This window comes from Stutzerimonas kirkiae, from assembly GCF_004327335.1.
GTDB classification, from domain to species: Bacteria; Pseudomonadota; Gammaproteobacteria; order Pseudomonadales; family Pseudomonadaceae; genus Stutzerimonas; species Stutzerimonas kirkiae.
The window spans coordinates 1-55,060 of record NZ_QJUO01000029.1; the positions used below are offsets into that span (position 1 = coordinate 1).

Annotated in this window: 53 protein-coding genes and 1 pseudogene (1 of these 54 cut by a window edge); 32 read left to right on the plus strand and 22 right to left on the minus strand. The window is 63.8% G+C overall.

Annotated features, from left to right (window positions below; all coding sequences use genetic code 11):
- The 7 genes and pseudogenes from DNJ95_RS19820 to DNJ95_RS14760 form a co-directional block, all read left to right on the plus strand.
- A pseudogene (locus tag DNJ95_RS19820) lies at positions 1-107 on the plus strand (IS110 family transposase); the annotation flags it as partial.
- A 148-nt stretch (positions 108-255) separates the two neighbouring features.
- On the plus strand, positions 256-1,422 hold the full coding sequence (sucC, locus tag DNJ95_RS14735; protein WP_131185490.1) for an ADP-forming succinate--CoA ligase subunit beta: 1,167 nt from the start codon (positions 256-258) through the stop codon (positions 1,420-1,422).
- A complete protein-coding gene (sucD, locus tag DNJ95_RS14740) occupies positions 1,423-2,310 on the plus strand; it encodes a succinate--CoA ligase subunit alpha (protein WP_131185491.1) in 888 nt (295 codons plus the stop codon). It begins immediately after the preceding gene.
- 3 nt (positions 2,311-2,313) lie between these two features.
- A complete protein-coding gene (locus DNJ95_RS14745; protein WP_131185492.1) occupies positions 2,314-2,754 on the plus strand; it encodes a branched-chain amino acid transport system II carrier protein in 441 nt (146 codons plus the stop codon).
- Positions 2,754-3,479 (plus strand): DUF599 domain-containing protein, encoded by a 726-nt coding sequence (locus DNJ95_RS14750; RefSeq protein ID WP_131185493.1) that lies wholly within the window; start codon positions 2,754-2,756, stop codon positions 3,477-3,479. Before DNJ95_RS14745 ends, DNJ95_RS14750 begins: the two co-directional genes overlap by 1 nt.
- A 281-nt stretch (positions 3,480-3,760) precedes the next feature.
- Positions 3,761-5,665 (plus strand): molecular chaperone HtpG, encoded by a 1,905-nt coding sequence (gene htpG / locus DNJ95_RS14755; RefSeq protein ID WP_131185494.1) that lies wholly within the window; start codon positions 3,761-3,763, stop codon positions 5,663-5,665.
- A 311-nt stretch (positions 5,666-5,976) separates the two neighbouring features.
- Positions 5,977-6,972 (plus strand): amidohydrolase family protein, encoded by a 996-nt coding sequence (locus DNJ95_RS14760; protein WP_338069389.1) that lies wholly within the window; start codon positions 5,977-5,979, stop codon positions 6,970-6,972.
- Positions 6,973-7,032: 60 nt separating this feature from the next.
- Here DNJ95_RS14760 and fabB read toward each other — a convergent pair whose 3' ends face one another.
- Both fabB and fabA read right to left on the minus strand, forming a co-directional pair.
- Positions 7,033-8,250, minus strand: coding sequence for a beta-ketoacyl-ACP synthase I (gene fabB, locus DNJ95_RS14765; RefSeq protein WP_131185495.1), 1,218 nt, complete (start codon positions 8,248-8,250; stop codon positions 7,033-7,035).
- A gap of 11 nt (positions 8,251-8,261) precedes the next feature.
- Positions 8,262-8,777 carry a 3-hydroxyacyl-[acyl-carrier-protein] dehydratase FabA gene (fabA, locus tag DNJ95_RS14770; RefSeq protein ID WP_131185496.1) on the minus strand — a complete coding sequence of 172 codons (516 nt, stop codon included), beginning with the start codon at positions 8,775-8,777 and terminating at the stop codon, positions 8,262-8,264.
- 422 nt (positions 8,778-9,199) lie between these two features.
- Between fabA and DNJ95_RS14775 the strand changes: the two genes are divergently transcribed.
- From DNJ95_RS14775 to DNJ95_RS14800, 6 genes are all read left to right on the plus strand, one after another.
- Complete coding sequence (locus DNJ95_RS14775) at positions 9,200-10,243, plus strand: NAD(P)H-dependent glycerol-3-phosphate dehydrogenase (RefSeq protein ID WP_131185497.1); 1,044 nt, start codon at positions 9,200-9,202, stop codon at positions 10,241-10,243.
- On the plus strand, positions 10,240-10,566 hold the full coding sequence (locus tag DNJ95_RS14780) for a DUF4389 domain-containing protein (protein ID WP_131185498.1): 327 nt from the start codon (positions 10,240-10,242) through the stop codon (positions 10,564-10,566). The genes DNJ95_RS14775 and DNJ95_RS14780 overlap by 4 nt, the downstream gene beginning before the upstream one ends.
- Entirely contained in the window at positions 10,563-11,015 is a 453-nt protein-coding gene (sixA, locus tag DNJ95_RS14785) for a phosphohistidine phosphatase SixA (protein ID WP_131185499.1), read from the plus strand. The genes DNJ95_RS14780 and sixA overlap by 4 nt, the downstream gene beginning before the upstream one ends.
- A gap of 115 nt (positions 11,016-11,130) precedes the next feature.
- Complete coding sequence (locus tag DNJ95_RS14790; RefSeq protein ID WP_131185500.1) at positions 11,131-11,568, plus strand: hotdog fold thioesterase; 438 nt, start codon at positions 11,131-11,133, stop codon at positions 11,566-11,568.
- A gap of 248 nt (positions 11,569-11,816) precedes the next feature.
- On the plus strand, positions 11,817-12,611 hold the full coding sequence (locus DNJ95_RS14795; RefSeq protein ID WP_131185501.1) for a DUF4892 domain-containing protein: 795 nt from the start codon (positions 11,817-11,819) through the stop codon (positions 12,609-12,611).
- Between the two features lie 75 nt (positions 12,612-12,686).
- A complete protein-coding gene (locus tag DNJ95_RS14800; protein WP_131185502.1) occupies positions 12,687-13,772 on the plus strand; it encodes an AI-2E family transporter in 1,086 nt (361 codons plus the stop codon).
- A gap of 86 nt (positions 13,773-13,858) precedes the next feature.
- On the opposite strand, the gene DNJ95_RS14805 is transcribed toward DNJ95_RS14800, so the two are convergent.
- A complete protein-coding gene (locus DNJ95_RS14805; RefSeq protein ID WP_131185503.1) occupies positions 13,859-14,872 on the minus strand; it encodes a zinc-binding alcohol dehydrogenase family protein in 1,014 nt (337 codons plus the stop codon).
- Between the two features lie 106 nt (positions 14,873-14,978).
- On the opposite strand from DNJ95_RS14805, the gene DNJ95_RS14810 reads away from it, so the two are divergent.
- Positions 14,979-15,347, plus strand: coding sequence for a winged helix-turn-helix transcriptional regulator (locus tag DNJ95_RS14810; RefSeq protein ID WP_131185504.1), 369 nt, complete (start codon positions 14,979-14,981; stop codon positions 15,345-15,347).
- Between the two features lie 115 nt (positions 15,348-15,462).
- Here DNJ95_RS14810 and greB read toward each other — a convergent pair whose 3' ends face one another.
- The 3 genes from greB to DNJ95_RS14825 are packed head-to-tail and all read right to left on the minus strand — an operon-like array spanning position 15,463 to position 19,169.
- A complete protein-coding gene (gene greB / locus DNJ95_RS14815; RefSeq protein WP_131185505.1) occupies positions 15,463-15,957 on the minus strand; it encodes a transcription elongation factor GreB in 495 nt (164 codons plus the stop codon).
- Positions 15,958-15,981: 24 nt separating this feature from the next.
- Complete coding sequence (locus DNJ95_RS14820) at positions 15,982-18,486, minus strand: ABC transporter permease (RefSeq protein WP_131185506.1); 2,505 nt, start codon at positions 18,484-18,486, stop codon at positions 15,982-15,984.
- The gene (locus DNJ95_RS14825) at positions 18,483-19,169 is read right to left on the minus strand and encodes an ABC transporter ATP-binding protein (protein ID WP_131185507.1); all 687 of its coding nucleotides are present in this window, start codon (positions 19,167-19,169) and stop codon (positions 18,483-18,485) included. Before DNJ95_RS14825 ends, DNJ95_RS14820 begins: the two co-directional genes overlap by 4 nt.
- Before the next feature lie 10 nt (positions 19,170-19,179).
- On the opposite strand from DNJ95_RS14825, the gene DNJ95_RS14830 reads away from it, so the two are divergent.
- From DNJ95_RS14830 to DNJ95_RS14840, 3 genes are all read left to right on the plus strand, one after another.
- Complete coding sequence (locus DNJ95_RS14830) at positions 19,180-19,785, plus strand: arylesterase (RefSeq protein ID WP_131185508.1); 606 nt, start codon at positions 19,180-19,182, stop codon at positions 19,783-19,785.
- A gap of 43 nt (positions 19,786-19,828) precedes the next feature.
- Positions 19,829-20,110 (plus strand): hypothetical protein, encoded by a 282-nt coding sequence (locus DNJ95_RS14835; protein WP_131185509.1) that lies wholly within the window; start codon positions 19,829-19,831, stop codon positions 20,108-20,110.
- Between the two features lie 455 nt (positions 20,111-20,565).
- Positions 20,566-21,513, plus strand: a complete 948-nt coding sequence (locus DNJ95_RS14840; protein ID WP_131185510.1) for a L,D-transpeptidase family protein — start codon at positions 20,566-20,568, stop codon at positions 21,511-21,513.
- A 229-nt stretch (positions 21,514-21,742) separates the two neighbouring features.
- Here DNJ95_RS14840 and DNJ95_RS14845 read toward each other — a convergent pair whose 3' ends face one another.
- Positions 21,743-21,997: an Lpp/OprI family alanine-zipper lipoprotein gene (locus DNJ95_RS14845; protein WP_131185511.1), complete on the minus strand. Its 255-nt coding sequence runs from the start codon at positions 21,995-21,997 to the stop codon at positions 21,743-21,745.
- 222 nt (positions 21,998-22,219) lie between these two features.
- Here DNJ95_RS14845 and DNJ95_RS14850 point away from each other — a divergent pair, with 222 nt between their 5' ends.
- Positions 22,220-22,513 (plus strand): GNAT family N-acetyltransferase, encoded by a 294-nt coding sequence (locus tag DNJ95_RS14850; RefSeq protein WP_131185512.1) that lies wholly within the window; start codon positions 22,220-22,222, stop codon positions 22,511-22,513.
- Between the two features lie 100 nt (positions 22,514-22,613).
- Here the strand turns inward: DNJ95_RS14850 and DNJ95_RS14855 are convergent, their stop codons facing one another.
- A complete protein-coding gene (locus DNJ95_RS14855) occupies positions 22,614-23,690 on the minus strand; it encodes a 3-deoxy-7-phosphoheptulonate synthase (protein ID WP_131185513.1) in 1,077 nt (358 codons plus the stop codon).
- 196 nt (positions 23,691-23,886) lie between these two features.
- On the opposite strand from DNJ95_RS14855, the gene DNJ95_RS14860 reads away from it, so the two are divergent.
- Positions 23,887-24,837 (plus strand): putative 2-dehydropantoate 2-reductase, encoded by a 951-nt coding sequence (locus DNJ95_RS14860; protein ID WP_131185514.1) that lies wholly within the window; start codon positions 23,887-23,889, stop codon positions 24,835-24,837.
- A gap of 104 nt (positions 24,838-24,941) precedes the next feature.
- The gene (gene cysB / locus DNJ95_RS14865; RefSeq protein ID WP_131185515.1) at positions 24,942-25,916 is read left to right on the plus strand and encodes an HTH-type transcriptional regulator CysB; all 975 of its coding nucleotides are present in this window, start codon (positions 24,942-24,944) and stop codon (positions 25,914-25,916) included.
- A gap of 30 nt (positions 25,917-25,946) precedes the next feature.
- Here cysB and DNJ95_RS14870 read toward each other — a convergent pair whose 3' ends face one another.
- From DNJ95_RS14870 to DNJ95_RS14880, 3 genes are all read right to left on the minus strand, one after another.
- A complete protein-coding gene (locus DNJ95_RS14870; RefSeq protein ID WP_131185516.1) occupies positions 25,947-26,963 on the minus strand; it encodes a M48 family metallopeptidase in 1,017 nt (338 codons plus the stop codon).
- Positions 26,963-27,988 carry a YjgN family protein gene (locus DNJ95_RS14875; RefSeq protein ID WP_131185517.1) on the minus strand — a complete coding sequence of 342 codons (1,026 nt, stop codon included), beginning with the start codon at positions 27,986-27,988 and terminating at the stop codon, positions 26,963-26,965. The genes DNJ95_RS14870 and DNJ95_RS14875 overlap by 1 nt, the downstream gene beginning before the upstream one ends.
- 462 nt (positions 27,989-28,450) lie before the next feature.
- Positions 28,451-29,071 carry a phosphoadenosine phosphosulfate reductase domain-containing protein gene (locus DNJ95_RS14880; protein ID WP_131185518.1) on the minus strand — a complete coding sequence of 207 codons (621 nt, stop codon included), beginning with the start codon at positions 29,069-29,071 and terminating at the stop codon, positions 28,451-28,453.
- Between the two features lie 139 nt (positions 29,072-29,210).
- On the opposite strand from DNJ95_RS14880, the gene thrH reads away from it, so the two are divergent.
- Entirely contained in the window at positions 29,211-29,828 is a 618-nt protein-coding gene (thrH, locus tag DNJ95_RS14885) for a bifunctional phosphoserine phosphatase/homoserine phosphotransferase ThrH (RefSeq protein WP_131185519.1), read from the plus strand.
- A 180-nt stretch (positions 29,829-30,008) separates the two neighbouring features.
- Here thrH and pabB read toward each other — a convergent pair whose 3' ends face one another.
- The 4 genes from pabB to rloA all read right to left on the minus strand — a co-directional run bounded on the left by pabB (position 30,009) and on the right by rloA (position 34,564).
- A complete protein-coding gene (pabB, locus tag DNJ95_RS14895; protein ID WP_131185543.1) occupies positions 30,009-31,355 on the minus strand; it encodes an aminodeoxychorismate synthase component I in 1,347 nt (448 codons plus the stop codon).
- A 152-nt stretch (positions 31,356-31,507) separates the two neighbouring features.
- The gene (locus DNJ95_RS14900) at positions 31,508-32,491 is read right to left on the minus strand and encodes an alpha-L-glutamate ligase-like protein (protein ID WP_131185520.1); all 984 of its coding nucleotides are present in this window, start codon (positions 32,489-32,491) and stop codon (positions 31,508-31,510) included.
- Between the two features lie 4 nt (positions 32,492-32,495).
- Entirely contained in the window at positions 32,496-34,022 is a 1,527-nt protein-coding gene (gene rloB / locus DNJ95_RS14905) for an osmotic stress tolerance membrane protein RloB (protein WP_131185521.1), read from the minus strand.
- A gap of 5 nt (positions 34,023-34,027) precedes the next feature.
- Entirely contained in the window at positions 34,028-34,564 is a 537-nt protein-coding gene (rloA, locus tag DNJ95_RS14910) for a retropepsin-like aspartic peptidase RloA (RefSeq protein WP_131185522.1), read from the minus strand.
- A gap of 325 nt (positions 34,565-34,889) precedes the next feature.
- Here rloA and DNJ95_RS14915 point away from each other — a divergent pair, with 325 nt between their 5' ends.
- The 5 genes from DNJ95_RS14915 to DNJ95_RS14935 all read left to right on the plus strand — a co-directional run bounded on the left by DNJ95_RS14915 (position 34,890) and on the right by DNJ95_RS14935 (position 42,311).
- Complete coding sequence (locus DNJ95_RS14915; RefSeq protein ID WP_131185523.1) at positions 34,890-35,165, plus strand: YeaC family protein; 276 nt, start codon at positions 34,890-34,892, stop codon at positions 35,163-35,165.
- A complete protein-coding gene (locus tag DNJ95_RS14920) occupies positions 35,165-36,010 on the plus strand; it encodes a DUF2797 domain-containing protein (RefSeq protein ID WP_131185524.1) in 846 nt (281 codons plus the stop codon). Before DNJ95_RS14915 ends, DNJ95_RS14920 begins: the two co-directional genes overlap by 1 nt.
- A gap of 45 nt (positions 36,011-36,055) precedes the next feature.
- Positions 36,056-38,719, plus strand: a complete 2,664-nt coding sequence (gene pepN, locus DNJ95_RS14925; protein ID WP_131185525.1) for an aminopeptidase N — start codon at positions 36,056-36,058, stop codon at positions 38,717-38,719.
- 171 nt (positions 38,720-38,890) lie between these two features.
- A complete protein-coding gene (locus DNJ95_RS14930) occupies positions 38,891-39,913 on the plus strand; it encodes a WD40/YVTN/BNR-like repeat-containing protein (RefSeq protein ID WP_131185526.1) in 1,023 nt (340 codons plus the stop codon).
- Positions 39,914-39,932: 19 nt separating this feature from the next.
- On the plus strand, positions 39,933-42,311 hold the full coding sequence (locus DNJ95_RS14935; RefSeq protein ID WP_131185527.1) for an efflux RND transporter permease subunit: 2,379 nt from the start codon (positions 39,933-39,935) through the stop codon (positions 42,309-42,311).
- A gap of 110 nt (positions 42,312-42,421) precedes the next feature.
- Here DNJ95_RS14935 and DNJ95_RS14940 read toward each other — a convergent pair whose 3' ends face one another.
- On the minus strand, positions 42,422-42,778 hold the full coding sequence (locus tag DNJ95_RS14940; RefSeq protein WP_131185528.1) for a helix-turn-helix domain-containing protein: 357 nt from the start codon (positions 42,776-42,778) through the stop codon (positions 42,422-42,424).
- 318 nt (positions 42,779-43,096) lie between these two features.
- Between DNJ95_RS14940 and DNJ95_RS14945 the strand changes: the two genes are divergently transcribed.
- Entirely contained in the window at positions 43,097-44,800 is a 1,704-nt protein-coding gene (locus DNJ95_RS14945; protein ID WP_131185529.1) for a putative bifunctional diguanylate cyclase/phosphodiesterase, read from the plus strand.
- Here DNJ95_RS14945 and DNJ95_RS14950 read toward each other — a convergent pair.
- From DNJ95_RS14950 to DNJ95_RS14975, 6 genes are read right to left on the minus strand one after another with little or no spacing between them, the layout of a single operon-like run.
- Positions 44,754-46,385: a BatD family protein gene (locus DNJ95_RS14950; RefSeq protein ID WP_131185530.1), complete on the minus strand. Its 1,632-nt coding sequence runs from the start codon at positions 46,383-46,385 to the stop codon at positions 44,754-44,756. The genes DNJ95_RS14945 and DNJ95_RS14950 overlap by 47 nt on opposite strands.
- Entirely contained in the window at positions 46,382-48,058 is a 1,677-nt protein-coding gene (locus tag DNJ95_RS14955) for a vWA domain-containing protein (protein ID WP_131185531.1), read from the minus strand. The genes DNJ95_RS14950 and DNJ95_RS14955 overlap by 4 nt, the downstream gene beginning before the upstream one ends.
- Positions 48,048-49,061 (minus strand): vWA domain-containing protein, encoded by a 1,014-nt coding sequence (locus tag DNJ95_RS14960; protein WP_131185532.1) that lies wholly within the window; start codon positions 49,059-49,061, stop codon positions 48,048-48,050. Before DNJ95_RS14960 ends, DNJ95_RS14955 begins: the two co-directional genes overlap by 11 nt.
- Complete coding sequence (locus DNJ95_RS14965; protein ID WP_131185533.1) at positions 49,054-49,548, minus strand: DUF4381 domain-containing protein; 495 nt, start codon at positions 49,546-49,548, stop codon at positions 49,054-49,056. The genes DNJ95_RS14960 and DNJ95_RS14965 overlap by 8 nt, the downstream gene beginning before the upstream one ends.
- Positions 49,545-50,474, minus strand: a complete 930-nt coding sequence (locus DNJ95_RS14970; RefSeq protein WP_131185534.1) for a DUF58 domain-containing protein — start codon at positions 50,472-50,474, stop codon at positions 49,545-49,547. Before DNJ95_RS14970 ends, DNJ95_RS14965 begins: the two co-directional genes overlap by 4 nt.
- A complete protein-coding gene (locus DNJ95_RS14975; protein WP_131185535.1) occupies positions 50,474-51,433 on the minus strand; it encodes an AAA family ATPase in 960 nt (319 codons plus the stop codon). The genes DNJ95_RS14970 and DNJ95_RS14975 overlap by 1 nt, the downstream gene beginning before the upstream one ends.
- 714 nt (positions 51,434-52,147) lie before the next feature.
- Between DNJ95_RS14975 and pqqA the strand changes: the two genes are divergently transcribed.
- The 5 genes in view from pqqA to pqqE are tightly spaced (at most 51 nt apart) and all read left to right on the plus strand, a layout consistent with a single transcriptional unit that may run on beyond the window.
- Positions 52,148-52,219 (plus strand): pyrroloquinoline quinone precursor peptide PqqA, encoded by a 72-nt coding sequence (pqqA, locus tag DNJ95_RS14980; protein WP_003253598.1) that lies wholly within the window; start codon positions 52,148-52,150, stop codon positions 52,217-52,219.
- Positions 52,220-52,270: 51 nt separating this feature from the next.
- Complete coding sequence (gene pqqB, locus DNJ95_RS14985) at positions 52,271-53,182, plus strand: pyrroloquinoline quinone biosynthesis protein PqqB (RefSeq protein ID WP_131185536.1); 912 nt, start codon at positions 52,271-52,273, stop codon at positions 53,180-53,182.
- Positions 53,183-53,220: 38 nt separating this feature from the next.
- Entirely contained in the window at positions 53,221-53,973 is a 753-nt protein-coding gene (pqqC, locus tag DNJ95_RS14990) for a pyrroloquinoline-quinone synthase PqqC (protein ID WP_131185537.1), read from the plus strand.
- Positions 53,970-54,260 carry a pyrroloquinoline quinone biosynthesis peptide chaperone PqqD gene (gene pqqD, locus DNJ95_RS14995; protein ID WP_131185538.1) on the plus strand — a complete coding sequence of 97 codons (291 nt, stop codon included), beginning with the start codon at positions 53,970-53,972 and terminating at the stop codon, positions 54,258-54,260. Before pqqC ends, pqqD begins: the two co-directional genes overlap by 4 nt.
- Positions 54,220-55,060, plus strand: the 5' portion of a protein-coding gene (gene pqqE, locus DNJ95_RS15000; protein WP_131185539.1) for a pyrroloquinoline quinone biosynthesis protein PqqE. 314 nt of this gene lie beyond the right edge of the window; 841 of the gene's 1,155 nt are visible here — the first part of the coding sequence; it begins with the start codon at positions 54,220-54,222; its stop codon lies beyond the right edge, outside the window. Before pqqD ends, pqqE begins: the two co-directional genes overlap by 41 nt.

A 55,060-nucleotide genomic window follows, 5' to 3' on the forward strand; every position in this document is an offset into this window, starting at 1 on the left:
CCGGTAAACAGATCATCTGCGCGGCGATGCGCAAGCTCCTGTGCATCGTTTATGGCGTGCTGAAATCCGGTGTGCCCTTTAACCCCGAATTGGCACTTGCTCGGTGAGGGCCAAGACGGTATCTACCTGAACCTGATAGTCGCTATCGTCACGGAAACCGAGTCAATTCACGTAAAATTCCGGGAAAGGATCATGGACAGGATCCTGGACGGAAATGCGCAATACCACTACAAGTCCAATCAATGGTAGGCAAGCATGAATCTTCACGAGTATCAGGGTAAGCAACTGTTCGCCGAGTACGGTCTGCCCGTTTCCCAGGGTTATGCCGTGGACAGCCCGAAGGAGGCCGCCGAAGCCTGCGACAAGATTGGCGGTACGGAATGGATCGTCAAGGCGCAGGTACACGCTGGTGGCCGCGGCAAGGCGGGCGGCGTGCAGCGGGTGCGGAGCAAGGATGAGGCGCGGGCGTTCGCCCAGCGCTGGCTCGGCGAGCGCCTGGCGACCTACCAGACGGATGCCAACGGGCAACCGGTGAACATGATTCTTGTCGAGGCCTGCGTTGAGATCGCCAGGGAGCTTTACCTGGGCGCCGTGGTGGATCGTTCCAGTCGCCGTATCGTCTTCATGGCCTCGACCGAGGGCGGTGTCGATATCGAGCGGGTCGCCCATGAGTCCCCCGGGAATATCCTCAAGGCCAGCATCGACCCGCTGGTCGGGGCCCAGCCCTTCCAGGCGCGCAGCCTGGCCTTCCAACTGGGGCTGGAAGGCGAGCAGGTCAAGCAGTTCACCCATATCTTCATGGGGCTGGCGAAGCTCTTTGTCGATTACGACCTGGCGTTGCTGGAAGTGAACCCGCTGGTGATCAGGAAGGACGGCAACCTGCACTGCCTGGATGCCAAGCTGAATGTCGATGGCAACGCGATCTACCGCCAACCCCGCCTGCGTGGTATGCAGGACCCTTCCCAGGACGACCCGCGCGAAGCCCATGCGGCGCGCTGGGAACTCAACTATGTGGCGCTGGATGGCAATATCGGCTGCATGGTCAACGGCGCCGGGCTGGCCATGGGCACCATGGATATCGTCAACCTCTACGGCGGGCGGCCGGCCAACTTCCTCGATGTCGGCGGCGGCGCGACCGGCGAGCGGGTCAGCGAGGCGTTCAAGATCATCCTTTCCGACAGCAACGTCGCGGCGGTGCTGGTGAATATCTTCGGCGGCATCGTGCGTTGCGACATGATCGCCGAGGGCATCATCGATGCCGTGCGCGAGGTGGGCGTCAAGGTGCCCGTGGTGGTGCGCCTGGAAGGCAACAATGCCGAGCTGGGGGCGAGGATGCTGGATGAGAGCGGTTTCAATATCATCGGCGCCACCAGCCTGACCGATGCGGCCATCCAGGTCGTCAAAGCCGCGGAGGGCAACTGAATGAGCATCCTCGTCGACAAGGACACCCGGGTCATCTGCCAGGGCTTCACCGGCTCCCAGGGCACCTTTCACTCCGAGCAGGCGATCGCCTATGGTACGCGCATGGTCGGTGGCGTCACGCCGGGCAAGGGCGGCACCCGGCACCTCGGCCTGCCGGTGTTCGATACCGTGCAGGAGGCGGTGGACAGCACCGGCGCGGACGCCTCGGTGATCTACGTGCCGGCACCTTTCTGCAAGGACTCGATCCTGGAGGCGGCATTCGCCGGTATCAGGCTGATCGTCTGCATCACCGAGGGCATTCCCACGCTGGACATGCTGCAGGTCAAGGTCAAGTGCGATGAACTGGGCGTGCGCCTGATCGGCCCCAATTGTCCGGGTGTGATCACCCCGGGCGGCTGCAAGATCGGCATACAACCGGGGCACATCCATCTGCCGGGCAGGGTCGGCATCGTCTCGCGTTCCGGCACCCTGACCTATGAAGCGGTGAAGCAGACCACCGATGCGGGGTTCGGCCAGTCCACCTGCGTCGGCATCGGTGGCGATCCGATTCCCGGTACCAGCTTCATCGATGTCCTCGAACTGTTCGAGGCCGATGCGCAGACCGAAGCCATCGTGATGATCGGCGAGATTGGCGGTTCCGCCGAGGAAGAGGCGGCGGCCTATATCAAGGCCCATGTCAGCAAGCCGGTGGTTTCCTACATCGCCGGTGTGACGGCGCCGCCGGGCAAGCGCATGGGGCATGCCGGGGCGATCATTGCCGGGGGCAAGGGCACTGCCCAGGAGAAGTTCGCGGCCCTGGAGGATGCCGGGGTGAGGACCGTGCGCTCGCTGGACGAGATCGGCAAGGCGCTGGCCGAGGTGACAGGCTGGAGCGTCATACCTCATTGATTCATGACCACCGGCGTCGGGCTGCTGGTCGCTTGCGGAGAGTTTTTCAGCGACCTGCTGAGGGTTCCCGATGCCATGGTGGCCTGGGTCTTCAGCCTGTTCAGTTTCGCCGTATCCAATATCGGCCTGAACCAATTGATCGGCCTGTCGGTGCCTGTACTGGCCAGTCTCTACCCACTGGCCATCGTGCTGGTCGGGTTGAGCCTGCTCGACCGTTTCTGGCTTTCTTCCAGCCGCGTGATGATCCCGGTCATGGCGGTAACGTTGCTGTTTGGCATTATTGACGGCTTGCGCTCGAGCGGGTTCGCCAGCGACTTGCCCTGGGGCCTGGAACGCCTGCCCCTGGCCGATCTGGGCATGGGCTGGGTGGCTCCGGTAGCGCTGGCGCTGGCTATCATCGTGGATCGCGCCCATGGCCGTCCGCAGCTACAAGAGAGGTCCTGATGACTTTCGTCCATGAATTCTGGCAACACCTGCTGGCCGTCTGCTGGTTCCTGGTGTGCTGGGTGGGTTACACCTTCTATGCCGAATGGCGGGGGCGGGACACCGCCTGCCTGGCCAGTGTGCTGCATCTTTACCGGGTGGACTGGATGCGCCGCCTGCTGCAGCGCGACAACCGCATCGCCGACGCCAACGTGATCGGCAACCTGGAGCGCAATGCCGCGTTCTTCGCTTCCAGCACCCTGATCATCCTGGCGGGTATCGTCACCGCGTTGGGGGCCTCCGAGCGTGCGGTATCGTTGCTGGGCGACCTGCCGTTCGCGCAGCCGGCCAGCCGTGGGCTGTCCGAGGTGAAGCTGCTGGGGCTGGCGGTGGTGTTCGTCTATGCCTTCTTCACCTTCAGTTGGTGCATGCGGCAGTACAATTTCGCGGCGATCCTGGTGGCCTCGGCGCCCATGGTCGGCGAACACAATGTCAGCGACCTGGAGCGCCGGGCTTTCGCCAAGCGCGCCGCGCGGGTCATCTCGATGGCGGCCAACCAGTTCAACTTCGGCCTGCGCGCCTATTACTTCGGTATGTCGATCCTCTCCTGGTTCATCAGCCCATGGTTCTTCATGCTGGTGACGGCGGGGGTGGTGGCGATCCTCTATCGCCGCGAATTCCATTCCGATGTGCTCAAGGTGATGGTGTACACCCCGACCTCGGCTGTCGAGACAGCGCTGGAGTAGCGGGCCTGGCCTTTCGCGGCCAATCATTTGCCCTGGATATCCTCACCGGCAGGGTGCTTCGACAAAAGCGCTGGAGGCTGTAGAGCTGGACGAAAAACACCGGTTGCCACGCTCTTTCGTCCAGCCTCGAGCCTTCCAGCGTTGTTTTCGGCTGTTGGCCGTGCATGGCGCAATCGCCCTGCACGGATGCCCCCGGGCCCTTGAAATCATCCCGCATGCCCCCATCTCTCCTGGCATCGCCGCTGTCGCGGTCCCTGCCATTGATTATTGGAGGATGTAGGATGAGTGCGGAGACTCAGAAAGAGACCCTTGGCTTCCAGACCGAAGTGAAGCAACTGCTTCACCTGATGATTCACTCGCTGTATTCCAACAAGGAAATCTTCCTGCGCGAGTTGATCTCCAACGCATCCGATGCGGTCGACAAGCTGCGTTTCGAAGCGCTGGCCAAGCCCGAACTGCTGGAAGGCGGCGACGAACTGAGGATTCGCCTCAGCTTCGATGCCGAAGCCAACACCATCACCCTCGATGACAATGGCATCGGCATGAGCCGCGAAGAGACCATCGCGCACCTGGGCACCATCGCCAAGTCCGGTACCGCCGATTTCCTGAAGAATCTTTCCGGCGACCAGAAGAAGGATTCGCACCTGATCGGCCAGTTCGGCGTGGGCTTCTATTCGGCCTTCATCGTCGCCGAGCGGGTCGAGGTCTTCACCCGCCGTGCTGGCCTGCCGGCCAGCGAAGGTGTGCACTGGGCATCGAAGGGCGAGGGTGAGTTCGAAATCGCCACCCTCGACAAGCCCGAGCGCGGCACCCGTATCGTGCTGCACCTGAAGAAGGACGAAAGCGAGTTCGCCAATGGATGGCGCCTGCGCAACGTGGTCAAGAAATACTCGGACCATATCGCCCTGCCGATCGAGTTGCCCAAGGAGCACCTGGGCAAGGAGGAAGACAAGCCGGCCGAGCCCGAGTGGGAAACCATCAACCGCGCCAGCGCCCTCTGGACCCGCCCGCGCACCGAGGTGACCGACGAGCAGTACAAGGAGTTCTACAAGCATGTCTCCCATGATTTCGACGACCCGCTGACCTGGAGCCATAACAAGGTCGAGGGCAAGCTGGAATACACCTCGCTGCTCTATGTGCCGAACCGCGCGCCGTTCGACCTGTACCACCGCGAAGCGCCCAAGGGCCTCAAACTCTATGTGCAGCGTGTATTCATCATGGATCAGGCCGATGAGTTCCTGCCGCTGTACCTGCGCTTCATCAAGGGTGTGGTGGACTCCAACGACCTGTCGCTGAACGTTTCCCGCGAAATCCTGCAGAAGGACCCGGTGATCGACTCGATGAAGTCGGCGCTGACCAAGCGTGTGCTGGACATGCTGGAGAAGCTGGCGAAGAACGATCCGGAGCAGTACAAGAACTTCTGGAAAGCCTTCGGCCAGGTGCTCAAGGAAGGCCCGGCGGAAGACTTCGCCAACAAGGAGAAGATCGCCGGCCTGCTGCGTTTCGCCTCCACCGCGGGCGAGGGCGGCGAGCAGAGCGTGGCGCTGGCCGACTATGTGTCGCGCTTCAAGGAAGGCCAGGACAAGATCTACTACCTCACCGGCGAGTCCTACGACCAGGTGAAGAACAGCCCGCACCTGGAGGTGTTCCGCAAGAAAGGCATCGAGGTGCTGCTGCTCACCGACCGTATCGACGAGTGGCTGATGAGCCACCTGAGCGAATTCGACGGCAAGCAGTTCGTCGATGTCGCCCGTGGCGACCTGGACCTCGGCAACCTGGACTCGGAAGAGGACAAGAAGGCCCAGGAAGAAGTCGCCAAGGAGAAGGAAGGGTTGGTCGAGCGCCTGAAGAGCGCGCTGGGTGACGAAGTCGCCGAGGTGCGGGTGTCCCACCGCCTGACCGATTCGCCGGCGATTCTCGCCATCGGCCAGCAGGACCTGGGGCTGCAGATGCGCCAGATCCTCGAGGCCAGCGGGCAGAAGGTGCCGGACTCCAAGCCGATCTTCGAGTTCAATCCGAGCCACCCGCTGATCGAGAAGCTGGATGCCGAGCCGGACGAGGATCGCTTCGCCGACCTCTCGCACATCCTCTTCGACCAGGCCGCACTGGCTGCCGGCGACAGCCTCAAGGACCCTGCCGCCTACGTGCAGCGCCTGAACAAGCTGCTGGTGGAACTGTCCGCCTGACGCTTACCGTGTGACGGACCAACGCCCCGGCTTGCCGGGGCGTTGGTCTTTATCGCGCTGGCCGCTGTAGCTGCGCCACTGCGCTGCCTCGGAACACCGCCAGCGGCCTGCGATGAGATGAGCGTGGGGCTGGCTCGTGAATGGGGTACCGCCACACACAGAAGCTCGTTGCTGCGGCTGGGCAGTGATTTTTCACAGGAATATGGCCTGCCTCCTGCGAGGGTGAACGGAAAACTTCCTTCGAGGGTCTATGAAATTCACCTTTGCCGCATGAGGGGCTGCATTTGTCCTTGCTTCGTTGTGTTCTCTGTTTGTCCGCACTGCTGTTGGTTTCCACCGCCCAGGCCCGCGACTACCGCTATAGTGATGCCCACCTGCATTACGTCGACTTCTTCCAGGAAAGCGACGGGATGGCGAAGCTGTTGCGGCAGATGGATGAGTTCGCCATCGACCACATCATGCTTTCCGGCATCCCGGTGGCGAAGAAGTGGGACGAGAACGAGCCCAAGCGGCCACGCTACTACGCTGGCGACGACGCCAACGCCTACTGGTACAGCGCTACCGATGTGCTGATCGCCGATGCCTACAGGCAACTGACGCCGGAGCAGCAGGAGCGTTTTCACCCCTTCCTTTCGGGCTTCAATCCCAACGACAAGAACGCCGATGCGCATGTCCGCCGTATGCTCGAGCTCGACCCCGGCCTGTGGCAGGGTATCGGCGAGATCTTCACCCGCCATGACGACCTCACCGCGTTGATCCACGGCGATGCGCCTCGGGCCAACAATGAAGCGCTGGCGCGGGTCTATCGCCTGGCCGCCGAATATGACCTGCCGGTGATGCTGCATTCCAATATCACTTCCAAGCGTGAGCGCAACCCGCTCTATCTGGAGGAACTGGAGGAGTCGCTGGAGAAGCATCCGAAGACCCGTTTCATCTGGGCGCATGCCGGCACCAGCATGGAATTGCACCGTCACCAGGAGAAACTGGAGTTCCTGCTGCCGACGCTGACCCGCCTGCTGGAAACCTATCCCAACCTCTATATAGATCTGTCCTGGACGGTGCTGGAGCCTTATCTGCTCGACGCTGGGGGGAAGCCCGATGCGGGCTGGGTGAAACTGGTCAAGCGATACCCGGCACGCTTCATGCTGGGCTCGGACGTGGTCGGCTCGTTCGACAAGGTCGGGCAGACGCTGCGGGCTTTCGTACCCTTCCTCGATGCCTTGCCCGAGGATGTGGCGATGCAGGTGGCGCGGGACAATTTCCTGTCGATCCTGCCGAAGAAGCGGCAGCGGGAAATCGCCGATTGATCGAGGGCAGGAAACGAAAAACGGCGCCCGTGGGCGCCGTTTTCATGGTCGGGCAGGGGATCAGCCTTTCCAGCGTTGCAGTACCAGCGTGGCGTTGGTGCCGCCGAAGCCGAAGCTGTTGCTCATCACGGTGTTGACTTCGACGTTCTCGCGAGTCTCGCGCAGGATCGGCAGGTCGGCGACTTCCGGATCCAGCCCTTCGATGTTGGCGGAGGCGGCGAGGAAACGGCCTTCCATCATCAGGATGCTGTAGATCGCCTCATGCACGCCGGCGGCGCCCAGGGAGTGGCCGGACAGGCTCTTGGTCGAACTGATGGCCGGGGCCTTGTCGCCGAACACCGCACGCACGCCCTTGATCTCGGCGACGTCGCCGACCGGGGTGGAAGTGCCGTGGGTGTTCAGGTAGTCGATTGGCTCCTTGACGGTGGACAGCGCCTGCTGCATGCAGCGGATCGCGCCTTCGCCACTCGGGGCGACCATGTCGTAGCCGTCCGAGGTGGCGCCATAACCGACGATTTCGGCGTAGATGCGCGCGCCGCGGGCGAGGGCGTGTTCCAGCTCCTCGACCACCACCATGCCGCCGCCACCGGCGATGACGAAGCCGTCACGCTTGGCGTCGTAGGCGCGGGAGGCTTTCTGCGGCGTGTCGTTGTACTGGCTGGACAGCGCGCCCATGGCGTCGAACAGGAAGCTCTGGCTCCAGTGCTCTTCCTCGCCGCCGCCGGCGAATACCACGTCCTGTTTGCCGAGCTGGATCTGTTCCATGGCCAGGCCGATGCAGTGGGCGCTGGTGGCACAGGCCGAGGCGACCGAGTAGTTCAGGCCCTTGATCTTGAACGGGGTGGCCAGGCAGGCGGAGACGGTGCTGCTCATGGTGCGGGTCACACGGTACGGGCCGACACGCTTGACGCCTTTCTCGCGCAGGATGTCCAGCGCTTCCATCTGGTTGAAAGTGGAGGCGCCGCCTGAGCCGGCGATCAGGCCGGTGCGCGGGTTGGAGACCTGGTCTTCGCTCAGGCCCGAGTCCTTGACCGCCTGTTCCATCGCCAGGAAGGCATAGCCGGCGGCATCGCCGACGAAACGCCGGACCTTGCGGTCGATCGCTTCGTCCAGGTTGATGTCGACGGAGCCGGAAACCTGGCTGCGCAGGCCCATTTCGGCGTATTCCGGGTTGAAGCGGATACCGGAACGGCCAGCGCGCAGGTTGGCTGAAACGGTTTCTTTGTCATTGCCGAGGCAGGAAACGATGCCCAGACCGGTGATCACGACACGGCGCATGCGGATAACCCTTAAAAGCTGTCAGTGGAGGAAAACAGGCCGACACGCAGACCTTCGGCACTGTAGATTTCACGACCATCGACACTGACCGTGCCGTCGGCGATACCGAGGATCAGCGAGCGGTTGATGGTGCGCTTGATATGAATGTTGTAGGTGACCTTCTTGGCGGTCGGCAGGACCTGGCCGAAGAATTTCACTTCACCCGAACCCAGGGCGCGACCGCGACCCGGGTTGCCTTGCCAGCCCAGGTAGAAACCTACCAGTTGCCACATGGCATCCAGGCCCAGGCATCCGGGCATGACGGGGTCGCCCTCGAAATGGCAGGCGAAGAACCAGAGGTCGGGATCGATATCCAGCTCTGCAACCAGTTCGCCCTTGCCATATTTGCCGCCGACTTCACTGATGTGAACGATGCGATCGACCATCAGCATGTTCGGCGCGGGCAGTTGCGCATTACCGGGGCCGAACAGTTCGCCGCGGCTGCAACGAAGCAGGTCTTCCCGAGTGAATGCCTGTTGTTTGGTCATGCGTATTCCTCAATGGCCCCTTTCCGGGGGGGCTTGCTGCGTTCATCGGCCCCAGGAGTCCGAGAGCTTGGTCATAAGACTAGTCATAGACTGCCGCGTTGTGCATAAAGTCACACGCGCGGGGCATCCTTCATTTCACTCAATCATTTCGCCCAGTTTTCCAGAGCCGGCAGGCGGCAAAGGCAAAAACGGACGCTACTTTAACACTACCGAGGCCGTGAAGAAGGTAGAAGGTAACGATGTTTCGTCGCGGATCGAACAGATATGGATAGAAAACGCAGGATTGAGCCACTATCGACGATGCCCGCAGGGGGCTGCGCCGGTGGCCGGTTGCGCCGGCTATGGGGTGTTTCGCCTTTGGCCGGTGGTGGCGCGTATAATGCCCGGCTTGCCACTGTGACGTGGCGAATGATGGAAATCTCATGACACAACAGCAATCCATTGCGGTTCTCGGGGGGGGCAGTTTCGGGACGGCGATAGCCAATCTCCTGGCCGAGAACGGGCATCCGGTGGCGCTCTGGATGCGTGATGCGGAGCAGGCCGAGAGTATCCGCACCCTGCGCCAGAATCCTCGCTATCTGAAGGGGGTGCATGTCCATGAGCGGGTGGCGGCGGGGAGCGATCTGAGGGCTGCCCTGTCCGCCAGCGGGCTGATCTTCGTCGCGCTGCCTTCCAGTGCCCTGCGCCAGGCGTTGCAGCCCCATGCGGACCTGCTGGCCGGGAAATCGCTGGTCAGTACGACCAAGGGCATCGAGGCCCAGGGGTTCAGGCTGATGAGCCAGATCCTCGAGGATATCGCGCCGCAGGCGCGCATCGGTGTGCTGTCCGGCCCGAACCTGGCGCGCGAGGTGGCCGAGCATGCCTTGACCGCCACGGTCGTTGCCAGCAGCGATGACGCCCTGTGCCGTGAAGTCCAGGCCGTATTGCATGGGCCGACCTTCAGGGTCTATGCCAGTTCCGATCGCTTCGGCGTCGAGCTGGGCGGCGCCTTGAAGAATGTCTATGCCATCATGGCCGGTATGGCGGCGGCCATGGGCATGGGCGAAAACACCCGCAGCATGCTGATTACCCGGGCGCTGGCGGAGATGACGCGGTTCGCGGTGAAGCTCGGCGCCAACCCGATCACCTTCCTCGGGCTGGCGGGGGTCGGCGATCTGATCGTCACCTGCACCTCGTCGAAGAGCCGCAATTTCCAGGTCGGCCATGCGCTGGGCGAGGGGCTCAGCCTGGATGAGGCGGTGTCGCGTCTCGGCGAGGTGGCCGAAGGGGTCAACACGATAAAGGTGCTGAAATCCCGTGCCGAGGAGTTGCAGGTCTACATGCCCCTGGTGGCCGGCCTGCACGCGGTGCTCTTCGAAGGCCGTACGCTGGACCAGGTGATCGCCATGCTGATGCGTGGCGAACCCAAGACCGATGTGGATTTCATATCCATTGATGGAATGATGAATGGCGAGGCCACGAAATGAACCGTATCCAACGCACTGCCGAACGTGAGTCCCTGTTGCTGAGAGGCTTCTGGTTGCTGATTTTCTTCTTTGTCTGGCAATTGGCCGAGCTGGTGCTGCTGGCCGTGGTGCTGGCGCAACTGGTGCTGCGCCTGGCGCAGGGCTCGATCAATCAGGGATTGCAGGCGTTCGGTGACAGCCTGAGCCAGTACCTGGCGCAGATCGGTCGCTATGCCACCTTCAATAGCGAACGCAAACCCTGGCCGCTGTCCGACTGGCCGGTGCCACGGCCCGCCGATATCGAAGTGGTCCAGGTCGTCACGCCCGAGGAGCCGAAGGCATGAAGCTCTGGCTGTTGCGCCATGGCGAGGCGGAGCGGCGGACATTGCATGATCCGGATCGGCACCTGACCGACGAAGGCCGGCTGGAGGTGGCGCACAATGCCCGGCGTCTGCAGGGCGAGCCTCTCCAGGTGATGCTGGTCAGCCCCTACCGGCGGGCACAGCAGACCGCCGATGTGGTCCGTCAGGCGCTGGGGTATGAGGGGGCGTACGAAACACATGACTGGCTGATCCCCGATGCCGAGCCGGAGGAAGCCATGCGGCAACTGGACCGGCGCAGCGAGACGCATATCCTGCTGGTGACCCATCAGCCGTTCGTCGGCGCATTGGCGGGCTGGCTGGTCAATGGCCACCGTGGCGACCCCCTGTCGATGAGCACCGGTAGCCTGGTCGGACTCGAAGGCGAAGCCGTCGCGGCGGGGTTGATGAACCTCGTCGGTAAAAGCCGCTAAAGCCGCCAGAGGCGGCTTGGGGCCGAGCGAGGCGGGATGCCTTGCTTATCGCCCGGTCTTCTGTGCTTTGGCGGCTTTTCGAACGCACCCTTGGACATTCCAGAGGAAGCCCATCATGAGCATCTGGCAACATGAACCCAGCCTCGCCGCGTTGAACGAGAGTATGAAGGGCAGCATCGGCGAGGTGCTGGATATCCGTTTCGAGTCTTTCGACGGCGACTCCATCAGTGCCAGCATGGCGGTGGATGCGCGTACCCACCAGCCTTACGGGCTGCTGCACGGCGGTGCCTCGGTAGTGTTGGCCGAGACGCTGGGGTCCATGGCCAGTTACCTGTGCATCGATCCCACGGCTTTCCAGTGCGTAGGGCTGGAGGTCAACGCCAACCATCTGCGCGGCCTGCGCAGCGGGCGGGTGAGCGGGGTATGCCGGCCGGTGCACCTGGGGCGTTCCACCCATGTCTGGGATATCCGCCTGAGTGGCGAGGACGGCAAGCCGAGCTGCATCGCCCGCCTGACCGTGGCGGTGATTCCGCTGCAGGGCGGAAGGTTGTAGGCTGCAGGCAAAAGCGAAAAAGCGTTTGACAGGGTTTTGGAAGGGCCTTTCACACTGATTACGCTTGCAGCTTGCAGCCCGTCCTTATGCAAGACAATGTCGCAAAGCCTTGCTTGACTTGCTCCGGGCAACTGGCGAGGCTGGTGCATCGTCTTTTTCGAGCCATTGCCCATGACCGACTTTCCCTGTGCCGCCTGTTCCTGCGCATTTCCCGTTGTCCATACGCACTCGATGCGTTGAGGTGTCCAATGCGTAGTCCATGGATTGCAGGACTTGCCCTGCTGGCTTCCAGCGTATGGGCCGTGGAGCCCCCGGGGAGCGCTGATCTGCAGATGCTGCCGCGCTATCCCCAGGCGCAGATCATCGACTTTCGGCAGGAGTCGGTCGCCGAGCGTATCTTCCCGCAGGACGCGATTCGCCGTATCAGCGGGCAACTGCGCATGAGTGCGCAGGTCGCCGCTTCCGGCGAACTGACGCGGATCACCTACCAGTTGCCCGCGGCGCATTCGGGGCTTGAGGCTTTCACCGAGGCACGCCAGACACTGCTCGATGCCGGCGGGCAACTGCTGTTCTGGTGCGAAGGGCGCGAGTGTGGTTCAAGCAGCCTGTGGGCCAACGAGGTGTTCGGGCGCTCCAGCCTGTACGGGCCTGATGCCCAACAGGCCTATCTGTTGGCGCGCGACGAGCAGAGCCTGTTCGCACTCTATGGCATCACCCGCGGCAACGGGCGGGCCTATCTCCAGGTGGAGCGCTTGCTCACCGAGCGCTCCCTGGCGGAGATACTGCCCACCGCGGCGACCCTGTCGCGCCAACTGCGCAGTGTCGGCTCGTTGCGCCTGGCGCATCTGAGCGGAGAGCCCGCGGGCGAGTGGGTAGCGTTGCTGGCCAGTATGCTGCGTCTGGACAGCACTCAGCGGGTGGTGCTGTCCGGCACTTCGGCTGCGGCCTGGCGCGAAGCGCTGATCGGTGAGCGGATCAGGGCGACACGCCTGGAGCTCGATGAGGGGGATGAGGCCGGGTTGTCGATCGGATTGCTGCGTTAGGGCCTGCTGCCGTTCCGGCGCGACCGTGACGAAACGGCAACAGGCCCCAACCCCACTGGAGAAAGGTTTCCCTCGATGCTCAACAATGACCGTCTGTTGGTGCAGATACTGCTTCTGGCCTTGCTGGGTGCCTGTCTGTGGGTGATGGCGCCCTTCGTTTCCGCGCTGTTCTGGTCCGCCGTGCTGGCTTTCGCCAGTTGGCCGCTGATGCGCGTGCTGACGCGCTGGCTGAAGGGTAACGCGACCCTGGCGGCGACTCTGCTGACTTTGGTCTGGATGGTACTGGTAGCGGTGCCCCTGGTATGGCTGGGGTTCAATATCGCCGATTACATTCGCGAGGCGAACGCACTGGTGCACAACATCCAGGTCGATGGCATGCCGCCGCCACCCGACTGGCTGGGCCAGGTGCCGATGATCGGTGGCTGGCTGCTGGATTTCTGGCAGCGTGTCGGTGAGCAGGGTTCGGCGCTGTTCGCCACGGCCCGTCCCTATTTCGGCCAGGTCGGCAACTGGCTGCTGGTGCGCAGTGCCCGTATCGGTAGCGGTATGCTGGAGCTGGCGTTGAGCCTGGTACTGGTGTTCTTCTTCTATCGCGATGGCCCGCACCTGGCGGCTTTCGTGCGCAATGTGCTGTACCGCCTGATCGGCGAGCGTGTCGACCACTATCTGGAATTGGTGGCGGGCACTGTGCAGCGTGTGGTCAACGGTGTGATCGGCACTGCTGCGGCCCAGGCGCTGCTGGCCTATATCGGTTTCACCATCGCCGGTGTGCCGGGGGCGCTGGTGCTCGGGATGCTGACCTTCGCCTGCAGCTTCCTGATGGTGCCACCATTGATCTGGGGGCCGGCGGTGGCCTGGCTGTTCTGGCAGGGCGACTATGGGATGGCGATTTTCCTCGGCATCTGGGGCATGTTCGTCATCAGTGGCGTGGACAACGTGCTCAAGCCGTACCTGATCAGCCGTGGCGGCAACCTGCCGCTGGTGGTGGTGCTGCTCGGGATCTTCGGCGGCGTGCTGGCGTTCGGCTTCATGGGCCTGTTCCTCGGCCCGACGCTGTTGGCGGTCGCCTATAGCCTGCTGGGGGACTGGGTGATCAAGGAAGTGCCGGGGGCCACGGTGAAGGGCGCCGCAGCGGTGTCGAGCGAGAAGCACAATCCATGAACGCGAGCCATGAACGCGAGCCCGCGCCGACGATGAAACCGCGCAGGCTCCGGCGCGAACGCACCGGAGCGGCAACGGCGCCCGCGTCACCAGCCTGAAAGCACGGTCTTGCCAATGGCCTTGCCGCTTTCGAGCAAGGCGTGGGCTTTGCGCAGGTTCTCCGCGTTGATCGGCCCCAGCGTCTCGGTGCGTGTGGTGACGATTCTTCCTTGCTCGGCCAGCCCGGCCAGGCTGCTGAGTATCTCGTGCTGGCGGACCAGGTCGGCCGTTCCCAGCAAGGAACGCGTGAACATGAACTCCCAGTGGATGGACAGGCTCTTGCGCTTGAGCGAAACGATGTCCAGCGACTCGGGGTCGTCGATCAGGGCAATGCGCCCCTGCGGTGCGATGAGCTCCACGATATCCGCCAGGTAGTGCTCGGTGTGCGTGGTGGAAAAGACGAACGCTGGCGCACCCAGGCCGAGGGCCGCAACCTGCGCCGCCAGCGGTTGGCGGTGGTCGATCACATGCTGGGCGCCCAGCCGCTTTACCCATGCCACGCTTTCCGGGCGCGAAGCGCTGGCGATCACCGTCAGGTCCGTCAGCGCGCGTGCCAGTTGGATAGCCATGGAACCCACGCCGCCGGCGGCGCCGATCACCACAATGGCATTGGCCGCGCCGGCCACGGCCTGTTCCACCCGCAGGCGTTCGAACAGGGTTTCCCAGGCCGTGAGCGTGGTCAGTGGCAATGCCGCCGCATCCTCGTCGCTGAGGTTGGCGGGCGCATGCGCCGCGATCCGCGCATCCACGGCCTGCAACCGGGCGTTGCTGCCCGGCCGGTCGATGGCGCCGGCATAGAACACCCGGTCGCCCACCTCGAAGCCATTGACCCGGCTGCCTACTGCACTCACACGGCCCACGGCGTCCCAGCCGAGGATGCGCCATGTATCCGTCGTGGGTTGGGCGGCTGAGCGTACCTTGGTATCCACCGGATTGACCGCGATGGCCTGCACTTCGACCAGCAGGTCGTGCTCACCGGGGGCGGGGTCCGGCAGGTCGAGGTCGACCAGTGAACGGGGATCGGAAATCGGCAAAGGTTGCTTGAAGCCAATGGCTTGCATGACGTAACTCCTGTCGTTGTGAAACACTACTTGCCATTCTTGCGTCTATTCGTGGGTTGGCATAGAACGCACATGATTTGCACATAGTGTCCGGAAAGGTACTGTCATGGCCCGTATCCCCCATGAAACATTCGACTGTGCCGTCGGTTGCTCGGTCGAGGCCACCCTCAACCTGATCGGTGGCAAATGGAAAGGTGTCATCCTCTACCGCCTGTTGGCCGAGCAGGTGCTGCGTTTCAACGAATTGCGCCGCTTTCTGCCCAACATCACGCAACGCATGCTGACCAATCAGTTGCGTGAGCTGGAGCGCGATGGCCTGGTGGCCCGCAAGGTCTATGCCGAAGTGCCGCCCAAAGTGGAATATCGCCTGACGGCCCACGGCCAGACGCTGGCGCCGGTGATCGCGGCCTTGAAGCAATGGGGCGATGCGCATATCGAAGATGGCACGATCAAGGTACCGACGGAGGCGGGTTGACGCGTCCGGCGATACCTTTCTGCCGGACGTGGCACTTACCTTGATCCTGGTGAATGGCGAATCCCGCCCGGCCCTTTGCCGTCTCGGTCGACAAGCCCTGTGCCGGCAACAGCACCTAGTAAGTTATCGCGACGATATACCAGGTTCGCTGCCCCGTCGGCGTCTCGACCCGGACTTCCGCGTCCAGCGGCTTGCCGACCAGGGCGCGGGCCAGGGGCGAGTCGATGCTGATCAGCCCCTGTTTCAGATCGAGTTCGTCGGGGCCGACGATGCGGTAGCGGGCTTCGTTGCCGTCTTCGTCTTCCAGTGTGACCCAGGCGCTGAAGTAGACCTTGCCTGGGTCTGAAGGGCGTTCGCTGACCACCTTGAGCTTTTCCAGGCGCTTGCTCAGAAAGCGTACGCGGCTGTCGATCTCGCGCAGCATCTTCTTGCCATAGGTGTATTCGGCATTTTCCGAGCGATCGCCCTGGGCCGCGGCTTCGCTGACGGACTGGGTGACCTGGGGGCGTTTCACATGCCATAGCTCGTGCAGCTCGGCACGCAGGCGCGCTTCCCCTTCGGGCGTGATAAGGGGCGTGCCGGCGCTACGGGGAGGGCGATAGCGGCTCATGCTGTCTCTCGGAATTGCAGGTTCTCAGTTTTCACGCAGGATACTCAATGGGCTGGCATTCAGTGTACGGCGGGTGCCCAGCAGCCCGGCGCCACCGATCAGCAGGGCGCCCAGCAGGGGCAGCAGCAACAGCCAGGGGTGCGGTCGCCAGGGCAGTTCGAACGCGTAATGGTAGAGCAGGGCGCTGACGATTTCGCAACCTAGGGCGGCGAGCAGGCCGCTGCAGGCGCCCAGCAGGCCGAACTCGCCGGCCCTGGCCCTGAGCAGCAGTCCACGCCGCGCCCCCAGCGCCCTGAGCAGCGCGCCCTGGCGCATGCGCTCGTCGAGGGTGGCCTGGAGGCCGGCGAACAGCACCGCCAGGCCGGCAGCGAGCACGAACAGCAGCACATACTCGATCGCCAGGGATACCTGCTGGAGGATGCTGCGCAGTTGCGCCAGCAGGGCGTCGACCTGCAGCAGGGTGACGGCCGGGAAGGCCCTGGCCAGTTCGCTCAGTTCTCGCTCGTGGCCTGCGGGCAGGTGGAAGCTGGTCAGATAGGTGGCCGGCAGGTCCTGCAGGGTGCCGGGCGCGAAGATCATGTAGAAGTTGGGCTGGAAGCTGTCCCAGTCGACTTCGCGAAAGCTGCCGACCTGTGCTTCACGCTCGATTCCGCCGACGTTGAACAGCAGGCGGTCGCCGAGTCTCAGGCCCAGGCTGGCGGCCAGCTCGCTTTCCACCGATACCTCGGGCGGGGCCCCGGCCGCAGGTCGTTGCCACCAGCTACCTTCGCTCAGGTGGTTGCCGTCGGGCAGTCGCTCCGACCAGGTCAGGCTGAGGTCGCGGCGGATGGCGCGCTCGCCCTCGGAGTCCTTGCTGACCAATTCGCGCACGGCTTCGCCGTTGATGGCGGTCAGCCGGCCCGGTATCACCGGGTAGAGCGGCGCGGCGCGGGCGCCCAGGGCGGCGAGGCGCTGCTGGAAGGCCTGGCGTTCGTCGGGCAGGATATTCAGGGCGAAATGGTTGGGTGCGTTTTCCGGTAGCTGCTGTTGCCAGGTATCCAGCAGTTCGCCGCGTAGCAGGGCAACCAGCGCCATGGCCAGCAGTATCATGCCGAAGGCCAGGGACTGGCCGGCCGCGGCCAGCGGGTGGCGCAGCAATTGCCCCAGACCCAGGCGCCAGGGCAGGGCGGCATGCGCGAGCAGGCGGCGCAGGCTGGACAGCCCGAACAGCAGCAGGGCGCCGAGCGACAGGCTGGCGAGCAGGCCGCCGCCGAGCAGGGCCAGGGTCATGCCGAGGTCGAGGCTCAGCCGCCACATGATCAGGCCGAAGGCCAGGATGGCCGCGCCATACACCAGCCAGGTGGCCGTCGCGGTGGGCAGCAAGTCACGGCGCAGTACCCGCAGTGGCGGCACCCGGCCCAGTGCGGCCAGGGGCGGCAGGGCGAAGCCGGCCAGGGCGACCAGCCCGGTGGCGATACCGCCCAGTGCCGGCCACAGGTTGCCCCGTGGGATAGCGCTTGCCAGCAGGTCGCGCAGCAGGAAGAACAGCACATTCTGCCCCAGCCAGCCCAGCAGCGCGCCGATCAGGCAGGCGAGGACGCCGAGCATGGCCAACTGGCTGGTGTAAAGCAGCAGCGCCTGCCGTGCGGAAAGCCCCAGGCAGCGCAGCAGTGCGCTGGCGTCCAGGCGCCTGGCGGCGAAACGCGAGGCCGACAGGGCGACGGCGACACCGGCCAGCAGGATTGCCGCCAGGCTGGCGAGGTTCAGGTAGCGTTCGGCGCGCTGCAGAGCGCCGCCGATCTGCCGGTTGCCATCCTTCACGGTCCTGATGCGCTGGTGTGGCTGCAGGGTCGGTTCCAGCGCCTGGCGGTAGCGCGCCAACTCGGCGCCGTCGCCCTTCAGCAACTCGCGGTAGCGCACCCGGCTGCCGGGCTGCACCACGCCGGTCGCGGCCAGGTCGTCCAGGTGCATCAGCACCCTGGGCGTCAGGCTGTAGAAATCGCCGGCGCGGTCGGGTTCGTAGGTCAGCACGCGGGTCAGGCGCAGGGTCTTGTGGCCGACTTCTATACTGTCCCCGACTTGCAGGTCGAGGGCCGCGAACAGCCGCGCCTCGGCCCAGGCCTCGCCGGCGGCCGGCGCGCCACCGGCTTGTTCAGGCTGGTAGGGGGCGGCGGCGCTGCGCAACTGGCCACGCAACGGATAGCCCGCGGCGACGGCCTTGACGCTGGCCAGTTGCATGCCTTCGTCCGTGGCCACCACGCTGGAGAACTCCACCAACTGGCTGTGCTCCAGTAGCGCCTGGCGGCTCAGCCCGGCTTGTTCGGCGGTCGTGGGTGCGCTGCCGTCGAGCACCAGATCGGCTGCGAGGAATTCTCCGGCGCGCAGTGCCATGGCGTCGTTCAGGCGGGCGCCGAAGTAGCCGATGGCGCTGCTGGTGGCAACGGCGATGACCAGGGCGAAGAACAGTACACGCAACTCGCTGTTATGGTATTCGCGCAGGAGCTGGCGGGCGGCCAGGGACAACAGCCTGGAAGCGGGCAACCGGGTCATGACGCTTGCCCGTCGTCGAGTTGGCGTCCGCCCTCCAGGTGCAGTTGCCGCCGGCAGCGACGGGCCAGGCGTTCGTCGTGGGTGACCAGCACCAGGGTGGTGCCGTGCTCCCGGTTGAGTTCGAACAGCAGTTCGGTGATATGCGCACCGGTCTGGCTGTCCAGGTTGCCGGTCGGCTCGTCGGCGAACAGGATGTCGGGGTTGGCGGCAAAGGCGCGGGCCACTGCCACGCGCTGCTGCTCGCCGCCGGACAGTTGGCGTGGGTAGTGGCTCAGGCGCGTTCCCAGGCCTACCCGTTGCAGCAGGCGTTGCGCCTGCTGGCGGGCATCGCCATGGCCTTCCAGTTCCAGCGGCAGCATGACGTTTTCCAAGGCATTGAGGCTGTCCAGCAACTGGAAGGACTGGAACACGAAGCCAACGTGTTCGGCGCGCACCTGGGCGCGCTGGTCCTCATCGAGGTTCGACAGGGCATGCCCGGCCAGTATCACTTCGCCGGTGGTCGGCAGGTCGAGGCCGGCGAGCAGGCCGAGCAGGGTCGACTTGCCCGAGCCCGAGGCGCCGACGATGGCCAGGCTGTCGCCTTTTTCCAGTTCCAGGGAAAGATCGGCGAGGATACTCAACTCGCCTTCCGCACTGTCGACCACTTTGCTAAGGTTCCGCGCAACGAGAATACTGGCGCTCATGGAGAGTCCGATGGGTAAGTGGTGGAAAGGGTTCAGCCTGGCGGTGCTGGTCTGGTCTCAGGGCGCGCTCGCCGGAACCGTTCTGGTGGTTGGGGATAGTATCAGTGCCGCTTTCGGCCTGGAAACCAGCCAGGGCTGGGTTGCGCTGTTGCAGGAACACTTGCGCGGGCAGCCTGGAGAGCACCGGGTGGTGAATGCCTCGATCAGTGGCGATACCAGTGCTGGCGGGCTTGCCAGGCTGCCGCGGCTGTTGGACGAGCACAGTCCCGAGGTGGTGATTCTGGAGCTTGGCGGCAATGATGGCCTGCGTGGCCAGCCCCCGGAACAATTGAAACGAAATCTTGCCGCCATGGTGGACAAGTCGCAACAGGCCGGGGCGCAGGTGTTGCTGCTGGGCATGCGTCTGCCGCCGAATCTCGGCGTACGCTACACCGGGGCGTTCGCCGAGGCGTTCGACAGTCTGGCGCGGGAGCGGAAACTGGCCTACGTGCCCTTCTTGCTGGAAGGTGTTGGCGGGGTGAGCGGGATGATGCAGCGTGATGGCATCCACCCGACCGCCGATGCCCAGCCGCTGCTGCTGGATAACGTGCTGCCGGCACTGGCCCCCTTGCTTTGAGGCGTACGCACGGCTACTGTCGCGCCCTCGATTGGAGCCACCGATGTCGCGTATCGCCAGGACCCTGTTTGCCTACCGCATGATCGTGCCGGACGAGCAGTTCGATCTGTTCGCCTGCCGTGAAAATCGCCTGCATCTCGTTGCCCGGCAACTGGAGTTGAACGGCCATGTGGACCGTACGCTATGCGATGGCCTGCTGCCGGCCAGGCCGCTGTGGCGCGATCTGCCCGCGGACATCCTCAAGGACCCACGCCTGTGCCCATTGTGCCGCAAGGCGTTGCAGGCGCGGCGCCAGGGGCTTCCGTCGGCTGTCAGCTATTGGTAGGGTCTTGGCTCAAGCTGCAAGCGGGTTTGCGGCCTGAAGTCTAGGGTCTGTTGACGTTTCGTCGCGAGCCGCGTTGTCGCGAGAAATTCCTCCCGGCCAGGCCGCGCCCGTTCCCGACGGGCTTGCGGCATTCACTCCATTCCTGGAGATTGCGCAGGACGCAGGCAATGCTCATTCCCTTGCCAAGTCCGGCAACGACAGCGGGAGGAATTTCTCGCACAATCCGGAGGGCCGGGCCAGTTTTTACACGAGGCTGCGTTACTCGATGACTCATTTAGCCCACTACAAAAACGCCAGGAGCGTTTTTGGGCGTAAGCCCCGAAGGGGTGAAGCGCCTGGACGCGCTGAACAAACTTCGCATCTCGCGCCTTGCCTCGTGTAAAAACTGGCTCCGGCGCGGTCGCGACGAAACGTCAACAGACCCTACTAGAGCGCTCTTTCATCAAGGATTTGCCATGCTGGTTCGCTTGTTCGCCCTGTGCCTGTCTTCCCTGCTGCTGGCTGGCACCAGCCAGGCGCTGGAGTTTCCGCTGCCGCCGGAAGGCGAGGACGTGATCGGCGAAATCCGCGTGGTCAAGGCGCGCTACGAGGACACCTTCGCGCTGATCGGCGAGAGCAACGACCTGGGGTATCTGGAGATGGTCGCGGCCAATCCGGGGGTCGATCCCTGGCTGCCGGGCGAGGGCACGGACATCATCCTGCCGACCCGCTTCATCCTGCCGCCCGGCCCGCGCGAGGGCATCGTCATCAACCTGCCCGAATACCGGCTGTATTACTACCCGCCCGGCGAGCAGGTGGTGCATACCTATCCGCTCGGGATCGGTCGCGAAGGCTGGGGCTCGCCGTTGGGCACCGCACGTATCACCGCGATGACGCCGAACCCGGCCTGGTATCCGCCGGCCTCGATTCGCCAGGAGCATGCCGAGGCGGGCGATCCATTGCCGAGCGTGGTGCCGGCCGGGCCGGACAATCCCCTCGGGCCATTCAAGATGAGCCTGTCCATGCCAGGCTACCTGATCCATGGTTCGAACAAGAAGTTCGGTATCGGCATGCAGGTCAGCCATGGTTGTTTCCGCATGCTCAACGAGAATGTCCTGGAGTTGGCGCGCATGGTCAGGGTCGGTACGCCGGTGCGCATCATCGACGAGCCGTACAAGTTCGGCATCAGTGGCGGGCGGGTCTATTTCGAAGCCCATGCGCCACTGCCGGGCGAAGCCGGGCTTACCCTGCTGGACAAACATGCGAAGGTGGCCAATGCCCTGTTGCAGGAGCAGGCCACGACACGCAGCCTGCGTCTCGACTGGGAAGTCATTCGCGAGATCATCGCCGGCGAGGACGGTTTGCCGATCGAGATCGCCGACTTGCAAACGGTGCTGGAGCCGCAGAGCGATTCCCTGTTCTAGAGCCTGTTGAGGCTTCGTCGCGACAACGCGGCTTGCGACGAAGCCTCAACAGGCCGGCGCATCAAGTATCGAGAATACTGGCGTGTACCCGGATGCCCTGGCGCGGGATGTGCCTCAATCGGCAAGTGCAATTTCCCTCGGCTACCCCGGCACGTGCACTGGCCGCCGCTGATGGCCGTCCATAAAAAAGCCGAACCACAGGGTTCGGCTTTTTCTCAGGCGCTACCCGTCACTTGCGGCTGGCGCGTTCCAGCATGCGCAGTGCGCGCTCGTTGGCTTCATCGGCACTCTGCTGGGCCTTCTGGGCGGCAGCCAGAGCCTGGTCGGCCTTGCTGTAGGCCTCGTCGGCACGGGCCTGGGCGCGGGCGGCAGCGTCTTCGGTCGCGGTCAGACGCGCTTCGCTTTCTTTGGTGATGCTGCTGCTGCAACCGGTAGCAAGAACTGCGGCCAGAGCCAGAGCAGAGAATTTCAGAACGTTGTTCATCGTGTTCCCCTTGAAGTGGAAATCCATAGGCAACTTCCGCCATCGAAAGTTGGCGCACACATACTACCCGTAACTTCGGGCAAGTAAACTGAGCCAGGCGTATAAGTGCGTGATTCCGGTCAACTGATCTAGAGTTGATGACGCGGGACGGTACCTGTGCCAACCCCGGATACAACAACAATAAAACCATCGACGCAGGCCGTGCCTGCCCGGGAGCCGGAAATGAGCGATACGCCTGTGATTCACCACGATGCGTCCAGCCATCAGTTCGAAACCACTGTGCAGGGGCAGCGGGCGTATCTGGCCTACATGGACCTGGGCAAGCGCACGCTGGATATCTACCGCACCTTCGTGCCGGACGCCCTGCGCGGCCGGGGAATCGCCGCGAGCCTGGCAAAACATGCGCTCGATTATGCTGAGCGGGAAGGGTACGAGGTAATCGCATCCTGCTCCTATGTGGAGCGCTATATGGATGACCTTTGGCGGCAGGAGCAGAAGGCGCGAGGGGAGGACTGAGCCGGCGCCTCGCGCCGGAAGGCTCAGGGTGCGCCGTGCGCGTCGCCGTTGGCGATGCCGACCGCTCAGGTGCGCATGGCGCACCCCGCGACTTCAGGCATCAGCCGCGATGACGTCGCGGCAAGACATCCCTGAGCTTGGCTTGCATGCCGAGCACGGCCTGCTCGGTGGTCGCCCAGTCGATACAGGCGTCGGTGATGGAGACGCCATACTGCAGCTTCGACAGGTCATCCGGGATCGGCTGGTTGCCCCAGCCCAGGTGGCTTTCCACCATCAGGCCGATGATCGACTGGTTACCTTCGATGATCTGGTTGGCCACGTTGTCCATGACCAGCGGTTGCAGGCCCGGGTCCTTGTTGGAGTTGGCGTGGCTGCAGTCGACCATGATGTTGGCACTGATGCCGGCCTTGTCCAGTTGCTGCTCGCAGACGGCGACGCTGACCGAATCGTAGTTGGGCTTGCCGTTGCCGCCGCGCAGTACCACATGGCCATAGCGGTTGCCCTTGGTGGTGACGATGGAGACGCCGCCGGCCTGGTTGATGCCGAGGAAGCGGTGCGGGCTGGAGACGGATTGCAGGGCGTTGATGGCCACGGTCAGGCTGCCGTCGGTGCCGTTCTTGAAGCCGACCGCCGAGGACAGGCCCGAGGCCATTTCGCGGTGGGTCTGGGACTCGGTGGTACGGGCGCCGATGGCCGACCAACTGATCAGGTCCTGCAGGTATTGCGGGGAGATCGGGTCGAGGGCCTCGGTGGCGGTGGGAAGGCCCATTTCCGCCAGTTCCAGCAGCAGCTTGCGGCCGATGTGCAGGCCGTCCTGGATCTTGAAGGAGTCATCCATGTAAGGGTCGTTGATCAGCCCCTTCCAGCCGACGGTAGTGCGCGGCTTTTCGAAATACACTCGCATCACCAGGTAGAGGGTGTCGGCAACCTTCTCCGCGAGCACTTTGAGGCGCTCGGCGTATTCGTGGGCCGCCTTCAGGTCGTGGATGGAGCATGGGCCGATGACCAGGAACAGACGGTGGTCCTTGCCGTCGAGGATGTCGCGGACGACCTGCCGGCCGTTGGCGACGGTCTTCTGCGCGCTGGCGGTCAGTGGCAGTTCGCGCTTCAGTTGCTCGGGAGTGATCAGGGTCTCGTTGGAGGCAACGTTTAGGTCGTCGATCGGTAAATCAGCCATCATGTTCTCATCAAGTCACGGGTGCCATCCGCCAGCTATCCCGGTGCGGCGGATCAGGGCTGTGAGCGCAACGGGGAGACGAACCTTAGCGCGTACTCGCTGGCACGACAATGACATTGATAAGCTGTGGGCATGGAGAGCAGGGCGTCGAAGCGCCCGGCGAGATCACCTCAACTGATATGAACTGGAGTTTTGCATGCATGAGTCTCGGCCCCGCATTGGCATCATGGGTACCGGCGCCATTGGCGGTTTTTATGGGGCGATGCTGGCGCAGGCCGGGTTCGATGTGCATTTCCTGCTGCGTAGCGAATTCGAGGCGGTGCGCGAGCATGGCCTGCGGGTGAACAGCGTGCCCCGTGGCGTGCTGCATCTGCGGAAGGTGCAGGCCTACCGCGACGTGGCCGACATGCCGCCCTGCGATTGGCTGCTGGTTGGCGCCAAGACCACCAGCAACCCGTCGCTGGCACCTGCGATCGTACAGGCCGCGGCAGCCGGGGCGAAGGTCGTGCTGTTGCAGAATGGCATCGCGGTGGAGGATGCCATGCGACCGCTGTTGCCGGATACGCTGCATTTGCTCGGCGGTCTTTGCTTCATCTGTGTGCACCGCGAGGCGCCGGGGGTGGTCGAGCATCAGTCACAGGGAGCGATCAGCCTTGGTTATCACTCCGGCCCGGCGCTGGGGCCGGACCGGCAGGCGCTAATCGACGAGGGTGTGGCGATGTTCCGCGAGGCCGGCCTGGACAGCCATGCCGCGGCCAGCCTGGAGCAGGCGCGCTGGCAGAAACTGGTCTGGAACGCGCCCTACAATGGCCTCGCGGTCCTGCTGCAGGCCGATACCCGGGCCCTGATGGACAACCCCGACAGTGTCGCGCTGGTGGAGTCGATCATGCGGGAGGTGGTAAGCGTAGCCCGGGCGGCAGGGCATGCCTTGCCGGAAGGTCTGGCGGAGAAGATGCTCAAGACCACCCGCCATATGCCTGACTACCTGCCCAGCATGTACCACGATCACGCACAGGGACGGCCAATGGAACTGGAAGCCATCTATGCCGCCCCCCTGGCCGCGGCCGCCCGGCTGGGCGTCGAGATGCCGAGGACGGAGGCTCTATTCCGGGCCTTGCGCTTCATCGCGGCGCGCCAGTCGGCGTAGAACCTATATTCCTTTATAAAAAGCACTAGAATAGGCCTCTAATAAGCAATAAAGTTATAAGCGTCGTGGCGTTCGTCGTGATGCCATATCCTTGAGGATGACCTATGAAGCTTCAGCAATTGCGTTATATCTGGGAGGTGGCCCACCATGACCTCAATGTATCGGCCACGGCCCAGAGCCTGTTCACATCCCAGCCGGGTATCAGCAAGCAGATCCGCCTGCTGGAGGATGAACTGGGGGTGGAGGTGTTCGCCCGCAGCGGCAAGCACCTGACCCGTGTCACCCCGGCCGGTGAGCGGATCATCAATACCGCCGGGGAAATCCTGCGCAAGTGCGAAAGCATCAAGCAGATCGCCCAGGAGTTCTCCAACGAGCGCAAGGGCACGCTGAGCATCGCCACCACCCATACCCAGGCGCGTTACGCCCTGCCGCCGGTGATCAGCAACTTTATCCGCCAGTACCCGGATGTCTCCCTGCACATGCACCAGGGGACGCCGACGCAGATCGCCGAAATGGCCGCCGATGGTACCGTGGATTTCGCCATCGCCACCGAAGGCCTGGAGCTGTTCGGCGATCTGGTGATGATGCCCTGCTATCGCTGGAACCGCTGTGTGATCGTTCCTCAGGGGCATCCGCTGACCAAGGTGGGCAAGCTGACCCTGGAAACCCTGGCCGAGCATCCGATCGTGACCTACGTCTTCGGTTTCACCGGGCGCTCCAAGCTGGATGAGGCGTTCAGCCAGCGCGGGCTGTCGCCCAAGGTAGTGTTCACCGCGGCGGATGCCGACGTGATCAAGACCTATGTGCGCCTGGGGCTGGGGGTCGGCATCGTGGCGAAAATGGCGGTGGACCCGAAGCTCGATGCCGACCTGGTGATGCTCGATGCCGGCGAGCTGTTCGAGCCCAGCGTGACCAAGCTCGGCTTTCGCCGTGGCACCTTCCTGCGCGGCTTCATGTGCGATTTCATCGAGGCGTTCGCGCCCCACCTGGAGCGCAAGATACTGGCGCAGGCCATCCAGTGCCGCAACAAGGCGGAGCTGGAGGAGTTGTTCCAGGGTGTCGAGCTGCCCGAACACTGAAAGCGAAAATGGCGCCCTTGGGCGCCATTTTCATTTCTGCCGTTCGATCATCCGCGTGCGTTCCACCGTTGGCGGGTGGCTGGAGAGGTAGGCGCCGACGCCGGCATCCTCTTCATCGCCATCCAGTCGCCGGAGAATATCGGCGAAACGCTGGGTGGAGATGCCGTGCCGCTGCAATGTTTCCAGGGCGTAGCGGTCGGCTTCCTGCTCGAAGCGGCGCGAGTAGCCCAGCTCGGTGAGAATCAGCGGCAGGGCGGTTACCGCCGACGACACTGACGACACATCGCCCACCACCAGCGCGGCCAGCACCCCGACGGCCGAGGCCTGCAGCGAGCTGCGCATGCCGTGGCGGTGGGCGACATGGCCGATCTCGTGGGCCAGCACCGCCAGCAGTTCTTCGTCATGTTCGGCCAGCCGTACCAACTGATCGGTGAAGACCAGGGTGCCTGCCGGCAATGCCAGGGCATTGGCGCCCAGGGTTTTCTCCGCGTCCCGGAACTGCACGTCGATGCGGATATCCGCCGCCTGCTCCTGGATGAACGGGGCAAAGACCCGCAGCAGGCGCTGCTGCTCAGCGGCCGGCAAGGTGCTGGGTGCGAGGAACTGCCGGTCCAGCAGTTGCATGACCATGCGGTCCGCCTGCTGGTTGACCGATGGCGGCAGGGCGAAGGCCGCTGTCCTGGCAAGGGCCGGAACCCCCCAGTGCACGCAACCGAAGATGAACAATCCGCTGAGCAGCAGGCCCAGCAGCGCATAGCGCAATTTCGACTCCAGGCGATAGGCCAGGCCGGTTGCGGGCCTGTGCGTTTCGAGCAGGGCATCCAGCGCATCGTTGTCCCGGGTTTCGAAGCGGGCATCATCCGCCAGGTAGACGAACCGTGGGGCGTTGCCCACTCGCGAAGAACATTTGAGTCGCGTGGCTGCGAATGGCTCGTGCAGTGGCCGGTCATGCGCATCCAGCAGCCGTGCCAGCCCGTCCTCGACGAGCAGCGTGGCCGGCTGGCGTGCCGAGCTGACCCCATCCATGAAGTGCCCGGCGATACGCATCAGAGCCCCAGGTCCACGTCGAATACATCGCTCATTTCGCTGCCGAGGGCGGATTGCTCCTGCTGCCTGGCGGCAACGAACTCATCGAGATCGCCGCTGACCGTCATACCGATATGCCCGGCGGCATAACGTGCGGTGCGTACGCGCGCCCAGGGGTAGAAAAGCCCCAGGGTCAGGAGCAGGGCAAGTGTGTTGCTCAGCACCAGCCAGGCATAGGAGCCGGCCCGGTAATTGGCGTGGAAGCCTTGTTCGCCAAGGGTCATGTGGTTGAAGCGCAGGTTGACCAACAGGACGCTGCCCAGGGCGAAGGCCAGCAGGTAGCCTGCGGTGATCGCCACCACCAGCAGCGGTGCGAACAGCAGGCTGAGGATACCACCCGCCACGCCAGCGAGAAGGATGATTCCGATCAGGATCAGGAATACGCGGTAGAAGGCTCCCGGCCTGGCCGAGAAATCGAAGTGCTGTTTGCCGTAGCGGCTATGGCCGATGATGAAGCGTTCCTGCCGGCACAGGACATAGGGGAACAGCAGGCCGAGGCTCAGGGTCGCCAGCAGTGGCCAGAGCAGGAATACCTTGTAGGCTTCGCCCATGGGCGCATTGAAGCCGAAGCGGATGCCGCGCCAGGCCGAGTAGTAATGGTGGAAGGCGATCGCGCGGACAACGATGTAAGGCACGAGCAAAGCGAAGATCGCCGCCAGGGCCAGCGCCAGTAGCGGCAGGAGGCGTTCGGCGACGACGTAGACCACCAGGCAGGCAATGGCGATCAGGCGCCCCTTGAGGATGCGTACGGGGTCGGCCAGGTACTCGAAGCTGTTGCCGTCCAGGTGGGTATTGCCATAGAAGTAGCGATGGGTGCGCACCTTGGCCCAGGGGGAATAAAGCCCCAGTGTCACGATGGTCAGCGCCAGGTTGACGATCCATATACGGAAGAACTCGAAGCCCTCTCCCGAAAAGCGAAAGGCCAGGGGCCGCTGCGTTTTTTCGGTATGGATGGTATCCGGCACGCTATTGGCCGCCTCGCTCATTGGGGACCTCTGGCTGTTTCAGTGAAAGAAGGCGGTGGATGTTAATGATAATTACCATTCACTACAAATTTGCTTGTCCAGAAAGCACGGCAATTACAAGGAGTTAGAACCTGTTGCCGATCTGCTGCGGTTAAAACGGGTTCGGCAAGCCGCTTGCGGCTAACGCACCTCCAGTGCGGCAGCGAAGAGGCGAGCGTAGCGAGTCATGCTCATTTGCCACTCGTAGACTGCGCTTGACTCGCTGCGCTCACCCTGGCGGGCCAGCCTTCGGGCGTGCGCCTTGCAGGGCTCTGGCTCGCGAGAGCCTGAACAGGTTCTTGGAGCCATGGCTTGTAACGCCCTGCAAAGACCTTCATCGAGCTGAAAGCAGTCGGAGACGGGGTTCCCGGGCGCGCCGTGGGTAGCGGGGGATAACGCAGCCACGCGGCGCGCCCTGCGCTGGCATGGCCAGGCCGTGGACCATCAGTGGCTCAGGTGCAGGCCGCACTCGCGGTTTTCCTCGCCCTTGGTCGGGTCGAAGTAGTCGAAGTTGTTCGGCAGGTCATGGGCGGTCAGGTACTGATAGAGGTCCTTGGAGGTCCATGGCAGCAGTGGGGCGACTTTTATCAGGCCGTCCGGGTTGATGCTGACCGGCTCCATCTGCGCCCGCACGGCGGTGTCGCTGGCGCGCAGCGCGGTGAACCAGACGCCTGGGGCGGTTTCCCGCAGCGCACGGGCAAAGGGCTCCAGCTTGACCTCTTCGGTGAAGGCGGCATGACGCGGATCATCCAGGCCCGGTGCCGGCCCTTCGAGGGCTTCGCGGTGGGCACGGCTGCGCCTGGGCAGGTAGGTGATGAGGTTCAGATCAAGCTTGCGCGCTACTTCATCGGCGAAGCGGTAGGTGGCCTCGGTGTTGTAGCCGCTGTCCATCCAGACGATGGGAAGGTCTGGTTGGGCCTGGGTGACCATATGCAGGATGACCGCCTCGAAGGGCCGGAAGTTGGTGGTGCAGATCGCCGGCTTGCCCAGCGACAGTGCCCAGGCGATGAGCTTTTCCGGTTGGTTGGCGAACTCGGCGTTGATTCGTTCCAGGTCGAGGTCCATTGCAAGGGCTCCAGGGGCTAGTGGGCATGAGGTGGGCGATGGTAGCAAAAGCGCCAGGGGCTGTTGACCTTTCGTTGCGTGGCTGCGGGCGAGCGGATAGAGTTGCCGCCTCATTCGTATCCGTTGATAGGAGCAGCCTGTGGAAATCGCTTGTCTTGACCTTGAGGGTGTACTGGTCCCGGAGATCTGGATCGCCTTCGCGGAAAAAACCGGCATCGAATCGCTGAAAGCGACGACCCGGGACATCCCGGATTACGATGTGCTGATGCAGCAGCGCCTGCGTATCCTCGACGAGCATGGACTGAAGCTTGCCGATATCCAGGAAGTCATCGCCACGCTCAAGCCGCTGGACGGCGCGGTAGAGTTCGTCGACTGGCTGCGCGAACGTTTCCAGGTGGTGATCCTGTCCGACACTTTCTATGAGTTCTCCCAGCCGCTGATGCGCCAGCTCGGTTTCCCGACCCTGCTCTGCCATCGCCTGATCACCGACGAGAACGACCGCGTAGTCTCCTACCAACTGCGCCAGAAGGACCCCAAGCGCCAGTCGGTGCTGGCCTTCAAGAGCCTCTACTATCGAGTCATCGCCGCCGGCGACTCCTACAACGACACCACCATGCTCTCCGAAGCGCATGCCGGCATCCTGTTCCACGCGCCGCAGAACGTCATCGACGAGTTCCCGCAGTTCCCCGCCGTGCACACCTACGAAGATCTCAAGCGCGAGTTCGTCAGGGCGTCGAATCGTAAGCTGGAGATCTAAGAAGCGGCTGGAAGCTGGAAGTAAAAAGCCGATAAGAGCGCTGGAGTCTGGAAGGCTGGAGGAAAAAACAGGAAAAGCTTGACAGAGTTTTGGTCCCGTCTCGCACACTGATGACGCCTCCAGCCTCCAGCCTCCAGCCTCCAGCCTCCAGCCTCCAGCCTCCAGCCTCCAGCCTCCAGCCTAAAGCCGCTCCAGTGTCTCCATCAGCACCTTCACCTTGTCCAGCGACTCCTGGTATTCCGCCTGCCAGTCGGAGTCGAGGGTGATGGCGCCGCCGCCCCAGCAACTGGCCTGGGCGCCATCGACCAACAGGGTGCGGATGGCGATGGAGCTGTCCATTTCGCCTCGTACGTCCAGGTACAGCAGCGAGCCGCAATAGATCGAGCGGCAGGCCGCTTCCAGTTCGTCGATGATCTGCATGGCGCGGATTTTCGGCGCGCCGGTGATCGAGCCGCCGGGAAAGCTGCCGGCCAGCAGGTCGAAGGCGTCCAGCCCGTCCCGCAGGCGACCGATCACGCTACTGACCAGATGATGGACGTTGGGGTAGCTCTCCAGTGCGAACAGTTCGGGCACGCGCACGCTGCCGATCCCGCAACTGCGCCCCAGGTCGTTGCGCAGCAGGTCGACGATCATCAGGTTCTCGGCCCGGTCCTTGTCGCTTTCCAGCAACTCCCTGGCCGCTGCCACGTCGCTCCGCGGGTCCGTGCCACGGGGACGGGTGCCCTTGATCGGGCGCGTCTCCACCTGGCCCTGGCTGAGGTGGAGGAAGCGCTCGGGAGAGGCGCTGAGAATGGCGCCCCGTTCCAGGCTGACGAAACCGGCATAGGGCGTCGGGCAGGCCTTGCGCAAGGCCTGGTAGGCCTGCCAGGGGTCGCCCTGGCAGGGCGCGCGGAAGCGCTGGGTGAAGTTCACCTGGTAACAGTCGCCGGCCCGGATGTAGTCCTGGATGCGCTCGATCGCCTGTCGGTAGTCTTCTTTTCGCAGGTCTGGCCGGAAAGGCGCGCGCAAGCGGAAATCATCCCGTCCGCACAGTGCCTGCGCGTTGCCCTCGAAGAGCCGGATGATGCGTTGGCGCTCGCCGTGCTCGATGCCCGGATGGAATACCAGGGCGCTGGCCTGTTCCTGGTGATCGCTGACCAGGGCCCAGTCGTACAGCCCCAACTGTCCATCGGGCAGCTTCAGGTCGTTCAGGGCGGTGGCGGGGAGGCGTTCCAGGCGTTTACCGAAATCATAGGCGAGCATGCCGATCAGGCCGCCGGCGAAGGGCGAGTGGAAGTCCGCGGGCAGGCGGGCCGGCCCTAGCGTCGCGAGGGCCTTGCGCAAGCGCTGGAAGTAGGCCGCCGCGGATTCACCATGCTCTGCGCGCAGCACCTGGCGTGGCCAGGCGCTGATCAGGTCGTGGCGCCCACGCAGCGCCAGCGGGCGGCCGGAGTCCAGCAGGATGGCGCCCGGTGCCTGGCGCAGCCGTTCGAAGCGCTCGCACGGGTCGCTCTGGTAGGGGAGGGGATGAAGCGTGCAGTAGGGCATGGCGTGGGACGCGGGTTCGGCCCTGGTGTCGTTCATGGATCAAATGTCGTCATGGGGTGAGCCCGCTCCTACGGATGTGCGCGACAGCGCGGCGGCGAAGACGAGCAGTCGCCGCCCGCCGACCAGCGCCCCGACACCCGGAGCGAATCCGCTCAGGCGTGTGTCGGTACATGGCCGAAGAGTTCCTGGGAGAACTTCATGCGCTCTTCCGGGGTTTCCCGGGTGCCCTTTTCCTTGAGTTCGGCCAGGCGTGTTTCGATCGCATGGGTACGATGGGTCAGGCCGCAGTCGTTGGCGATCTGGATATTCAGGCCGGGCCGGGCGTTGAGTTCGAGGATCAGCGGCCCCTTGTCCTGGTCGAGCACCATGTCCACGCCGATATAGCCCAGGCCGCACAGTTCATAGCAGCCCGCGGCGAGCTTCATGAAGCCGTCCCAGTTGGGCAGTTGCACGCCATCCACCGCGTTGGTGGTGTCGGGGTGCTTGCTGATCTTGTTGTTCAACCAGGTGCCGCGCAGGGTGACGCCGGTGGCCAGGTCGACACCGACGCCGATGGCGCCCTGGTGCAGGTTGGCCTTGCCGCCCGATTGCCGGGTCGGCAGGCGCAGCATGGCCATCACCGGGTAGCCCATCAATACGATGATGCGGATATCCGGCACGCCCTCGTAGCTGATGCTCTTGAAGATCGGGTCCGGGGTGACCCGGTATTCGATCAGGGCGCGGTCGCGCAGGCCGCCGAGGGAATAGAGGCCGGTGAGGATGTTGGAAATCTGGTGCTCGATCTCCTCGTGGCTGAGGATCTTGCCCGACACCGTGCGGTAGCGGCCCTCGAAGCGGTCGGCGACGACCAGGATGCCATCGCCGCCAGCGCCCTGGGCCGGCTTGATGACGAAATCGGTATGGTCCTTGACGATATCCCGCAACTTGGAGATATCGCGCTCGGTCTCGATGATGCCGTACATCTCCGGCACATGGATGCCGGCTTCGATGGCCCGTTCCTTGGTGATGATCTTGTCATCGACGATAGGGTACAGGCTGCGTTTGTTGTACTTGAGCACATAGTCCGCGTTGCGGCGATTGATGCCCATGATCCCCTTGGCTTCGAGTGCTTTCCAGGTCTTGATCAGGCCGAACATGGGCTCAATCCTTCAAAAAGGCTTTGAAACGGAAGAGTTCGGTGAGGCGATAGCCACGATAGCGTCCCATCGCCAGCATGAAGCCCACCATGATCAACAGTACCGCCGGGAAGGTGAAGATGAAGTAGGTCAGTTGCGGAATGCTCATCAGCAAGTAGGCCAGGGTCGCCGCGATCAATGTACCCACCGCGACCTTGAAGGCATGCCCCGCGCCGCGCTCTTCCCAGGTGATGGACAGGCGTTCGATGGTCATCGTCAGGATCACCATCGGGAACAGCGCCACCGACAGCCCACGTTCGAGGCCGAGCTTGTGGCTGAGCAGGCTGATCACGGCGATCAGCACCACCACGAAGGTCAGTACCACCGACAGCCTCGGCAGCATCTGCAGCTTGAGGTGTTCCAGGTAGGAGCGCAGCGACAGGCCGAGGGCGGTGATCACCGTGAACAGGATGATGCCGAAACCGAGCTGGGTCTCGCGGAAGGCCAGGGCGATCAGCACCGGGGTGAAGGTGCCGAGGGTCTGCAGGCCGCCGAGGTTGCGCAGGACCAGGATCACCAGCACGCCGATGGGGATCATGATCATGACCTGGTAGGTCAGTTGCGTCTGCAGCGGCAGGCCGTAGAGCGAGTATTCGAGGAAGTCGGCGTCGGTGTTCTCGTCGGTCAGCTTGGCCAGGCGGATGGCGTTCATCTCGCTGTTGTTCAGGGTGAAGGTCACTTGCGGCGCGCGCCCTCCTTCGAGGCTGAGCAACGGCTCATCGCCGGTCCACCAGACCAGCCGGTCGGTGGGTAGCCCCTGCTGGCCACTGTCGGGGTTGAAGTAGAGCCAGTTGTTACCGTTGAAGCTGCGCAGCCAGAGTTCCGGCGACTGTTGCAGTTCGGATACCAGGCGCACGGTGTGCACACGCTCCATCGGCACATGGGCGATGGACAGCAGCAATTCGATGACGCGCGCCTTGTTGCTGACCGAGTTGTCGCCGCCGAGCAGCAGCTTGACGTTGTCATCGCTGGTGTTGTTGACGCGCTTGATGGCTTCGCCGATGAAGGTCTCGACATCCGCCGAGTGCTGGCGGATTGGCGACAACAGCGCCTCGGCGGCGATCTTCTCGGCGCCTTCGACCGGGATACTGTCGCGGAAGATCGGGCCGCTGGCCTTGGTCTGTTCGCCGCTGTAGCGTTTGGTCAGCACCAGGCGGTAGTACAGCGTCTGTTTGCCGCTGGCGCGGCGTGCCGACCAGGTGACACGGCGGTTGCCATCGGCGCGGTTGATGCTGACGCCATAGTTGTTGGAGATGAAGCTCTCGTTGAGGCTGACGAACTCCTGGTTGAGCGGTGGCACGTACATCTGCAGCTTGACCGGCTCGCGCGGGTTGGCCTGGAATTCGATCTTGGCGTCGATGTTCCACAGGTCGTCGGTCTCATCCTCGGTGACCGGGATGCCGAGGATGAATATCTGGTAGGCCGTGATTGCCACACCCAGGCTGACGAGCAGGAAAATCAGGACTTTCAGATGCAGTGTAAGAGAGCGCATGGGTATTACTCGTCCGCGTCGGAGGCGTTGGCGCAATCGGGTTTGCCGACCGCATTCGTTAGGCTCGGATCGACCAGGGCGCCGAAGCGGGTCAGGGCGTCGGAGCCGATCAGAAGTGGGTATTGGAAAGCGCTACGGTCGGTGAGGTTCACTTCCACCGTGCGCAATGTCTTGCCCATGCACAGATTGAGTTCGATCACGGGGCGTGCGGTGTAGGTTTTTTCTTCCTCCGGATCGAAGTCCCCGGCGCGCCGCTTGATCCTGCTGACGCGCGCCATCGGCCGCTCGATCGGGTGGGCGTGGGCCTCGTCGACGGCCAGGTAGAAACGCACCCAGCTCTCGCCGTTGCGTTTGAAGCGTTCGATATCCCGCGCACTCAGCGAGGCGGTCTGTGCGCCGGTGTCGAGCTTGGCGGAGACTTCCAGGTCGAAGTCGGGCAGTGCCACGCGCTCGTTGAGTCCATAGATGTTTTTTTCGGCCGCCGCATGGGCGAACGGAGCGACGAGAAGGCTGAGGAGCAGGGCGTAGGGTCTGGCTCTCATGGTTCCGGGAATATTTCGAGGGTCGGGAGTCACGGGCGCCGATAGCGCGGCCCATGGATTGGATGGCCGGTGATTCTAGCAGCAGCGGCGAGCGGCAAGCCACTAGCAGTAGCGGCGAGCCAGGGTGATCGCGCTATGTCGTTATTTACCGGAAAGCGGCTTCGATAAAAGCGCTGGAGGCTGGACGAAAAGCACCGGTTGCCACGCTCTTTCGTCCAGCCTCCAGCTTCCAGCGCTGTTTTCGGCTGTTTGCCGGCCCCTATGGCCTGCCGACCGCCGGCGCTTTTTCCGCTAGAATGCCGCTTCGTTTTCCCGGGAGCCGGCCATGTCGTCCTTTATCGAAGCAATCGAGAACATCACCCCTGAAATCTACGAGAACCTCAAGCGCGCGGTGGAATTGGGCAAATGGGGCGATGGCCGCAAGCTGAGCGCCGAGCAGAAGGAAACCTGCATGCAGGCGATGATCGCCTGGGAATTGCGCAACCTGCCCGAGGAAGAGCGCACCGGCTACCTGGGCGGCCAGGAGTGCGCCTCCCAGACCAAGGCCAAGGCCGCCATCGACACCAGCCTGTTCGCGCCGGCCTCGGGAACCCGCCACTGATGCTTGAACTGGGCCGTGGGCGCCTCGCCAAGATGCGCGTGCAATTGGGAGGGCCGGCTCAGTACGGGCTGCCGCTGGACGATGCCTGCGTACCGCTCAATCCGCTGATCGGCCAGCGCCTGCGACTGGAGTACCTGGGGGCCATCCACTGTATCCATTGTGGCCGGCGCACCAACAAGAGTTTCAGCCAGGGCTACTGCTACCCCTGCTTCAAGAAGCTGCCCCAGTGCGACCTGTGTATCGTCAGCCCGGAGAAGTGCCACCATGCGCTGGGCACCTGCCGTGACCCGCAATGGGGTGAAGACTTCTGCATGAGCGATCATGTGGTCTACCTCGCCAATTCATCGGGTATCAAGGTGGGCATCACCCGCGCCACGCAACTGCCGACGCGCTGGCTGGACCAGGGCGCGAGCCAGGCGTTGCCGATCCTGCGCGTCGCCACGCGCCAGCAGTCGGGGTTGGTGGAAGACCTGCTGCGCAGCCAGGTGGCCGACCGCACCAACTGGCGTGCGCTGCTCAAGGGCGATGCCGAGCCGCAGGACCTGCCGGCCATGCGCGAGAATCTGTTCGAGCAGTGCGGCGAGGGTATCGTCGCGCTGCAGCAACGCTTCGGCCTGCAGGCCATCCAGCCGCTGCCGGCCGCCGAGGTGCTGGAAATCCGCTATCCGGTCGAGGCCTACCCGACCAAGATCGCCAGCCTCGACCTGGAGAAGACGCCCGTGATCGAGGGTGTGTTACGCGGTATCAAGGGGCAATACTTGATACTCGACTGCGGTGTCATCAATATCCGCAAGTACACTGCTTATCAACTCGCCATAAGCTGCAAGCCACAAGCTGCAAGCTGATGAAAACCTGACTTGCAGCTTGAAGCTGTTCCGAAGAGGCCCGCCATGCGTACCGAACAACCGAAAGTCATTCGCCTGCAGGACTACCAGGCGCCAGCCTACCTGATAGATGAAACCCACCTGACCTTCGAGCTGTTCGAGGACAGGACGCTGGTGCATGCGCAACTGGTCATGCGCCGCAACCCGGCCAGCGAGGGCGCGGCGCTGCCGCCGCTGACGCTGCATGGGCAGGAACTGCAGTTGCAAGCGCTGGCGCTCGACGATCGCCCGCTGGGCGGGGGCGACTACCAGTTGAGCGACGAAAGCCTGACGCTGCAGCCGACCAGCGCCGCGTTCGTCATCGACAGCACGGTGCTGATCCATCCCGAGAACAACACCGCGCTGGAAGGGCTGTACAAGTCCGGCAAGATGTTCTGTACCCAGTGCGAGGCGGAAGGTTTCCGCAAGATCACCTACTACCTCGACCGCCCGGACGTGATGAGCCGCTTCACCACCACGGTCAGCGCCGAGCGCCAGCGCTACCCGGTGCTGTTGTCCAACGGCAACCCGATCGCCAGTGGCGAAGAGGAGGATGGCCGCCATTGGGTGACCTGGGAGGACCCATTCCGCAAGCCTGCCTACCTGTTCGCGCTGGTGGCCGGTGACCTGTGGGCGCTGGAGGACAGCTTCGTCACCGCCAGCGGTCGCGAGGTGGCGCTACGCATCTATGTCGAGCCGGAAAACCTGGACAAGTGCCAGCACGCCATGGGCAGCTTGAAGAAGGCCATGCGTTGGGACGAGGAAGCCTATGGCCGCGAGTACGACCTGGATATCTTCATGATCGTCGCGGTGAACGACTTCAACATGGGCGCGATGGAGAACAAGGGCCTCAACATCTTCAACTCCAGCGCGGTGCTGGCGCGCGCTGAAACCGCCACCGACGCCGCGCACCAGCGGGTCGAGGCGATCGTCGCCCACGAGTATTTCCACAACTGGTCGGGCAACCGCGTGACCTGCCGCGACTGGTTCCAACTGTCGCTCAAGGAAGGCTTCACGGTACTGCGCGACTCGCAATTCTCCGCCGACATGAACTCGCCCACGGTCAAGCGCATCGAGGACGTTGCCTACCTGCGTACCCACCAGTTCGCCGAGGACGCCGGGCCGATGGCGCACTCGGTGCGCCCCGAGTCCTACATGGAGATTTCCAACTTCTACACCCTGACCATCTACGAGAAGGGCGCGGAAGTGGTGCGCATGATCCAGACCCTGCTGGGCGCCGAGGGCTTCCGCAAGGGTTCCGACCTGTACTTCGAGCGCCACGATGGCCAGGCGGTGACCTGCGACGATTTCGTGCGGGCCATGGAGGATGCCAATGGCGTCGATCTGACCCAGTTCAAGCGCTGGTACAGCCAGGCCGGCACGCCGCGCCTGCAGGTCAGCGAGGACTATGACGCCAGTGCCCGTCGCTATCGGCTGACCTTCCGCCAGAACTGCCCGGCCACGCCGCAGCAGGCGGAGAAGCTGCCGTTCGTCATTCCGCTCGCCCTGGGCCTGCTGGATGGGCGGGGCCGTGAGTTGCCGTTGCGCCTGGAGGGCGAAGCGCAGGCGGTGAGTGGTACACGGGTGCTGGCGCTGACCGAGGCGGAGCAGAGCTTCGTCTTCGTCGATGTCGATACCCGCCCGCTGCCCTCGCTGCTGCGTGGTTTCTCGGCGCCAGTGAAGCTGGAGTTTCCCTACAGTCGCGACCAGTTGCTGTTCCTCATGCAGCACGACAGCGATGGCTTCAACCGCTGGGAAGCCGGGCAGCAACTGGCGGTGCAGGTGTTGCAGGAACTGATCGGGCAGCATCGCGCCGGCGAGGCGCTGCGACTCGATCCACGCCTGCTCGATGCGTTGCGCGCGGTGCTGGCGGATGCAGCGCTGGACCCGGCGATGGTGGCGGAAGTGTTGTCGCTGCCCAGCGAAGCCTATCTCACCGAGATCAGCGAGGTGGCGGATGTCGACGCCATCCATGCCGCCCGCGAGTTCGCCCGCAAGGCGATCGCCGAGGCGCTGTACCAGCCGTTGTGGCAGCGCTACAGCGCCAACCGCGAGTTGTCGCGCCAGACCGCCTATGTCGCCGAGGCCGCCCATTTCGCCCGGCGTGCGCTGCAGAACATCGCCCTGTCGTACCTGATGCTGAGCGAGCGAGCCGAAGTATTGGAAGCCACCGTTGAGCAGTTCCGCAGCAGCGACAACATGACCGAGCGCCTGAACGCGCTGGCGGTGCTGGTCAACTCGCCCTTCGAGGCCGAGCGCGATGCGGCGTTGGCGGACTTCGCCGAGCAGTTCAGGGACGACCCGCTGGTCATGGACCAGTGGTTCAGCGTACAGGCCGGCAATACCCGCCCGGGCGGCCTGGAACGGGTGCAGGCACTGATGCGGCACCCGGCCTTCACCCTGAAGAACCCGAACAAGGTGCGTGCCTTGATCGGTGCTTTCGCCAACCAGAACCTGGTCAACTTCCACCAGGGCGATGGCAGCGGCTACCGCTTCCTGGCCGACCAGGTGATCACCCTCAACGCGCTCAACCCGCAGATCGCCGCGCGCCTGCTGGCACCGCTGACCCGCTGGCGCAAGTACGATGAGCGGCGCCAGGCACTGCTCAAGGCCGAACTGGAGCGCATCCTGGCCTCCGGCGAACTGTCCAGCGATGTCTATGAGGTGGTCAGCAAGAGCCTGGCAGCATAGTTCCAAGCGGCAAGCTGAGCGCGTCACTGTTTCTCGCCTGCAGCTTGCCGCTTGAGGATTGCAGCTACAAAAGATAACGCCCCGCCAATTGTCAGTGCCCGCGAAAGCTGGCTAGCATGGCCGGGCCTGCCTTCGGCGGGCCTTACCTGACAATAATAAAAGGGGGTATGTATGCAGTCCGTCCCATGGCGTGGCGGGTCATGGCGTGTAGCCGTCGGTATGGCGTGCTGTGTGCTGTCGTTCGCGTTTCCCCCGAATGTCCTTGCACTGGATATTCCTCCGCATTACTCCATCGAGTCACCCCGGGCTGCCAGCAGCCTGCTGCTGGATATCGCCAGGGCTGGCGAGCGCCTGGTGGCAGTCGGTGAGCGTGGCCACATTCTCTATTCCGATGACGATGGCCGGCAATGGCTGCAGGCCAGGGTGCCGACCCGGCAGATGCTGACTGCGGTGCATTTCGTCGATGCCCGGCATGGTTGGGCCGTGGGGCATGATGCGTCGATTCTCGCCAGCAGCGATGGTGGGGAAAGCTGGAGCCTGCAGTTCGAGGATGTGGAGCGTGAGGCGCCGCTGCTCGATGTCTGGTTCGAGGACGTTCTCCATGGTATCGCCGTCGGCGCCTATGGGGCGCTGCTGGAAACCCGGGATGGCGGGCGCACCTGGCTGGATATCGACGAGCGCCTGGACAATGAGGATGGCTACCACTTGAACGCCATTACCCGGGTCGAGGGGGCGGGCCTGTTCATCGTCGGTGAGATGGGCACGCTGTTCCGTTCGGAGGACGACGGCCAGAGCTGGGTATCCATCGCATTGCCCTATGACGGATCGCTGTTCGGGGTTCTGCCCAGTGGGACTCCGTCCGAGCTGCTGGTCTATGGCCTGCGTGGCAACCTGCTGCTTTCCAGCGATGCCGGGGACTCCTGGCAAGCCATAGGCCTGCACGAGCAGGGCGCGGCCTTCGTGACCGGCCTGGCCGGAGCGAGCCTGCTCGCGGACGGGCGTATCGTCATCGTCGGGCATGCCGGGGCGGTGCTGGTCAGCACTGATCGCGGGCGCACTTTCAGTGTCGTTCACCGTCCCGACCGGCGCTCGCTGGCCGCTGTCGCTTGCAGTCGCCAGGGCGAACTGATCCTGGTCGGGCAGGGCGGTGTGCGCACCGCCACGGCGACCGGCCTGGACGCTATACAACAATAATATTCCGGGGAGCCACCGCATGAGCCAGCACCACCAGAACAAGGCTACGTTCCTCGAGCGCCTGATTTTCAACAATCGGCCGCTAGTGATCTTTCTCTGCCTACTGGTCAGCCTGCTGCTGTTCTACCAGGCCGTGCAGATTCGCCCCTCGACCAGTTTCGAGAAAATGATCCCGCTCGCCCATCCCTATATCCAGAAGATGATCGAGCACCGCAATGACCTGGGCAGTCTTGGCAACAGCGTGCGTATTTCGGTCGAGGCCCGCGAGGGCAGCATCTTCGATGCGGACTACATGGAGACACTGCGGCAGATCCATGACGAGGTGTTCTATATCCCGGGTGTCGACCGCGCCGCCATGAAGTCGCTGTGGAGCCCGAGCGTGCGCTGGACCGAAGTGACCGAGGAGGGGTTCGATGGCGGCGAGGTGATTCCGCAGACCTACGATGGCTCGGCGGCAAGTCTCGACGAACTGCGTGGCAATGTACTCAAGTCCGGGCAGATCGGCCGCCTGGTGGCGAACGATTTCCGCTCTTCGATCATCGACGTGCCTTTGCAGGAAAGCTACGCGGACCCACAGGACCAGGGCCGGCAACTGAAGCTCGACTACCAGCGGTTTTCCCATGAACTGGAGGAGAAGGTTCGCGACAAGTACCAGGCCCAGAACCCGAACGTGCGGATCCATATCGTCGGTTTCGCCAAGAAAGTCGGTGATTTGATCGATGGTCTGCTGATGGTGGTGGTGTTCTTCGCTGCCGCGTTCCTGATCACCCTGGTGCTGCTGTATGTGTTCACTCGGTGCATCCGCAGCACCCTGTCGGTGCTGGTCACCACCCTGATCGCCGTGGGTTGGCAACTGGGCCTGATGAACCTGGCCGGCTTCGGGCTGGACCCCTATTCGATGCTGGTGCCGTTCCTGATCTTCGCCATCGGCATTTCCCATGGGGTACAGAAGATCAACGGCATCGCCCAGCAATCCGGTGATGCCGACAATGCCCTCACTGCGGCGCGGCGGACCTTCCGCCAACTGTTCCTGCCAGGGATGATCGCGATCCTGGCCGATGCGGTGGGCTTCATCACGCTGCTGATCATCGACATCGGTGTGATCCGTGAGCTGGCCATCGGCGCTTCGATCGGGGTGGCGGTGATCGTCTTCACCAACCTGATCCTGCTGCCGGTGGCGATCTCCTACCTGGGCATCAGCCGCCAGGCGATCGAGCGCAGCAAGAAGGACGCGCATGTCGAGCATCCGTTCTGGCGCCTGCTGTCCGGCTTCGCCAATCCCAGGATGGCACCCGTTTCGGTCGCCTTGGCGCTGCTGCTGGCGGTGGGCGGGTTTTTCTACCAGAAGAACAATCTGCAGATCGGCGATCTCGACCAGGGCGCCCCCGAACTGCGCCCGGACTCGCGCTATAACAAGGACAACGATTTCGTCATCAATAATTACTCGACCAGCTCGGATGTACTGGTGGTCATGGTCAAGACGGAGCCGGAAGGCTGTTCGAACTATGACACCCTGGCGGCCATGGATGCCCTGACCTGGAAGATGGAAAACACCCCAGGCGTGCAGTCCGCCGTGTCGCTGGTGACGGTGGCGCGCCAGAGCATCAAGGGTATGAACGAGGGCAGCCTGAAATGGGAGACGCTGTCGCGCAACCAGGATGTCCTCAACAATTCCATCGCCAGGGCGGACGGGCTGTACAACGCGGACTGCTCGCTGGCGCCGCTGATGGTGTTTCTCAACGACCACAAGGCGCAGACCCTCACACGCACGGTGGCGGCGGTGGAGTCCTTCGCCGCGCAGAACAATCGCGAGGGCCTGGAGTTCCTGCTGGCGGCGGGCAACGCCGGGATCGAGGCGGCGACCAACGAAGTGATCGCCAGCTCGGAGCTGACGATTCTTTCCCTGGTCTATCTGTGCGTGGCCGGCATGTGCCTGATCACTTTCCGTTCGCTGGCCGCGACCGTCTGCATCGTGCTGCCGCTGATCCTGACCTCCATCCTCGGCAATGCGCTGATGGCCTTCCTGGGCATCGGCATGAAGGTGGCGACCCTGCCAGTGATCGCCCTCGGGGTCGGTATCGGAGTGGACTATGGCATCTATATCTACAGTCGCCTGGAAAGCTTCCTGCGCGCCGGGTTGCCATTGCAGGAGGCCTATTACCAGACCCTGCGCTCGACCGGCAAGGCGGTGCTGTTCACCGGGTTGTGCCTGGCGATCGGAGTGGCGACCTGGATATTCTCGGCGATCAAGTTCCAGGCCGACATGGGGCTGATGCTGACGTTCATGTTCATCGTCAACATGTTCGGCGCGTTGTGGCTGTTGCCGGCGCTGGCATATTTCCTGATCCGGCCGGAAAAGCTGGCAGGCAGCAAGGGTGGCTCTCTGTTCGCGCACTGAGAGCCATGCCTTTCACGTCTCGCGGCCAGGGTTGCCGTACAGGTCCGGGTGCGCATGGCGCACCCGGTGGCGGCGGGGGCCTGGGCCGTGGAGGTTTCCGGGGACGGGGGCTATTCGCTTGTCGTGGGTTCGCGGGTTTTCAGCAGGCGCACCACTTCGGTGACGAAACCGACGATGAGGATGCGTTCATTCTCGGACAACTCCTGAATGATTTCACCGATGTACTGTGCGTGAGCGGCTGTTTCTCCTGTTTCCGTGTGGAGCAGTTCGACAGGCGAGCAGCCGAATATATCGGCGATCTGCTGCAGCCTGGGCAGGGTCGGGGAGATGACGCCATTTTCCATCCGGCTGATGGTCTCCTTCTCGACTCCGATCATTTCAGCTATCTGTGCCTGTGTCAGTCCTCTGGCTTTGCGGCGGCGAGCTATGGCGGCTCCCACCCGAAACACTAATCCTCTGTCCTTCATAGCTTGGCCTCTCGCGTCATTGTGTATGACGCCTGGCGATATTTTCTCGGCCCGAGACTCGCAAGCGAAGGACGTATCCCGTATATTCTGTTGACGTGAAAGGTCATTGATGGCTTTTTGCTGTTATGCCCCACTAGATCATGGAGGAATGGATGTTGGCCCAGTCAGAACTGTCTATGCGGGGGGTGCATGGGTCTGTTGGAGTGTGGGCGGCGATGATGAATGAGACTGCCGGCGGGTGGCAAAGTGCTACTTCAACGGACCTCTTCTCATTGCGCATATCGCTTCATCTCCCGATGGCCATAGGACGGTGCTCCTATGTGGGGTATTAGAGAACTCCTCGGTATTTGCTCCAATGCTCTGGAGCAGGCCAGCGATGCGGTGATGATCGTAGATCGGAATAACCGCGTGCTGCTGCTCAACCGCTCGGCGGAGGAGTTCTGGGGCTGCTCGCGCGATGAGGTGATCGGGCAGAGTGCCAACCTGCTGTTGCCCGAGCTGGTTTCCCGCTGCCATGCCGACCTCAACGACAGTCTGCGCCTCGATCTCCACAATCGCTCCGGAGAACGGCGCCAGGGCCTTATCTCCGCCTTGCAGGTCGAAACCGAGCAGGAGCGGGTGGTGGTCATCTTCATTCGTTCGCTCTTGCAGGAGGGCGATGACCACGCGGGTACCGTACGTATCGCGCAGATGTCCCTGTATGACGGCCTGACTGGCCTGCCGGGGCGCGGCCTGCTGCAGTTGAAGGCCGAGCAGGCGATCGCGGAGGCGCGGCGCGACGGTGGGGCGCTGGCGGCGATCTTCGTCGATATCGACCGTTTCAAATGGGTCAGCGACTCCTTCGGCTTTCCGGCTGGCGATGGGTTGCTGCAATTGATCGCACAGCGGCTGCAGGCTGGCCGCCAGCCGGGCGATCTTGTCGCACGGCTGTTCTGCGACGAGTTCGTCCTGCTCCTGCCCGGTTGCGACAGGGCCGAGGCACGCGCGCAGGCATTGCGCCTGCGCGCCATCCTGCAGGCGTCCTGCCCGCTCGCCGGAATCACCTATACGCCCTCGGTCAGCCTGGGCATCAGCCTGTTTCCAGACGATGGAGACAGCGTCGACGAGTTGATCCAGCATGCCGATACGGCCATGGGGCGGGCCAAATCCCTGCCGGAGGGGATCTGTTTCTTCAGCCATGAACTGACGCCGCCGGGGGTCGAGCAGCTACCTCTGGAGAGTGCCTTGCGCTCGGCGCTGGAGCACGGCCAACTGCGGCTCCATTACCAGCCGCAGGTGTCGCTGGCCGATGGCAGCCTCTATGGGGTCGAGGCCCTGGCCCGCTGGCGACACGACGAACTGGGGGATATTTCTCCGGTCCGCTTCATACCCTTGGCCGAACAATGTGGGCTGATCGATGAACTGGGGCGCTGGAGCCTGTCCGAGGGTTGCCGGCAACTGGCGGCCTGGCGCAGGGCCGGGCTCGATGTGCCTTCTCTGTCGATCAACCTGTCGCCGTCGAATTTCCACGATCCCGGACTTCCCGGGGTGATCCTGCAGACGCTGACCGGGAGCGGACTGCTTCCCAGCGACCTGACCCTGGAAATAACCGAAAGCGTATTGCTGTATACCAGCTCGAACACCTTGAAGGTGCTGCAGGAAGTGCGCGGGCTCGGCGTGCGCCTGTCGCTGGACGATTTCGGTACGGGCTTTTCCAGCCTGAGCCACTTGCAGCGGTTGCCGATCCAGGAAATCAAACTGGACCGCAGCTTCGTCAGTGATCTCGAGCAGGATGCCACCAGCCGCACCTTGAGCAAGGCGGTGGCTGGCCTGAGCGATAACCTGAACCTGACGGCGGTGGCCGAAGGCATCGAGACCTGGGAGCAGTATCGAATCCTCCGGGGGCTGGGTTATCGCGTGGCGCAGGGCTATCTTTTCTCGCGGCCCTTGCCGGGGGATGAGCTTGCGCACTGGCTGACGCTGCCGCGGCAGGGTTTCAGCGCGGGTAGAGCGGTGGCAGACTGCTGTTCTCCTGAACGCTGATCGGCTCCTGGGCCGGTGGCAGGTGCTGGATCGCCTGCCACAGCGCTTCGCCGTGCCAGCGTCGGCCTGTTTCGCTGTACAGGGCGCTGTTGAGGGCGTCCAGCGCCTGCGAGAGTGGTACGAAGCGTGCCGCCATTTCCGCCAGAGTCTCCGGTTGCTGACGGGCCCAGGCGTCCAGTGCCTGGCGCGTGGCCTGGGTGTCATTGCCCTGGCAGGCCTTTTTCAGGTCATCCAGCAGGCTGCGTGGCGTCGGCCCGCTCTGCTGCTGGCGCAGGATCGGCGGCTGGCGTCGGGCGCGCAGCCACAGGCCGAATCCCAGCAGTGTGCTGCAGGCCAGCAGGCCGCTGCTCAATTGCCAGGGCCAGAGCGTCGCTTGCGCCAGCGTCGCATCACTGGCGGCGCTCGGGCGTTCGCTGCGCAGCAGGGCCGGGTTTTCCTCGATCTCCAGCGTGCGTGCCGCCAGGTGCGCATGTTCGAGGCGGTCTTCGCGGGTGTTCCACCAGGCGATATCGATGGCCGGCAGCTCGGCGCTACCGGCGTTGACCGCCACCAGCGCCTCGCGTTGTTCGCGGGTGGCGGTCACGCCATGTTCGAAGGTTTCACTGGAAAGCCCGGGTTGCTCGGGGTAGACGCGCAACACATGGCTTTCCGTGGCCGGTATCGGCGGGAGCTGGCTGGCGACCAGCCCCTGGGCTTTGAGGACCAGCGTGCGGGTCAGTGACTCGCCCTGGCGCATGCCCTGCGCCGGGCCGCTCCAGGTTTCGCTCAGTTCCAGGCTCCGGGCGGGCAACCAGGGCTGGTCAGGCGGATAACCCGCGGGCTTCGGGCGTACTTGCAGTGGGATGGCCGGGGCGCTGACCTGGGTCGCGGCGCCGGGGCGCTGGCCGAAAGGGGAAATACCGGTGCCCTGGCTGACCGGCGTGGCGCTGAACAATTGCCCGGGAATCAGTAACTCCCCGCTTTTCTGCGCATAGAGTGCGTAGCGCACCTCGATTACCCCGTGGCGGATGCCGTTGATGAGCTTTTCGTAGGTACGCGGTTCCCCCAGGCGCTCCACCAGCATGTCTGGCGCCTGTAGTGGTGACAGGGTGCTGTCATCGTAAAGCGATACCGAATGGTAGATCCGCAGGGTGAGTATCGCCTGCGCCTGCACGTAGACACTTTCCTGGTCGAGGCTGGCGTCGATGAAGATCGGCGCCAGTTGCCCGCTTTTCACGCTATCGCTGGCCTGTTGTACCTGCAGTTCGATGGGCTCGCTGCGCCATTCTCCCAGGCTCAGCGGCGGGACGAGCACATGGCCGCTGTAGCGTGGCTGCAGGGTCACCAGCCAGCGTGTGACGGCCCTGTTCTCTCCGTTGACATTGGCCAACTGGTTGAACTGGCGGGTGGCCAGGACCTTGAACGAATCATCCAGTGGCTGCAGGTCGGGCTTGCCGAACAGCGTCGCATCCATGGATTCCAGCGTGAGTTCGAAGGTTTCGTCGAGGCTCAGGCGGCTGCGGTCGACACTGGCGACCAGCCCGGAGGCCTGCAATTGCAGGCTGATGGCCAGCAGGCCAAGCATGAGCACGATTCTGCGGGTCATCGATTCGGCTCCTGGCGCTTGCGTTGTTCATAGAGGAATTTGCGTCGCAGCAGTTCACCCGGATTGTCGGGGACCTGGCGTAGCCACTGCTGCAAGGCCTGTTCCTGCTCATCGCTGGTTGGTTGGGCCGCAGTGCCGGGCGGCTCGCTCGGGACGGCTGCCGTCGGCGCCGCTGCGTCTTCCTGCGCCTGGGTTGGCGTCGGTTCCTCGGCGGGCTCGTCTTCGCCATCGTCCGAGGTAGCCATCCGCGAGGTTTCGGAATGGGCCGCCATGTCGTCGCCATCTTGCGCTGCCGGTTCCTGAGGTTCGTCGAGCGTGGTGGTCTGGCTCCGCTGCAGTTCTTCGAGCAATTCCTTGTTGTACCGTGCCTGTTGCAACTGCGGGTCAAGCTCCAGTGCCTGCTCATAGGCTTCTATGGCCGCCGGCCACGATTGCGCCCGAGCGAGGGCATTGCCACGGTTGTAATGGTCGATGGCTTCATCACTCTCGGCCAGCAGTTGCGCGGCTGCGCCGAAGTCCCCGGCCAGGTGGAGCGCATGGGCGCGCCAGCGCCGATCGGTGAAGTGCTCGGCGGCCTGTGCGGGGCGCCCGGCGTGGAGCAGTGCCTGCCCCTGCTGGTCCGGGCGTGACCACAGGTCCCGCCATTGCAGCGCCTGTGCCGGAGGCGGCGCGGCCAACAGTAATGGCAGGCAGAACAGCCAGCCGCGCCTGCCGGCACAACTGGCCAGCAGCAGCAGGGGCAACAGCAGCCAGTAACCCTGGTCGAGCCAGAGGCTGAGGCTGGCGCTTTCTTCTCGTATCAGCGGCCGCCCCCTGGCATCCAGCAGGCCCAGGCGCTCGAAGTCGCTGTTGTCCAGTTGTGCCGGCTGGTAGTGGCCGCCGGTTCCTTCGATGAAGGCGGCGAGGCTGTCGCCATCGAGGCGCGGGATCAGGATCGAGCCATCCAGGTTCTTGAGAAAGTTGCCATCTTCCTGCTCCACGGGGGCGCCTTGGGCGGTACCGATGCCAAGCATCAGCAACTCGCTGTCCTGGCGTTCGAGCAGGCGGGCGATGCCCTCGCGTTCACGGGGGGCGAGGCTGCTGCCGATCAGTAGCAGCCGGCCACGGCCCTGGGCGGCCTGTTCGATCAGCGCCAGCCCCTGGGCCACGGCCAGGTCGGCGCGCTGCCCAGGCTCGGGCATGAGTTGTGGATGCAGGATGTCGAGCAAGTGCCGGGCGGTTTCCAGGTCGTCGCTAAGGGGTACCAGCGTGTGCGCACTACCGGCGTAGGCGATGATCGCGGTCTGTGCGTCCTGGCGGCTGCGCAGCAGGTCGATCAGTTTGTAGCGGGCCTGTACCAGCCTGCTCGGTGGAACGTCCGCGGCCAGCATCGAGGGGGTGGTTTGCAGCAGTACGACCAGCGGGTCGGCACGTTGCAGGCTGGGCTGCTCGATACGTTGCCAACTGGGGCCGAGCAGCGCCAGGCAGGCCAGCAGCCAGGCCAGCCCCAGCGTGATCCATGGCAGGCGGCTGTTACGCAGGCGGCCGCGGGTCAGCAGGGTGCCATGGAACGCCTGGGGAATCAGGCGCTGCCAGCGCCCGACCTTGCGCTGCCGGTGCCAGAGTTTCCACAGTACCCAGCCGAGCAGCGGCAGGCACATCAGCCAGCCGGGGCGTAGCAGTTCAGGCAGCATGGCGAGCCTTCCAGTGGCCGGCGAGATCAGGCCAGAGCGTGCGCCCGGCCAGCAGCAGGCTGAGCATCAGTGCCAGCGCCAGCGGCCAGGCATACAGGGATTGGGCGACGCGGCTCTGGGTCGAGCGCTGGCGCACCGGTTCCAGGCGGTCCAGCAACTCGCCGATGGCTTGCAATTCCGTGCTGGAACGGGCGCGGAAGTATTCCCCGGAGGTTTCCCGGGCAATGGCCTGGAGGGAGGTTTCGTCCAGTTCCAGTGCCGGGTTGAAGCCGGATGGATGAAGCATGCCGGAGGATTCCACGCTGGCGCCTATACCGATGGTGTGCACCCTGACTTTTTCTTCGGCAGCCAGGCGGGCCGCGGTCAGCGGTGCGATCTGCCCGGCGTTGTTGGCGCCATCGGTGATCAGTATCAGCACGCGCTGGTTGTCCGGGCGCTCGCGCAGGCGCTTGACGGCCAGGCCGATGGCATCGCCGATGGCGGTGTTGTTGCCGGCGATGCCGACCTGGGCTTCATCGAGCCAGATGCGCACGCTGTGCCGGTCGAAGCTCAGTGGTGATTGCAGGTAGGCCTTGTCGCCAAACAGGATCAGGCCGACCCGGTCGCCCCGGCGCTCCTCGATGAAGTCGCCGAACAGGTGTTTGACCAGTTGCAGGCGACTGATGGCCTCGCCTTGCCATTGCATGTCGGGATAGTCCATCGAGCCGGAGACATCCACCGCCAGCAGCATTTCGCGACCACTGGCCGGTACCGGCAGCGGTGGGCCCAGCCACTGTGGCCGGGCGCTGGCGCACAGCAGCAACAGCCAGATGGCGAGATAGGGCAGTTGTTGTCGCCAGTCGGGCAGATGACTGTTGGCGCGGCGGCCGCTGAGTTGCTCCAGTTCATCGAGGAAGTTGACCTTGAGCGCCGCTTCCGCGCTGTCCGCCTCGGGCAGCAGGCGGCGCAGCAGCCAGGGTAGCGGCAGCAGGGCGAACAGCCAGGGCCAGGCGAACTCAAACATGCTTGCGTATCCAGGTTTCGATGGCCTGTTCCAGCCCCTCGATGGCCTTGTCATCGAGGCGGCAGTCGGCCCGATAGGCGCCTTCGACCAGTACCATCCAGCGTGTCAGGCCGGCGGAGGGGCAGCGGCTATCGAGAAAGGCCAGCCAGGCCCGGCCTGTCAGGGTATGTGGGTGTTCGCTGGCATAGCGGGTACGGCACAGGCGCTTGAGCAGGGCGTTGATCTGTTGCAGCCAGGCATTGGCGGGCTGGTCATCGTATGGGCGCGGCAACTGCTTCAACTCGTCCAGTGCCGCCTGGCGCTGCGGCTCCAGTTCGCCGCCGGGGGCGGGGGGCGGCAGGCGCTTGCCCGGCCTCGGGCGCAGCCGCCAGCAAAGCACGCACAATACCGGCAGCAGCAGGGCCAGCAGCCACCAGCCAGGCGCGGGGGGCCACCAGGAGATGGGTGGCGGCGGGATATTGTCCGCCAGGCGATCCAGGGCGTTCATCGGAGCACCTTCTGCAACAGATGGGTACGCAGTTGTTCGATCAGCTCGTATTGCGTGTTCAGCGGCATGATCGGTACCCGCAGACGATCCGCCAGACGCTGCCAGCGGTTGCTGCGTTCCTCGCCCTGGCGCTGGTAGGCCTGGCGCAAGGCATTGTCATGGCTGTCCAGGTCCAGGCGCGCGCCCAGTTCGGCGAAGCGCAGCAGGCCGGCGGCGGGCAGGGCATGGTCGAGCGGATCGAACACTGGCAGCAGCAGCAGGTCGACATGCCGCGACAGCAGGCTCAGTTGCTGCTCGGCGGCCTCGTTCAGGGTCCGCTCGTCGCAGATGATCACGGCCAGGCTGCCGGGGCGCAGGACTTCTCGCACGCGGCGCAGGGCCGGGGCGAAACTGTCTGTGCCGAGGGTGCTCAGGCTGTCGAGTCGCTGGTTGGCGCGGGCCAGGCGCTGCAGCAGTTGCAGCAGGCTCTGCTTGCTGCGGCGGGGTTTTATCTCGTGGTGCTCGCCGCTACCGAAGACCAGCCCGCCGACGCGGTCGTTATGGTGCAACGCGGCCCAGCCGATCAGGCTGGCGGCGCGGGCCGCGAGTACCGACTTGAAGACCCGGCCGCTGCTGAAGAACAGTCGGCGGCTCTGTTCCACGAGAATATAGATGGGCCGTTCACGTTCTTCGTGGAACAGTTTGGTATGCGGCTCCTGGGTACGGGCGGTGACGCGCCAGTCGATATTGCGTACGTCGTCGCCGGCCTGGTAGACCCGCACCTGGTCGAAATCGACGCCGCGCCCGCGCAGCTTCGAGTGGTGCAGGCCAACCAGCGCGCTGCGCCGGTGCGTGGTGCTGAACAGGGGAACCTCGCGGACATGGTGGCGCATGTCGATCAGCCCGGCCAGATCGACCCGGATGGCGTCATCCGCGCTGGATTGCATCAGGCCACCGCCACCACGTCGAGGATGCGCTGGATCACCCGGTCCTGGTCGATACCGGCGGCCTCGGCCTCGAAAGAGAGAATCAGCCGATGGCGCAATACATCGAACAGCATGGCCTGGATATCCTCGGGGCTGACGAAGTCGCGTCCGGCCAGCCAGGCATGGACCCGCGCGCAGCGGTCCAGTGCGATAGAGCCGCGCGGGCTGGCGCCATAGGTGATCCACTCGGCCAGTTCACTGTCGAATTTTGCCGGCGTGCGCGTGGCCATCACCAGTTGCACCAGATATTCCTCCACCGCATCGGCCATGTAGAGGCCGAGGATTTCCTTGCGCACGGCGAAGATCGTCTGCTGGCTGACGCGCTGCTGCGGCGCGCTTTCCCCGTTGATCGCCTCGCCCCGGGCCTGCTGCAGGATGCGCCGCTCCACCGAGGCATCGGGGAAGCCGATGCGCACATGCAGCAGAAAACGGTCCAGTTGCGCCTCGGGCAGCGGGTAGGTGCCTTCCTGCTCGATGGGGTTCTGCGTGGCCATGACCAGGAACAGCGGCGACAGCTCGTAAGTGCTGCGGCCGATGCTCACCTGACGTTCGGCCATCGCCTCCAGCAGTGCTGACTGGACCTTGGCCGGTGCCCGGTTGATTTCGTCGGCCAGTACCAGGTTGTGGAAGATCGGGCCCTGCTGGAAGACGAAACTGCCGGTTTCCGGACGGTAGATTTCCGTACCGGTGATATCGGCAGGCAGCAGGTCGGGGGTGAACTGGATACGGTGGAACTCTGCCTCCAGGCCCTCGGCCAGCTCCTTGATGGCGCGAGTCTTGGCCAGGCCCGGAGCGCCTTCGACAAGGATATGGCCGTCGGCGAGCAGCGCGATGAGCAGACGCTCGATCAGTTTGTCCTGCCCCAGTATCTGGCTGGAGAGGTACTGGCGCAGTGCGATGATGGATTCACGATGGTCCATGTATCAGGCTCGAAGTGCGGGCGAGGGCGCCGGAGTGGTGAACTTTACTGCATTGCGGGGGTATTCGGCATCCGCCGCCGCCCGAAAGCCAGGGCAATCGCGCGATGTAAAAGGTTGCAACCGGATTGGTAATTTTGTCTCTGGTCTATCGAGCGTACTGCGTGAACTCGGGTGCAGCGCCTCTGTGCGAATACTGGGTGGCGGAACGGGGCACGCGTGAATACATCCCTGTAGCTCTTCGCCACCTGGTATCCGCACAGCCATCTTCGGTGGTGACTGTAGAGAAACGCTGCAACTACTCATCCAGGCTCCAGTTCGTACGGGTGCAGCGACGATAAAGCTTTTTCTCACATTCACTTCGGTAGTCGCTGCGATCCCGGTCAACCCTTCGGAGAAACCTTCGTCGGCAGGCACGCCGATGAAGAGCCCCGGGGATGGGTTCATGCGTGTTTCGTCGAGGGGGTGAGCGGGATCGCAACGCCTCGGACATAAGGGCAACGCGATTGCCCCTATGGTCAAAGTACAGACTCACTTGCCAATCCTATCGCAAGACTGCTCCTTGACCGCTATAGCGCGATTGCCCTGTCCCGAAACCACCCGCTACCAAATCAAGCGGCAATTCCTTCGAAAGTACCATTCGGCCGCCGCGGGGCTGGTGGTTAACTCGGTGCGTCGGAATGATCCGGCCTCCCTGGACAACAAGAGGATTGCCCCATGTGGACTAAACCTGCCTTCACCGATCTGCGCATTGGCTTCGAAGTCACCATGTACTTCGCCAACCGCTGACTGTTCCGCCCCGGTTTTCCGGGGCTCCATTTTCCAGGGGAGGCTGTACCGATGTTCGTACGGATTCTGGGTTCGGCTGCCGGGGGTGGCTTTCCCCAATGGAACTGCAACTGCCGCAATTGCCGCGGTGTACGTTCCGGCCAACTGAATGCCAGCCCGCGCAGCCAGTCCTCCATCGCTATCAGCGATACCGGCGAGCGGTGGGTTCTCTGTAATGCCTCTCCGGACATCCGCAGCCAGCTCGAGTCCTTCCCGGCCCTGCAGCCGGCGCGCAAGCTGCGTGATACGGCCATCGGCGGCATCATCCTGCTCGACAGCCAGATCGACCATACCACCGGCCTGCTCACCCTGCGCGAGGGCTGCCCGCACGATGTCTGGTGCACCGACATGGTCCACCAGGACCTGACGACAGGCTTTCCGCTGTTCAACATGCTCAGCCACTGGAATGGCGGCCTGAAGCACAACAGGATCTCGCTGGACGCTACCTTCGAGGTGCCGTCATGCCCCGGCCTGAGCATCCGCGCCATTCCCTTGCTCAGCTCCGCGCCGCCGTATTCGCCCCATCGCAATGATCCGCATCCGGGCGACAACATCGGCCTGCTCATCGAGGACCGCCAGAGCGGTGGGCGGCTGTTCTATGCCCCAGGCCTCGGGCAGATAACCGCCGAGGTGCTGCTGGCCATGGCCCAGGCCGATTGCCTGCTGGTGGATGGCACACTCTGGCGCGACGATGAAATGCGAGTGTGCGACGTGGGCGACAAGCTGGGCAGCGAGATGGGCCATCTGCCGCAGAGCGGACGGGGCGGCATGATCGAGGTGCTCGAAGGTTTCCCCGAGCAACGCAAGGTCCTTATCCATATCAACAATACCAATCCGATCCTCGACGAGGACTCGCCCGAGCGTGCGCAACTGCGGGCGCGGCGGATAGAGGTCGCCTGGGATGGCATGAACATCGAACTCTAGTTCGCTGCCTTATTACGACGACAATAAAAGGACAGGCCATGAACCAGCCGGCAATGAGTCCCGAGCAATTCGAGCAGGCGTTGCGCGCCAGGGGCGCCTACTACCATATCCACCATCCCTACCATCGGGCCATGTACGAAGGGCGCGCGACCCGCGAGCAGATCCAGGGCTGGGTCGCCAATCGTTTCTACTACCAGGTCAGCATCCCGATGAAGGATGCGGCGATCATGGCCAACTGTCCTGACCGGGATAGCCGTCGCGAATGGGTCCAGCGCATCCTCGACCACGACGGCGAGCCGGGCGAGGAGGGCGGTATCGAGGCCTGGCTGCGCCTGGCGGAAGCCGTCGGGCTCGACCGCCAGCAAGTGCTTTCCGAAGAGTTGGTCCTGCCCGGTGTGCGTTTCGCCGTCGATGCCTATGTCAATTTCGCCCGGCGGGCCAACTGGCAGGAAGCGGCCAGCAGCTCCCTGACCGAACTGTTCGCACCGCATATCCACCAGTCCCGGCTCGACAGTTGGCCGCAGCACTACCCCTGGATCGACGCCAGTGGCTACGACTACTTCCGCAAGCGCCTGAAGGAAGCTCGACGCGATGTCGAGCATGGCCTGCGCATCACCCTCGACCACTACCGTACCCGTTCGGCCCAGGAACGCATGCTGCAGATCCTGCAATTCAAGCTGGACGTACTCTGGAGCATGCTGGATGCCATGAGCATGGCCTATGAGTTGCAGCGCCCGCCTTATCACAGCGTGACAGCGGAGCGCGTCTGGCATCGTGGAGGTTTGCTATGAGCCTTTCAGCGTACGACCGTATCCCGCATATCCGCCGTGGCTTTCGCCTGCAGTGGGAGCCGGTGCAGGACTGTCATGTGCTGCTCTATCCGGAGGGCATGATCACGTTGAATGCAAGCGCGGGGGAAATACTCCTGCAGGTGGATGGCCGGCGTGATACCGCGGCCATCATCGCCGAACTCGAACGCCGCTATCCCGATATTCCCGGTGTGGCCGCAGATATCCTGGCGTTTCTGGAGATTGCCCATGCACAGCTATGGATCGAGTTTCAGCAAGCCGGGGCATGAACCCGGCCCGCCTATGTGGCTGTTGGCCGAGTTGACCTACCGCTGCCCGCTGCAATGCCCCTACTGTTCCAACCCGCTGGATTTCGCACGCAGCAAGCAGGAGCTGAGCACGGAGCAGTGGATCGAAGTCTTTCGCCAGTCCAGGGCTCTGGGAGCGGCCCAATTGGGTTTTTCCGGAGGGGAACCGCTGGTGCGCCAGGACCTCGCCATTCTGATAGGGGCTGCGCGTGAGCTGGGCTACTACACCAACCTGATCACTTCCGGCATCGGCCTGACCGAAGAGAAGCTCGCCTCCTTCAGTGCGGCGGGGCTGGACCATATCCAGATCAGCTTCCAGGCCGCGGACGAGGAGGTGAACAACCTGCTGGCCGGTTCGAAGAAAGCCTTCGCGCAGAAGCTGGCGATGGCGCGGGCGGTCAAGGCCCATGGCTATCCGATGGTGCTCAACTTCGTCACCCACCGGCACAACATCGACAATATCGGGCGCATCATCGAGCTGTGCGTCGAGCTGGAGGCGGATTTCGTCGAGCTGGCCACCTGTCAGTTCTATGGCTGGGCCGAACTGAACCGGGCCGGGCTGCTGCCGAGCAAGGCGCAACTGGTGCGTGCCGAGGCCATCACCAACCAGTGGCGGGAGAAACTGGCGGCGCAGAACCATCCCTGCAAACTGATCTTCGTCACCCCTGATTATTACGAAGAGCGCCCGAAGGCCTGCATGAACGGCTGGGGCAACCTGTTCCTCGATATCACCCCGGATGGCACGGCGTTACCCTGCCACAGCGCACGGCAACTGCCCGTCG

Excerpts from the sequence above, each read along its gene's own strand:
- sucC (WP_131185490.1), top strand. The coding sequence starts at position 256 with ATGAATCTTCACGAGTATCAGGGTAAGCAACTGTTCGCCGAGTACGGT.
- sucD (WP_131185491.1), top strand. The coding sequence starts at position 1,423 with ATGAGCATCCTCGTCGACAAGGACACCCGGGTCATCTGCCAGGGCTTC.
- DNJ95_RS14745 (WP_131185492.1), top strand. The coding sequence starts at position 2,314 with ATGACCACCGGCGTCGGGCTGCTGGTCGCTTGCGGAGAGTTTTTCAGC.
- DNJ95_RS14750 (WP_131185493.1), top strand. The coding sequence starts at position 2,754 with ATGACTTTCGTCCATGAATTCTGGCAACACCTGCTGGCCGTCTGCTGG.
- htpG (WP_131185494.1), top strand. The coding sequence starts at position 3,761 with ATGAGTGCGGAGACTCAGAAAGAGACCCTTGGCTTCCAGACCGAAGTG.
- fabB (WP_131185495.1), bottom strand. The coding sequence starts at position 8,250 with ATGCGCCGTGTCGTGATCACCGGTCTGGGCATCGTTTCCTGCCTCGGC.
- fabA (WP_131185496.1), bottom strand. The coding sequence starts at position 8,777 with ATGACCAAACAACAGGCATTCACTCGGGAAGACCTGCTTCGTTGCAGC.
- DNJ95_RS14775 (WP_131185497.1), top strand. The coding sequence starts at position 9,200 with ATGACACAACAGCAATCCATTGCGGTTCTCGGGGGGGGCAGTTTCGGG.
- DNJ95_RS14780 (WP_131185498.1), top strand. The coding sequence starts at position 10,240 with ATGAACCGTATCCAACGCACTGCCGAACGTGAGTCCCTGTTGCTGAGA.
- sixA (WP_131185499.1), top strand. The coding sequence starts at position 10,563 with ATGAAGCTCTGGCTGTTGCGCCATGGCGAGGCGGAGCGGCGGACATTG.
- DNJ95_RS14790 (WP_131185500.1), top strand. The coding sequence starts at position 11,131 with ATGAGCATCTGGCAACATGAACCCAGCCTCGCCGCGTTGAACGAGAGT.
- DNJ95_RS14795 (WP_131185501.1), top strand. The coding sequence starts at position 11,817 with ATGCGTAGTCCATGGATTGCAGGACTTGCCCTGCTGGCTTCCAGCGTA.
- DNJ95_RS14800 (WP_131185502.1), top strand. The coding sequence starts at position 12,687 with ATGCTCAACAATGACCGTCTGTTGGTGCAGATACTGCTTCTGGCCTTG.
- DNJ95_RS14805 (WP_131185503.1), bottom strand. The coding sequence starts at position 14,872 with ATGCAAGCCATTGGCTTCAAGCAACCTTTGCCGATTTCCGATCCCCGT.
- DNJ95_RS14810 (WP_131185504.1), top strand. The coding sequence starts at position 14,979 with ATGGCCCGTATCCCCCATGAAACATTCGACTGTGCCGTCGGTTGCTCG.
- greB (WP_131185505.1), bottom strand. The coding sequence starts at position 15,957 with ATGAGCCGCTATCGCCCTCCCCGTAGCGCCGGCACGCCCCTTATCACG.
- DNJ95_RS14820 (WP_131185506.1), bottom strand. The coding sequence starts at position 18,486 with ATGACCCGGTTGCCCGCTTCCAGGCTGTTGTCCCTGGCCGCCCGCCAG.
- DNJ95_RS14825 (WP_131185507.1), bottom strand. The coding sequence starts at position 19,169 with ATGAGCGCCAGTATTCTCGTTGCGCGGAACCTTAGCAAAGTGGTCGAC.
- DNJ95_RS14830 (WP_131185508.1), top strand. The coding sequence starts at position 19,180 with ATGGGTAAGTGGTGGAAAGGGTTCAGCCTGGCGGTGCTGGTCTGGTCT.
- DNJ95_RS14835 (WP_131185509.1), top strand. The coding sequence starts at position 19,829 with ATGTCGCGTATCGCCAGGACCCTGTTTGCCTACCGCATGATCGTGCCG.
- DNJ95_RS14840 (WP_131185510.1), top strand. The coding sequence starts at position 20,566 with ATGCTGGTTCGCTTGTTCGCCCTGTGCCTGTCTTCCCTGCTGCTGGCT.
- DNJ95_RS14845 (WP_131185511.1), bottom strand. The coding sequence starts at position 21,997 with ATGAACAACGTTCTGAAATTCTCTGCTCTGGCTCTGGCCGCAGTTCTT.
- DNJ95_RS14850 (WP_131185512.1), top strand. The coding sequence starts at position 22,220 with ATGAGCGATACGCCTGTGATTCACCACGATGCGTCCAGCCATCAGTTC.
- DNJ95_RS14855 (WP_131185513.1), bottom strand. The coding sequence starts at position 23,690 with ATGGCTGATTTACCGATCGACGACCTAAACGTTGCCTCCAACGAGACC.
- DNJ95_RS14860 (WP_131185514.1), top strand. The coding sequence starts at position 23,887 with ATGCATGAGTCTCGGCCCCGCATTGGCATCATGGGTACCGGCGCCATT.
- cysB (WP_131185515.1), top strand. The coding sequence starts at position 24,942 with ATGAAGCTTCAGCAATTGCGTTATATCTGGGAGGTGGCCCACCATGAC.
- DNJ95_RS14870 (WP_131185516.1), bottom strand. The coding sequence starts at position 26,963 with ATGCGTATCGCCGGGCACTTCATGGATGGGGTCAGCTCGGCACGCCAG.
- DNJ95_RS14875 (WP_131185517.1), bottom strand. The coding sequence starts at position 27,988 with ATGAGCGAGGCGGCCAATAGCGTGCCGGATACCATCCATACCGAAAAA.
- DNJ95_RS14880 (WP_131185518.1), bottom strand. The coding sequence starts at position 29,071 with ATGGACCTCGACCTGGAACGAATCAACGCCGAGTTCGCCAACCAACCG.
- pabB (WP_131185543.1), bottom strand. The coding sequence starts at position 31,355 with ATGCCCTACTGCACGCTTCATCCCCTCCCCTACCAGAGCGACCCGTGC.
- DNJ95_RS14900 (WP_131185520.1), bottom strand. The coding sequence starts at position 32,491 with ATGTTCGGCCTGATCAAGACCTGGAAAGCACTCGAAGCCAAGGGGATC.
- rloB (WP_131185521.1), bottom strand. The coding sequence starts at position 34,022 with ATGCGCTCTCTTACACTGCATCTGAAAGTCCTGATTTTCCTGCTCGTC.
- rloA (WP_131185522.1), bottom strand. The coding sequence starts at position 34,564 with ATGAGAGCCAGACCCTACGCCCTGCTCCTCAGCCTTCTCGTCGCTCCG.
- DNJ95_RS14915 (WP_131185523.1), top strand. The coding sequence starts at position 34,890 with ATGTCGTCCTTTATCGAAGCAATCGAGAACATCACCCCTGAAATCTAC.
- DNJ95_RS14920 (WP_131185524.1), top strand. The coding sequence starts at position 35,165 with ATGCTTGAACTGGGCCGTGGGCGCCTCGCCAAGATGCGCGTGCAATTG.
- pepN (WP_131185525.1), top strand. The coding sequence starts at position 36,056 with ATGCGTACCGAACAACCGAAAGTCATTCGCCTGCAGGACTACCAGGCG.
- DNJ95_RS14930 (WP_131185526.1), top strand. The coding sequence starts at position 38,891 with ATGCAGTCCGTCCCATGGCGTGGCGGGTCATGGCGTGTAGCCGTCGGT.
- DNJ95_RS14935 (WP_131185527.1), top strand. The coding sequence starts at position 39,933 with ATGAGCCAGCACCACCAGAACAAGGCTACGTTCCTCGAGCGCCTGATT.
- DNJ95_RS14940 (WP_131185528.1), bottom strand. The coding sequence starts at position 42,778 with ATGAAGGACAGAGGATTAGTGTTTCGGGTGGGAGCCGCCATAGCTCGC.
- DNJ95_RS14945 (WP_131185529.1), top strand. The coding sequence starts at position 43,097 with ATGTGGGGTATTAGAGAACTCCTCGGTATTTGCTCCAATGCTCTGGAG.
- DNJ95_RS14950 (WP_131185530.1), bottom strand. The coding sequence starts at position 46,385 with ATGACCCGCAGAATCGTGCTCATGCTTGGCCTGCTGGCCATCAGCCTG.
- DNJ95_RS14955 (WP_131185531.1), bottom strand. The coding sequence starts at position 48,058 with ATGCTGCCTGAACTGCTACGCCCCGGCTGGCTGATGTGCCTGCCGCTG.
- DNJ95_RS14960 (WP_131185532.1), bottom strand. The coding sequence starts at position 49,061 with ATGTTTGAGTTCGCCTGGCCCTGGCTGTTCGCCCTGCTGCCGCTACCC.
- DNJ95_RS14965 (WP_131185533.1), bottom strand. The coding sequence starts at position 49,548 with ATGAACGCCCTGGATCGCCTGGCGGACAATATCCCGCCGCCACCCATC.
- DNJ95_RS14970 (WP_131185534.1), bottom strand. The coding sequence starts at position 50,474 with ATGCAATCCAGCGCGGATGACGCCATCCGGGTCGATCTGGCCGGGCTG.
- DNJ95_RS14975 (WP_131185535.1), bottom strand. The coding sequence starts at position 51,433 with ATGGACCATCGTGAATCCATCATCGCACTGCGCCAGTACCTCTCCAGC.
- pqqB (WP_131185536.1), top strand. The coding sequence starts at position 52,271 with ATGTTCGTACGGATTCTGGGTTCGGCTGCCGGGGGTGGCTTTCCCCAA.
- pqqC (WP_131185537.1), top strand. The coding sequence starts at position 53,221 with ATGAACCAGCCGGCAATGAGTCCCGAGCAATTCGAGCAGGCGTTGCGC.
- pqqD (WP_131185538.1), top strand. The coding sequence starts at position 53,970 with ATGAGCCTTTCAGCGTACGACCGTATCCCGCATATCCGCCGTGGCTTT.